This is a genomic window from Mesorhizobium sp. M5C.F.Cr.IN.023.01.1.1, assembly GCF_003997585.1.
GTDB classification, from domain to species: Bacteria; Pseudomonadota; Alphaproteobacteria; order Rhizobiales; family Rhizobiaceae; genus Mesorhizobium; species Mesorhizobium wenxiniae.
Genome location: NZ_RZSU01000051.1, coordinates 1 through 45,519 on the forward strand (window position 1 = coordinate 1; position 45,519 = coordinate 45,519).

General features: G+C 58.4%; 50 protein-coding genes and 1 pseudogene. 27 read left to right on the forward strand and 24 right to left on the reverse strand.

Going from position 1 to position 45,519, the window contains the following annotated elements; all coding sequences use genetic code 11:
- Positions 1-122: 122 nt before the first annotated feature.
- The 5 genes from EOA78_RS20180 to EOA78_RS20200 are packed head-to-tail and all read right to left on the reverse strand — an operon-like array spanning position 123 to position 2,446.
- Positions 123-410 carry an addiction module antidote protein gene (locus tag EOA78_RS20180; protein WP_127316658.1) on the reverse strand — a complete coding sequence of 96 codons (288 nt, stop codon included), beginning with the start codon at positions 408-410 and terminating at the stop codon, positions 123-125.
- Complete coding sequence (locus EOA78_RS20185; RefSeq protein ID WP_127316659.1) at positions 407-712, reverse strand: type II toxin-antitoxin system RelE/ParE family toxin; 306 nt, start codon at positions 710-712, stop codon at positions 407-409. The genes EOA78_RS20180 and EOA78_RS20185 overlap by 4 nt, the downstream gene beginning before the upstream one ends.
- A 41-nt stretch (positions 713-753) precedes the next feature.
- Positions 754-1,002: a hypothetical protein gene (locus EOA78_RS20190; protein ID WP_127316660.1), complete on the reverse strand. Its 249-nt coding sequence runs from the start codon at positions 1,000-1,002 to the stop codon at positions 754-756.
- The gene (locus EOA78_RS20195) at positions 999-1,997 is read right to left on the reverse strand and encodes a hypothetical protein (protein ID WP_245477600.1); all 999 of its coding nucleotides are present in this window, start codon (positions 1,995-1,997) and stop codon (positions 999-1,001) included. Before EOA78_RS20195 ends, EOA78_RS20190 begins: the two co-directional genes overlap by 4 nt.
- Positions 1,997-2,446, reverse strand: coding sequence for a protein psiB (locus EOA78_RS20200; protein ID WP_127316662.1), 450 nt, complete (start codon positions 2,444-2,446; stop codon positions 1,997-1,999). Before EOA78_RS20200 ends, EOA78_RS20195 begins: the two co-directional genes overlap by 1 nt.
- Positions 2,447-3,150: 704 nt before the next feature.
- On the opposite strand from EOA78_RS20200, the gene EOA78_RS36470 reads away from it, so the two are divergent.
- From EOA78_RS36470 to EOA78_RS20220, 4 genes are all read left to right on the forward strand, one after another.
- The gene (locus tag EOA78_RS36470; protein ID WP_206533467.1) at positions 3,151-3,405 is read left to right on the forward strand and encodes a helix-turn-helix transcriptional regulator; all 255 of its coding nucleotides are present in this window, start codon (positions 3,151-3,153) and stop codon (positions 3,403-3,405) included.
- A gap of 29 nt (positions 3,406-3,434) precedes the next feature.
- Positions 3,435-3,692 carry a hypothetical protein gene (locus EOA78_RS36475; protein WP_206533468.1) on the forward strand — a complete coding sequence of 86 codons (258 nt, stop codon included), beginning with the start codon at positions 3,435-3,437 and terminating at the stop codon, positions 3,690-3,692.
- 5 nt (positions 3,693-3,697) lie between these two features.
- The gene (locus EOA78_RS20215; RefSeq protein WP_127316696.1) at positions 3,698-3,997 is read left to right on the forward strand and encodes a hypothetical protein; all 300 of its coding nucleotides are present in this window, start codon (positions 3,698-3,700) and stop codon (positions 3,995-3,997) included.
- 209 nt (positions 3,998-4,206) lie between these two features.
- Entirely contained in the window at positions 4,207-4,854 is a 648-nt protein-coding gene (locus EOA78_RS20220) for a hypothetical protein (protein WP_245477602.1), read from the forward strand.
- Positions 4,855-5,532: 678 nt separating this feature from the next.
- Here the strand turns inward: EOA78_RS20220 and EOA78_RS20230 are convergent.
- Both EOA78_RS20230 and EOA78_RS20235 read right to left on the reverse strand, forming a co-directional pair.
- Positions 5,533-7,848, reverse strand: coding sequence for a DEAD/DEAH box helicase family protein (locus EOA78_RS20230; RefSeq protein WP_127316665.1), 2,316 nt, complete (start codon positions 7,846-7,848; stop codon positions 5,533-5,535).
- Complete coding sequence (locus EOA78_RS20235) at positions 7,848-9,878, reverse strand: site-specific DNA-methyltransferase (protein WP_206533469.1); 2,031 nt, start codon at positions 9,876-9,878, stop codon at positions 7,848-7,850. The genes EOA78_RS20230 and EOA78_RS20235 overlap by 1 nt, the downstream gene beginning before the upstream one ends.
- 231 nt (positions 9,879-10,109) lie before the next feature.
- Here EOA78_RS20235 and EOA78_RS36060 point away from each other — a divergent pair, with 231 nt between their 5' ends.
- Positions 10,110-10,352 (forward strand): hypothetical protein, encoded by a 243-nt coding sequence (locus tag EOA78_RS36060; protein ID WP_164783838.1) that lies wholly within the window; start codon positions 10,110-10,112, stop codon positions 10,350-10,352.
- Between the two features lie 223 nt (positions 10,353-10,575).
- Here the strand turns inward: EOA78_RS36060 and EOA78_RS20245 are convergent, their stop codons facing one another.
- Together EOA78_RS20245 and EOA78_RS20250 are read right to left on the reverse strand one after the other, a co-directional pair.
- A complete protein-coding gene (locus EOA78_RS20245; protein WP_127316666.1) occupies positions 10,576-11,583 on the reverse strand; it encodes a dienelactone hydrolase-related enzyme in 1,008 nt (335 codons plus the stop codon).
- Entirely contained in the window at positions 11,573-13,186 is a 1,614-nt protein-coding gene (locus EOA78_RS20250) for a hypothetical protein (protein WP_127316667.1), read from the reverse strand. The genes EOA78_RS20245 and EOA78_RS20250 overlap by 11 nt, the downstream gene beginning before the upstream one ends.
- A 123-nt stretch (positions 13,187-13,309) precedes the next feature.
- Here EOA78_RS20250 and EOA78_RS20255 point away from each other — a divergent pair, with 123 nt between their 5' ends.
- Entirely contained in the window at positions 13,310-13,687 is a 378-nt protein-coding gene (locus EOA78_RS20255) for a hypothetical protein (protein WP_127316668.1), read from the forward strand.
- Positions 13,688-13,779: 92 nt separating this feature from the next.
- Here EOA78_RS20255 and EOA78_RS20260 read toward each other — a convergent pair whose 3' ends face one another.
- Positions 13,780-14,370, reverse strand: coding sequence for a LysE family translocator (locus EOA78_RS20260; RefSeq protein ID WP_127316669.1), 591 nt, complete (start codon positions 14,368-14,370; stop codon positions 13,780-13,782).
- Positions 14,371-14,710: 340 nt separating this feature from the next.
- Here EOA78_RS20260 and EOA78_RS20265 point away from each other — a divergent pair, with 340 nt between their 5' ends.
- On the forward strand, positions 14,711-14,887 hold the full coding sequence (locus tag EOA78_RS20265; RefSeq protein WP_245477605.1) for a DUF3606 domain-containing protein: 177 nt from the start codon (positions 14,711-14,713) through the stop codon (positions 14,885-14,887).
- A gap of 12 nt (positions 14,888-14,899) precedes the next feature.
- Positions 14,900-15,625, forward strand: coding sequence for a DNA primase small subunit domain-containing protein (locus tag EOA78_RS20270; RefSeq protein ID WP_127316670.1), 726 nt, complete (start codon positions 14,900-14,902; stop codon positions 15,623-15,625).
- A gap of 58 nt (positions 15,626-15,683) precedes the next feature.
- Here EOA78_RS20270 and EOA78_RS20275 read toward each other — a convergent pair whose 3' ends face one another.
- Entirely contained in the window at positions 15,684-16,028 is a 345-nt protein-coding gene (locus tag EOA78_RS20275) for a hypothetical protein (protein WP_127316671.1), read from the reverse strand.
- On the opposite strand from EOA78_RS20275, the gene ligD reads away from it, so the two are divergent.
- The gene (gene ligD, locus EOA78_RS20280) at positions 16,000-17,010 is read left to right on the forward strand and encodes a non-homologous end-joining DNA ligase (RefSeq protein ID WP_127316672.1); all 1,011 of its coding nucleotides are present in this window, start codon (positions 16,000-16,002) and stop codon (positions 17,008-17,010) included. The two genes, EOA78_RS20275 and ligD, sit on opposite strands and share 29 nt — an antisense overlap.
- A 383-nt stretch (positions 17,011-17,393) precedes the next feature.
- Here the strand turns inward: ligD and EOA78_RS20285 are convergent, their stop codons facing one another.
- Complete coding sequence (locus tag EOA78_RS20285; RefSeq protein WP_245477607.1) at positions 17,394-18,896, reverse strand: PAS domain S-box protein; 1,503 nt, start codon at positions 18,894-18,896, stop codon at positions 17,394-17,396.
- Positions 18,897-19,155: 259 nt separating this feature from the next.
- Between EOA78_RS20285 and EOA78_RS20290 the strand changes: the two genes are divergently transcribed.
- The gene (locus EOA78_RS20290) at positions 19,156-20,019 is read left to right on the forward strand and encodes a hypothetical protein (protein ID WP_245477613.1); all 864 of its coding nucleotides are present in this window, start codon (positions 19,156-19,158) and stop codon (positions 20,017-20,019) included.
- Positions 20,020-20,096: 77 nt separating this feature from the next.
- On the opposite strand, the gene EOA78_RS37745 is transcribed toward EOA78_RS20290, so the two are convergent.
- From EOA78_RS37745 to EOA78_RS20320, 7 genes are read right to left on the reverse strand one after another with little or no spacing between them, the layout of a single operon-like run.
- Positions 20,097-20,372, reverse strand: coding sequence for a DUF2934 domain-containing protein (locus EOA78_RS37745; protein ID WP_127316673.1), 276 nt, complete (start codon positions 20,370-20,372; stop codon positions 20,097-20,099).
- A gap of 47 nt (positions 20,373-20,419) precedes the next feature.
- On the reverse strand, positions 20,420-20,869 hold the full coding sequence (locus EOA78_RS20300) for a hypothetical protein (RefSeq protein WP_127316674.1): 450 nt from the start codon (positions 20,867-20,869) through the stop codon (positions 20,420-20,422).
- Positions 20,870-20,886: 17 nt separating this feature from the next.
- The gene (locus EOA78_RS36065; RefSeq protein ID WP_164783842.1) at positions 20,887-21,429 is read right to left on the reverse strand and encodes a hypothetical protein; all 543 of its coding nucleotides are present in this window, start codon (positions 21,427-21,429) and stop codon (positions 20,887-20,889) included.
- Positions 21,426-21,833, reverse strand: coding sequence for a hypothetical protein (locus tag EOA78_RS36070; protein WP_245477608.1), 408 nt, complete (start codon positions 21,831-21,833; stop codon positions 21,426-21,428). The genes EOA78_RS36065 and EOA78_RS36070 overlap by 4 nt, the downstream gene beginning before the upstream one ends.
- The gene (locus tag EOA78_RS20310; protein ID WP_127316675.1) at positions 21,834-22,529 is read right to left on the reverse strand and encodes a thermonuclease family protein; all 696 of its coding nucleotides are present in this window, start codon (positions 22,527-22,529) and stop codon (positions 21,834-21,836) included.
- The gene (locus tag EOA78_RS20315; RefSeq protein ID WP_127316676.1) at positions 22,526-23,062 is read right to left on the reverse strand and encodes a thermonuclease family protein; all 537 of its coding nucleotides are present in this window, start codon (positions 23,060-23,062) and stop codon (positions 22,526-22,528) included. The genes EOA78_RS20310 and EOA78_RS20315 overlap by 4 nt, the downstream gene beginning before the upstream one ends.
- Positions 23,059-23,667 (reverse strand): hypothetical protein, encoded by a 609-nt coding sequence (locus tag EOA78_RS20320; protein WP_127316677.1) that lies wholly within the window; start codon positions 23,665-23,667, stop codon positions 23,059-23,061. Before EOA78_RS20320 ends, EOA78_RS20315 begins: the two co-directional genes overlap by 4 nt.
- 158 nt (positions 23,668-23,825) lie before the next feature.
- On the opposite strand from EOA78_RS20320, the gene EOA78_RS20325 reads away from it, so the two are divergent.
- The 14 genes from EOA78_RS20325 to ggt all read left to right on the forward strand — a co-directional run bounded on the left by EOA78_RS20325 (position 23,826) and on the right by ggt (position 38,647).
- Positions 23,826-24,776 (forward strand): lytic transglycosylase domain-containing protein, encoded by a 951-nt coding sequence (locus EOA78_RS20325; protein ID WP_127316678.1) that lies wholly within the window; start codon positions 23,826-23,828, stop codon positions 24,774-24,776.
- Between the two features lie 11 nt (positions 24,777-24,787).
- Positions 24,788-25,138, forward strand: a complete 351-nt coding sequence (locus EOA78_RS20330) for a TrbC/VirB2 family protein (protein ID WP_127316679.1) — start codon at positions 24,788-24,790, stop codon at positions 25,136-25,138.
- 3 nt (positions 25,139-25,141) lie between these two features.
- Positions 25,142-25,441 (forward strand): VirB3 family type IV secretion system protein, encoded by a 300-nt coding sequence (locus EOA78_RS20335; RefSeq protein ID WP_127316680.1) that lies wholly within the window; start codon positions 25,142-25,144, stop codon positions 25,439-25,441.
- Between the two features lie 3 nt (positions 25,442-25,444).
- Positions 25,445-27,856: a VirB4 family type IV secretion/conjugal transfer ATPase gene (locus EOA78_RS20340; protein ID WP_127316681.1), complete on the forward strand. Its 2,412-nt coding sequence runs from the start codon at positions 25,445-25,447 to the stop codon at positions 27,854-27,856.
- Positions 27,853-28,938 (forward strand): lytic transglycosylase domain-containing protein, encoded by a 1,086-nt coding sequence (locus EOA78_RS20345; RefSeq protein WP_127316682.1) that lies wholly within the window; start codon positions 27,853-27,855, stop codon positions 28,936-28,938. The genes EOA78_RS20340 and EOA78_RS20345 overlap by 4 nt, the downstream gene beginning before the upstream one ends.
- Positions 28,939-28,949: 11 nt before the next feature.
- Complete coding sequence (locus tag EOA78_RS20350; protein WP_127316683.1) at positions 28,950-29,669, forward strand: type IV secretion system protein; 720 nt, start codon at positions 28,950-28,952, stop codon at positions 29,667-29,669.
- Positions 29,659-29,883: a hypothetical protein gene (locus tag EOA78_RS20355; protein WP_127316684.1), complete on the forward strand. Its 225-nt coding sequence runs from the start codon at positions 29,659-29,661 to the stop codon at positions 29,881-29,883. The genes EOA78_RS20350 and EOA78_RS20355 overlap by 11 nt, the downstream gene beginning before the upstream one ends.
- A gap of 15 nt (positions 29,884-29,898) precedes the next feature.
- Positions 29,899-30,927, forward strand: coding sequence for a type IV secretion system protein (locus EOA78_RS20360; protein WP_127316685.1), 1,029 nt, complete (start codon positions 29,899-29,901; stop codon positions 30,925-30,927).
- Between the two features lie 31 nt (positions 30,928-30,958).
- Complete coding sequence (locus tag EOA78_RS20365) at positions 30,959-31,654, forward strand: type IV secretion system protein (protein WP_127316686.1); 696 nt, start codon at positions 30,959-30,961, stop codon at positions 31,652-31,654.
- Positions 31,651-32,463, forward strand: coding sequence for a TrbG/VirB9 family P-type conjugative transfer protein (locus tag EOA78_RS20370; protein ID WP_127316687.1), 813 nt, complete (start codon positions 31,651-31,653; stop codon positions 32,461-32,463). The genes EOA78_RS20365 and EOA78_RS20370 overlap by 4 nt, the downstream gene beginning before the upstream one ends.
- Complete coding sequence (gene virB10 / locus EOA78_RS20375; protein WP_127316688.1) at positions 32,460-33,674, forward strand: type IV secretion system protein VirB10; 1,215 nt, start codon at positions 32,460-32,462, stop codon at positions 33,672-33,674. The genes EOA78_RS20370 and virB10 overlap by 4 nt, the downstream gene beginning before the upstream one ends.
- Entirely contained in the window at positions 33,655-34,683 is a 1,029-nt protein-coding gene (gene virB11, locus EOA78_RS20380; RefSeq protein ID WP_127316689.1) for a P-type DNA transfer ATPase VirB11, read from the forward strand. The genes virB10 and virB11 overlap by 20 nt, the downstream gene beginning before the upstream one ends.
- Entirely contained in the window at positions 34,680-36,803 is a 2,124-nt protein-coding gene (locus EOA78_RS20385; protein ID WP_127316690.1) for a type IV secretory system conjugative DNA transfer family protein, read from the forward strand. The genes virB11 and EOA78_RS20385 overlap by 4 nt, the downstream gene beginning before the upstream one ends.
- A 254-nt stretch (positions 36,804-37,057) precedes the next feature.
- Positions 37,058-38,647: a gamma-glutamyltransferase gene (gene ggt / locus EOA78_RS20390; RefSeq protein ID WP_127316691.1), complete on the forward strand. Its 1,590-nt coding sequence runs from the start codon at positions 37,058-37,060 to the stop codon at positions 38,645-38,647.
- On the opposite strand, the gene EOA78_RS37750 is transcribed toward ggt, so the two are convergent.
- From EOA78_RS37750 to EOA78_RS20405, 4 genes are all read right to left on the reverse strand, one after another.
- Positions 38,644-38,766, reverse strand: coding sequence for a hypothetical protein (locus EOA78_RS37750; RefSeq protein ID WP_281034056.1), 123 nt, complete (start codon positions 38,764-38,766; stop codon positions 38,644-38,646). The two genes, ggt and EOA78_RS37750, sit on opposite strands and share 4 nt — an antisense overlap.
- Before the next feature lie 378 nt (positions 38,767-39,144).
- Entirely contained in the window at positions 39,145-39,357 is a 213-nt protein-coding gene (locus EOA78_RS20395) for a hypothetical protein (RefSeq protein ID WP_127316692.1), read from the reverse strand.
- 9 nt (positions 39,358-39,366) lie between these two features.
- Positions 39,367-41,841 (reverse strand): conjugal transfer protein TraA, encoded by a 2,475-nt coding sequence (locus EOA78_RS20400; protein WP_127316693.1) that lies wholly within the window; start codon positions 41,839-41,841, stop codon positions 39,367-39,369.
- A gap of 4 nt (positions 41,842-41,845) precedes the next feature.
- Positions 41,846-42,247, reverse strand: a complete 402-nt coding sequence (locus tag EOA78_RS20405; RefSeq protein ID WP_127316694.1) for a MobC family plasmid mobilization relaxosome protein — start codon at positions 42,245-42,247, stop codon at positions 41,846-41,848.
- 730 nt (positions 42,248-42,977) lie between these two features.
- On the opposite strand from EOA78_RS20405, the gene EOA78_RS20410 reads away from it, so the two are divergent.
- Positions 42,978-43,691, forward strand: coding sequence for a ParA family protein (locus EOA78_RS20410; RefSeq protein WP_127316695.1), 714 nt, complete (start codon positions 42,978-42,980; stop codon positions 43,689-43,691).
- Between the two features lie 301 nt (positions 43,692-43,992).
- A complete protein-coding gene (locus tag EOA78_RS37955; RefSeq protein WP_348628495.1) occupies positions 43,993-44,118 on the forward strand; it encodes a hypothetical protein in 126 nt (41 codons plus the stop codon).
- Here EOA78_RS37955 and EOA78_RS20420 read toward each other — a convergent pair.
- Positions 44,084-44,848, reverse strand: a pseudogene (locus EOA78_RS20420) (transposase). The gene EOA78_RS37955 and the pseudogene EOA78_RS20420 sit on opposite strands and share 35 nt — an antisense overlap.
- A gap of 119 nt (positions 44,849-44,967) precedes the next feature.
- Between EOA78_RS20420 and EOA78_RS20425 the strand changes: the two are divergent.
- Positions 44,968-45,360, forward strand: a complete 393-nt coding sequence (locus EOA78_RS20425) for a hypothetical protein (protein WP_164783843.1) — start codon at positions 44,968-44,970, stop codon at positions 45,358-45,360.
- The last annotated feature ends 159 nt before the right edge of the window (positions 45,361-45,519 follow it).

Sequence of the window (45,519 nt, forward strand, 5' to 3'; positions counted from 1 at the left end):
GGATAGGTGCGCCCCTCGCTCCCCTCCTGGCTCGCTCGATGCGGGCCAGGAGGGGCTGCGGCCCTGGCTGCTATCTGTATTTAGAAATCATCTCGTCCCGCATCATCGGGATCGCTCATAGATCACGCTGCTTTCGGGGCTACAGTTAGCCGAACGCCGAGAGCAGACAGTACCCTTTGGACCGTATCATATCGAAGTTTCGAGCCGGATTTCAGCGCTTTGTAGAGACTTTCCCGGCCAAGGCCTGAATCCTTGGCGATTTCGGTCATGCCTCTCGCTTTTGCGACATGACCAAGCGCTGCGATAAATACGTCCGGATTTCCATCCTCTAAAGATGCAGCAAGGAATTCTGCAATCATTTCATCATTGTCGAGGTAATCGGAGACGTCGAATTCCGTGAAATTGGTCATGGCCGATCCTTTCTAAGCTTTGTGACCATTTCGAGTGCTGACTTGATGTCGCGCTTTTGCGAGCCCTTGTCGCCGCCGATCAGCAAGAGATACAACACATCGCCTTGGCGCGTGTAGTAGAGCCGGTATCCCGGCCCGTAATGAATTCTCATCTCTGACACGCCGCTTCCGACAGGCTCGCAATCGCCGAAATTGCCCTTTTCGGCAGAGACGATGCGGGCCAGAATCCTGGCCTTCGCCCTCATATCCTTGAGGGCGTTGAACCAAGCGTCGAATTCATCGGACTTCACAAATCGATACATGCTTACCTGTATCCATTTAGATACGTTTTGTCAATGCCGGTCTATTTGTAGAGCGGCATTGTCCATTTATTGCTGAGTGCGGCGCGGTTGGTCTGGAACGTGTAGCCGTCCCAATCCTTCCACGCCTCCCAGCCTTGCGCGGTGGCGCGTCCGTACCAGACACGCACCTTCACCGCGTTTTCGGCCAGCGTCTCGACAATCGAGACGGTAAAGCTCCCGCCAAGCTGAGACGGCGTGTCGTATGCGGTGACATGGCGGCGGACAGGACGCCCGGAAGGGGCCGCCCTCATGCGGCACCTTCGGCGCTGATCGCCTTCATCACCCGATCGGCGGCCCATCTACCCGCCTCGTTCAAGTGCCGCTGCCACACGCCTTGCGACGGCGACCAGCGGAAGCCATTGGCCTTGAGCGCCCGCCGCGTCGCCTCGTCGGGCTTGCCGGGAAAGATCATCTGAATGCGCGCTGTGTTCGCATTTTCCTTGATCTCGACGGCTCCGGCCTGTGTCTCGACCTCTTGGCTTTGCGATCCGCGCTCATGCATCCGAGCCAGAGATTTCAGCCGCTCCTGTAGGCGGCGGATTTCTGCACGGTTGCCCGCCGTGTCGAATCCGCGTTTCCATTGCCAGTCGGCCAGCACGACGCCGCGTGCCGCCACTTCTGCCGAAAGGCCGGTCCGGGCGACGATCGCCTCAATCATGGCTGCGTCGTCGGCGCCGTCTTTTTCCATGCGCCGGATAATGGAGTTCGCGGCCTTCATCTTGTCGATCGACAAGGCCAGGTCCTCGATCTTCGCCATGATCCGTTGCAACGCAGATGGATCGCCCGAGCGGATCGGCTCGTCATCTGCGCCGTGGGGGAAGGCTTTCCGCTTCACCGCTTTCCGGGCCGCTGCTGAATGCGCGGCAAGATCGGCGCGGCGGGCATCGGAAATCTTTATGCGCTTTTCGTTGCGAGCAACGGGAAAGCGGGCCGGTCCAGTGATAAACCAGTTCATGCAGCGGCCTTCCGCCGTCCAATAGCGCCGCGTCAACTCGACGTGGCGGCGGGTGAAAGCCTCGATCTCTGGTTCGGGGTTCAATGTGCTCGCCTTCTCCCACAGCTCCACAACATAGCCCGCAAACTCGTTTAGCCGGTGGGCCAGCTCGTCAAGTTCGGCGTTCGCGCGCCGGTCTGGAAAGTGGGTCAGTGCGTCGAATTGGTGTTCGATGTCCTTCGCCGCAATGTTTGCGGCGAAGGTTCCTGTCACGATGGCGAGGCTTCGATTTTCCACGATGGCGATTTTCATCATGCCTCTCCTTCAACAAAGGTCGGGGCACGGCGATCAATTCTGACCTGCAAGCCCATCAATGCGCCTGAAATGATCAGCCCTCCCGCCGTCATCTCGTCGTTGGTGGCAAAAACCGGGTCCAATACGGGACGGCAGCATTTGAAATGTGCCGATGCGTCTTCAAGGCTGATCAGGGGGGAAGTGTATGGTTCGCGTCCATCGCCGCCGACAAGAACGATTTTGCCGGCGAGTGGCTGCGGGTAACCTTCAAAGATGGTGAAGGCGGTCAATCCGTCGCCCAAGCCTTCCTCGTCTACGAACAGGGAATGCCGTTCATCGAAACGCACGAGCTCGATTAGGCGGCACCCGATCAGGTCATAAATCGGCTTGAAGCTGATCCCGCCTGGAAGCTCGACGGTCCGAAAGATCGTGGTTTCGGGGTCCAGTAGGTAAGCAGTCTGTTTCATGGTCTAGCCCTTTCTTTCTCCGCGAAGCGGTCTCGTGCCCGAAGGGGCAGGAGTCCCGCTCCTGCTCCCGAGCTCGCGCGGAGCAGCGGGAGAGAGGGAGGCAAGGGAAAAAACGGAGGGGGTTCGCCCGCCCGAGGCGAAGCCGAAGGGGCGACGCATGATCCGCCTAAGCGGATCCGCGTCGATCCTGCACGGAGCGCGGACTTGGTCGCGCGGAGGAAGGACGGGGAGACCGTTTTTTTCCTTGCGAGGGAGAGAGGGCAGAGCCCTCTTTCCCTCTCTGAGGCAGGCTAAGTCGGCCGCGATCGCGGCCGTCACTCGCAAATGAAAGGGGCCGTCACTGGCTAGCGCCAGGACGGCTCCCGCGGTGAGTGGCAAGAAGGGCTAGCGACTTACCATCACCAACTCGTATTGCCTGAGCCGGCGCACTATGCTGATTTCGGGCCGTTCTGTAAACGGGCGATATCCCAATTTGGTGCACTGTAAACGGCGTTCTGGCTGCGTTGCAGCCGCGCGCCCGATCGTCACCCGAATGGGCGGAGACTGGCCGTAGGCAAGGCTCCGTGCCGAAAGCATAGAGCGGCTCGCGAAGCGACGCGCCAACATTCTGCCATGCCCACGAGATTCCAAGGTGCATCCAGTCAACCAATTCGGTTACATTGATTTGAACGAACACCGAAGATCAACGGCACTTGGCAGGAGCAATGGCAGGACCGTCTTTCGAAGAATGGATTTCTCACCTCGGTTTACAGCAGATCGACGATCCGCAAATTGACAAGCCGGTCCATCGGAAAACCAGCTTTGGCGAACTGGAGCTAAGCGCCGAAATCGAAAAAAAGATCACCACCAGCCTTCGCGACGCTCGCGACCGCCGGAAAATCCCGCGATCGAAGCTGGCGCCGATGCTCGGGCTCAGCGACCAGGTTTACAATCGCTACGAAAACGTGGTTCGCGGCTGACTGTCGGCCGGCTCCTTCACATCTGCGAGGTGCTGAGCATTTCACCGGAGGAGATCCTGTTTACGGTCGCGCCACATCTTTGGGGTGAGGACCAGGTCGAAGCGGAAACTCGTATGGCGATCGTTGAAAAGCTGGCGAATTTCGACGGGCTCACGCTTCAAGCCATTCTGAGGTTTCTTCACCACCTGAAGACGAAGGAGACTGACGAAGGCGGCAACGGCTATGACGGCGCGGCGCCAGCCGCGCCCTTATTCACTTCAGTTGTTCATGGTGCAAAACGGGAGTGACATTCATGGCGGCAAGTAACAAGCGGCTCATGAAAGCGAGCGAAGTTCCGGCGTTTGTTGATGCGATCATCAAGGCAGGCTGCGATATCTGCGCCATCGGCCATCACAGATATGTACTCGGGGACGTCGACCTGTCGCCGGCAGAACAGGAAGTTGTCATGCCGAAGATAAAGAAGATCGAGGAGACTTACGGCGATCGCGATTTCCTCATGCTGGAATTCATTGGCTATCTACGATCAATCGGCCGATATCTGGATATCGGTTCGTCAGCGACGCACTGGTCACAAAACAGAACGAACAGGTGAAGATCTTCTTCATTTGAGATGCTTTATCAGCACCACCATATCCGCGAACCCGGCTTTGACCGGCTTGACAAACGTTGGGACCCGTCGCCGTCCGAGCCGGCCTGAACCCAATTCTGTTCCGTTATGACGTGAGCCTGCTGGGTCTTCCAAGCGCCGATTTGGCCGGGTAGGGTTTGCAAAGGGGGCGAACAACTGGATTGACGAACGGAATGATACTGGAAAAACTGCGCGCCTGTTGGGGGTTTAGCCCGACCGTCCATAGGAATGTCGCCCTGATCGAAGGCTTTCTGAAGGGCAAAAGTTTCGCCGACCTGGCGCAGGAACATGGCCTCTCGAAAACGAGGGTGCGCCAAATCATCGAGAAGGCTGATCGGCTCGTTGGTGGCGGCATCCTGACCACGGCTGAACCGTCCAAGGCCTCGCCTCGATCCGATTTCATGGTCGCCTATCCGTATGTGTGGAACCTGTCCGAGATGCACCGGCTCGGTAGCGTCACACCGCATCATTTCTTTGCGGAGTTGGAACGCGCCGGATCGCTGGAGCGGCTGGTTGACAAGATGAAGCGGTTGCCGAGGTATGCACCAACAACAACACGTGAGCTGGCGCGCCTCGTGTGGCAAAGGGAGAGGGGCGAGAGCCCATGGCCTGCAATGAAGCGATCAAGAGTTGCGATCGTGGAACCAAGCTGCCCGGCCGACCATCCGGATCGCGGCCTTCAATGCCAGGTCGCCTTGGAACCGGCCTTCCAGGAATTGGCTGAGCGCGCAGCGGAATCCGGCTGGACCGAGAACGAAATAGCGTACGCGCTCCTCGAGCTCGCCGGCGCGCGCCTCACTGAATGCCAGCGACACTTTTGAACGACGGATGCGCCCGGCCGGCGACGTCGGTTCCGCCCATGGCAGATGACCGCCAGCCTTCACCGGGCGGAGCTCAAAGAAATTCGTCGACCGATCAATCTTCGCGAATTCCCTTGAACGATGGATGCCGGAGTTGGTGGTCCTCGGTCCAACCACGGTATTCTATATCGACAATGATCTCAGGCTGGACCCAAACCGCTCCGTTCAATTTGAGACCGGAGATCGGCGTCTTTTCCGCCTGAATGGCTTGGACCCGGCGCATCATCTCTGCGCCAGTCCGCATGTTGAAGCCGGTGCCGACACCGCCGGGGTATTCTCGACGTTTGCCAGAAGCAAGCTCCCCAAACCACCGTAGCTGTTTCCTGGCTCATAGCCGATGACGATGAACTCGTCGCGCTGGACGCACTTGGTCTTCACCCATTCACCACGCCGGCCAGATCGATATGAGCTGTCACGCAGCTTTGAAACAATACCCTCCAGGCCGAACCTGCATACATGCGTGAAGACCCTCTCAGCATCGCCGCCAATTTCGTCACTAAAGACGATTCCCTCTGGCGTGGAATCTCCGACCCAGGTCGCGGAGCGGCGGAGCGCGGCTTTTCCTTTCCATCAGCGGTCGATCGCGGAGATCTTCACCGTTGAGCACGGCGCAGAAGCTCCGCGAATCACCAAGCCTCGTTAGACCTGCAGACATGCCTTCGCAGCCGCATTTACATCAATACATGCATTCGGGTGAAGTTTACCCTGTTTCAGGTTCCAGACGGTGAAACCCGACTTCCCTTTTGACTTGCTGGGAAGACCATTAATCACGCTCCAATGCCCTTCTGTCACAAGGCGCACCGAAAGTTGCGCACCGGGTGAAACCCGCTCGATGTGAAAGAGCTTTCGCCCGGCATCCTCGACTATGAGGTGATCGCCTTTAGTATCGATCGCCACCACGTGCTTCGCATCAGCCCAGACAAGAAAGTCGGGATTAAAGGTGCGGGTGCTGCCGCGATCTAGAAGCGGTATTTCGTAGCCGCCCTGGGAAGGGTTGCGGCACCAGGTTTTTTTGGTCTTGTCGAGCGCGAGAGCAAAGGTCTTCTCGAGTTCATTGAGGCCGCTATAGCCCTCATGAAGGGCGTACTTGAACTTGACCAGCTTGGCCTCGTCCACAAAGACGCCGTCGACAACATAGGGATCATCGAGCGCATTCTGAACGATAACGGAATGCTCGATATAAGCATCGCCAACCTTATCGGCCTGCTCGCGAATGAGCGCCGCGGCGGGGCTGTTGTACTCGACAAGCACATCAAACTTCGGGTGCTCTATGTCGCAAAGATGGGCGGCCTTACGATGACGCTTCTGCAGCTCTCGCAGGAAGACCCACCGTGCCGTCACCTTGTTGCTGTGCATGAAATCGACCCACTCTTCCTTGGCCGCCGAATCCTTGCCGATGGTCTGCAGGACCTGAATGCGCCCGCCGGTGCCGACCGTGTCTTCGGTATTGTTTTGGTAGTTCGGGATCAGTTTCACGATGTCTTCGATAGGCTGCTTTGCATCCGAGCAGTCTATTGAGGCCGTCGTCACTTCGCGGTGCTTTAGTACGGGCCTCGTCGGCCGACCGCCTCCGCGTGTGCTCTTGGTAACGGTAAGAGTGATCTCCGGTGCATCGCCGGTGATCTTCTGCCGCACGTCGCTAATGATGCTTTCAAAGACGCCCTTTTCGTCCGTGCGGATGTAGAAATGGGCCGTGTTCAGCACGGGCGCAGGATAATGCTGCGCCCCTGGCTGGCGAAGTACGCGGCCAATGATCTGCGTCACCTGATCGGCCGACCCCATGTCCTTGTCGATATAGCCAAAGCAGCAAGATGGATCGTCCCACCCCTCCTGCAGCCCGAGATTGAAGATGATGTGCCGGAAGCCCCCGGCCATGAATTCATCGTAGTCGTTGTCACCGCCCGAGAAGAGGTTGAACTCGGGTGGAGGCGGAAACTTCGAATCGAACTTCAAATCGCAATAGAGGGCGATCCCAGCGGGATCGATGCCCGCAGTTTCAACTAGATGCCTCCAGATCAGGATCGGCCGCGCCTGCCTCGCCATAAACGGCCGGGCCGCGTCCTCCTTTGTTGAGGTGCCGTCGGCGACATTGGTGTTGGCTACGTAAATCGCCTTCGGCGAGAAATCGAGCCCCAGGCGAGACGCAGCGGCCTCCGCCCTCGCAAAATCTGCAAGGAGCTCGTTGATGGCGATCTCCATCGGCGTAAGATACCCGCACAGCATGATCTGCTTTTTGACCAGGCCTGACTTCATGATTTCGGAGCTCTTAACGGACGTGATGAAGTCCCTCTCGCTCCATCTCTTGTCGGCCTTCAGGCGGTCGACGATCTTCTCAAGCGCTGGCGGGATGCGCAGCGTCGCGCTTGCAGCGATCAGTGCGTCGGGATGCAGGTCTAGTAGGAGCTCCGTCTGCTGGTTCGAGAGGTTGTGCCCTTCGTCATAGACAACCAAAAAAGGACGCCTGACGCCTCGCGTGTCTTTGCGCGCGCGAAGCATGTCCCACAGCGACTGATCTGCCACATCGAGGCCGACCTGAAAAATCTTCCGGTCGCCCTGCTCCTTGTCCTTCTGATTGAACTTACCCACGGTCGCGACCAGCATCAGGCCGCGCGTTCCGTCCTCGACATCTGCCGGCTTGCAATCGAGCAGAGGCTTCACGTCGAAGCCGCCAACAAGGTCAGCATACTTCCCGTTCGCTAGGTTGTTGAGCGTTTGCCAGACGACTACACGCCCCTTTGAAAGCCAGAGCACGATAGGCTCGACCGGAAGCTGGCTTCGGATTTGCTCCACGGCGTCGGCAAGGATCAGCGTCTTGCCGCTGCCGGTGATGGATGAGAGGTTCTGGTAGAAGGGCACGATCCGACTGCGCGTGATCGCGAGCGGGTCTTCCATGTACTCATGAAACCGATCGCCGATCTGCGTGGAAGCCGCTATCTGAAAGGTTAGCAGATCCATCAATTTTCCCCCTCGTCATTGAAGGGGTCGCTGTTCTCGTTGAGACCGAGATGCGCAAGGATCTTGTCAGGGATCTTGTAGAAGCGCACGTTCTTCGACTGATAAAGCTCATACCGCGCGTAGACGTGGTAGGGCTGCTTCAGCTCGGCTTTTTTTGCATCCTGTAAAACGACGTTGTAGCTGTCCTTGTCGAGCTGCCCGACCGGCCCTGCCCCATTGTTCCAGATGATGAAATAGGGCTCATCACGCTCGTTTTTTCCGACAAGATATGTAAACCGCGGGTCGTCGATACGCATCAAGTTCGGCGCGTTGCGGCTTCCAGTCTGCCAGTGGGACGTAATGACGACATCGATAAGCTCGTCCTTCTTCATCGTGAGGACCGTCTTCGCATCGATCTGGGTCGTCAGTGCTCTGAACTCGAAGCCCCCGCCGAGAGGCTCCGCCGTCTTCGTGAGATTCCCATTCTGATCAGGTCGCTTCCCGGTGATCGCGTTGTGCAGGCGCTGCCAGGTCAATGTGCGGGCATACTTGTCCCCGTTATCAGGCCGGCCCTGCTCAATAAGGATGAATCGTCTGTTCGCTCCAGATAGTCTGTTCAGCTCCAGCACGGCGTGTCCGGTGGTGCCGGATCCGGCATAGGGGTCCATAACGTGCCCGCCTGGCGGGCACCAAAGCTGAATGATCTTCATCATCAGCTTCATGGGCTTTACAGTATCGAAACGATGCCCTTTGCCGACGATAGCGTTCAGCTCTGTGACGCCGGCTTGACTATGACCGGATTCCTCATGATCCCATGATTGGGTGCCGAGCTCTATGGGAGTTTCGTAGTCCTCATCTGCCCAATAGGTGAGAGGCACCTTCCCCTTCTTGACATCGCTCAAGTAGCGCTTAACTCGAGGACGGCCATGTCCATTTTTGAGAAAGTGCAGGAATGGCCAAACTTCGTTATCGCGGACCCTCTCGGCCTTTATTCGGGCTTTCCGGATGACGGGGTGCTCCAGGACGTCCAGTCCTTCGACAACCGGATCGCTATCCAGGTTTTGTCCCTGGTTCATTTTGACGGCGGGGGAACCCTTAATCATTAGGGCCTTGATGCGGCTGTCGCCAACGTCATTCTCGACGTACTCCGACCCCCACTGCTCAAGATATTTCTTGAGGTCAGCACGAGGAATTCGCCAGGAGTTCGCACCCGGATAGTGCAATGCCCCCGTAAAGGGCGATTGAATTGCATACCGGTCCCTTTCGCGGGCTTCCCGTCGCACCGGATTGTCGCTCGTCCATGGCTCCACGTCCCCGTCGAGCTTCTTATAGCGAGCGTTCATCGCTTCGGTGCGCAAAGTCAGCGCCGTCTTTGCCAACTCCTTGTCATTGGCATAGACCAGCACATACTCCGTTGCCGTGGAGACGTGGGTGCTGTCATTCTTGGGAGCGTACGACTTCTGCCAGTTGATAATGGCGATACGATTGTTCTCGCCGAACACCTCGTCCATCATGAGCCCGAGGTGAAATAGCTCGTTATCGTCGATACATATCGCGACAACCCCGTTGGGCTTCAGCATCGCCTTCATGATCTGAAGACGGGGCAACATGGCCTTCATCCATTTCGTGTGCCGCGAGCCATCCTCGAGCGTAACTAGCGTGCCGAGATCCGGGTCGTTGGGGTCTTCATCCCAACGATCATTGTATCGGAAATACTGGCCGGTGTTGTAAGGTGGGTCCGCGACAATGAGGTCTATCTGTCCTCGGTACTTGTAGAGAGTCACCATCGCCTGCAGGTTTTCACCCTCGATCAGGAGATTCTGGCTCTGCTCTTCGGGCGTGCCGACGTGAAGATCGGAGATGCGACGCGTAATGCGCGGGCGCACCTTCCGGGCGATTTCCATCGCGGTTCTCTTGCCGTGGAAGCTAAGAGAGACTCCCCCATTCACCATTCTCTTAATGGTAGCGATCAGGTCGTCGCGATCCAGCAGCTCTAGACCGTCTAGGTCCAAACTGGCTTGGCTAGAAAGCTTAAGCGCCGGCTGCTCCAAAAATGTCCCCCACTCGTCGATAACAGCACATGCTATAACCAACCCACGGCCCCGCCACTCCTGCGGGCCGGCTTGTTTGCCTGATGGCGCTGTTTGGCAGCTTTTTGAACGACCCGCAAGGATTGCCAATGAGGCAGACCTGGGCCTTTAGCTATTCGCGCCACTTGTACGGGAATGGACGCAAATTTTCACGATCTGGCAGGTCACTACCGGTAATAACTCCACCGGCCCATGTTGATTTCAAAAGACGGCTTCAATGAGGGCCGCGAATTTCCGATGGGTGAAACGATCGGAGTTTCTGATATAAAAAGTGCGCTTCAGTCGGCCGGCAGGCGGACACGGCGACGCACGAGCGGATTATTGCCCTGCGGCTCGGCGGAAACAGCATCGCTCGAACCGCAAAACTCGCTGGATGCAGCCAAAGCCAAGTCAAGCGCGGTTGGCGCAGCATGCGAAAGGGATCACTATGACTGATCGCAATTCTGTGATTGTCGGATGGGATTCCCATTCCTGAAGCTTGTCAAAGGCTCTCACTGACGACAGTTGGGCGTACACTCGTCCGCATCACGCATAGGGGGCGACCCCAGATTCATTACTTTCGTGTCGTGACGACTACCAGAGAATTGCTGGTGCACTGACCGGCCAACGCCAAATTCATGCTCGCCGGGCCGACTGGTCAGCAGACGACGGAAACCGCTCAACGGGCGCGCCTTAGTAACCGCTTCAAGCTCAAACCGGCCAACAAAATGTAAGGCGGCATGGCCAGCGAATAGTGACCACAGTTTAATTCCAAAATATTTGGCCTAGCCCCGGCGTCCTTCAGCCTCTGCATGAATCTCTCCGATAGCTCTGGCAACACCACTTTGTCTCTCCTAGCCAACACAACGAGGAGATCGAGATCAGGCCGTGCCAAACTATGCGCGTAATTCTCCAAGTTAAGTGGACCCCAGGCCCTTCTCAGATCGGTCAGCTCAATCTCAGGTTCAAGGCTATCGCGTATCGATCGTGTCGCGCGGCCCGTCCAAACCATATCCGCTAGACTCCCCGCCGTCAGAAACAACGAGGCTTTTGACACAGCCAAGTCGTGTGCCGCGACTGTGGCCGCAACCCAGGAACCTAAGCTCATTCCAAGAACCGAAATCTCTCGATAGCCTTCGCTTTTCAACCAACGTATGAGTTTTCGCCCATCCAACACTGCCTGCCTTACAGATTGGATCGTTCGACCGAGATTAGGGCTAAGCATATAGTCGGCGTGCACGGAGCCGGGACGGCTGCGTTCGAAGTGATAAGGCATAGCAATCTCGACAACCGTGATGCCACGCTGCGAGACAAAGTTGGCAATCTGACGATTCCGGGCGCTTGCATTCCAATGGTGAAAAATCACCATCGCCTGATCGAACGACCCGCTTTCTGTGATTTTCGCCGAGACGACATTGTTCTGTTCGATATCAGTAGAAATGTCCGAGGGAAATTTGAGCCACCCATCTAGCCTTTCAAAACCCTGATCACTCACACTCGGCTTATCGAAAAAGGCTGGATCAGCCACGGCTTGGTCCGCAAGGGCACAGAATTCCTCGATACTTGTTATCTTCTTCGCACCTGGAAAGGCGCGTTCCGCGTCAAGGACGAAATCCGTTGGTTTCTTCCCTTCCTCACCGCGTCGCGCCCGCCGCTCATCCCAACGATCAAGCCAACTATGATACACTCTGATTGGTTCCTAACTTACTCGCTCGCCATCGCCCCAACCCTGGATCAAACAGGCCGTATATTGCGAGCAGCGCTCCAACGCCCAGAAGGATCGAAAAGCCAGTAAATGCATCGATCAGCAAGTAGCCAGCCACGAGCGACGCTACGATAGCTGACATCCTCCATAAAGGCATACAAAACCGACGTTCGACACCTAAACGGATGGAGCCGTACAGAAATACAACACAGGTCGAAATAGCGATAAGAAGGCTACTGTAATGGGTCGGCCTACGATAGCTGATCCCGGCGCTTACATCATTGCGCCCATGGAAGGCGGAAGACATATCGCCGACCAACCAGGTCACAATATTCTCTCCACGCGATGTCAGGTAAGCACTCTGGACCTTCATGACTATGGCGATCAGAACCCCCAAAACAGTACACCGAAAAATCCCACGCATAACCCTGCGGCTGGCTTCATTGAGCTCGTCTTGATAATCCATCTCCGGCCGATTACTCCCTGCTTCTCCAATCCTCCAAAGATCATGGATCACCGTATAAAGCAAAATGAGACCTACGAAGAACAGATAAAAACAGATGCACATGTATAGGTAAGCGAGCCCCGTGAATACGACCGCTTCTGGCACCGATATGACCTCAGGGCGCACAATCGCTAACGAGCCCCAATCCGTCGCATAGTTGCCACCACCTTTCATCAACGGGATCAATGACACGCCGATCCACTGAAAAAGACCGGCGAACAGCACACAAATCAAAAAAACCGCCCAATATGAATAGGAAGAAGCTTCTACGCTGCGCGCCCAGGCATCGTCGCTTTCCATCTTGTCGCCCTGCGCTACAAGCTTTGGGCGGCCTTCATCTTTCCAAAAGGTCACTAGCTCGGTCACGAAGGCAAAAAACAGTGGCAAAAATACCATGAAGACGAATGTCCAATTCGCTGTCCAAAGAAACCCAACCTGCTTGACGACGCCATCCGCCCGGCCATATGTCACGCTGTGAATCCCCGTAATATACGACAAAAACCCAAGAGCGGTGACACCCGCAAACACCGACGCCGGTAAATTCAGGGGAGATCCGTGGCTAAAAAACGCCTCCGATTTCCTCGCCAAACTAAAACGCCGCCTCGGCCCCTTGGCGTCAGTATCCCGTTTTAGCTCTGCCGGAGACGCTGTGCCGTCATCGAAGGTGGCAGCCAGTGCTGTATCTGGAATCTCCGGTGCAACGGTGCTTCCGGCTCTCTTCCATTCTCGTCTCTTGGCCGATAACCGCGATTGCGCCGCACTAAGCTCCATCTGCCATTCGCTGGTTGCCACCGGATCATCGCACCCAAAAACCCTCGCCAGCCAACGAATGTTGGCAGTGCTAATTCCCTTCTCGTTCTCTTGAAACCAAAGCTGCACCGTTCGCAGATCGACCCCAATCCGGTTGGAGTCGATCTGTGAAATCGCCTCTGCGAGAAGCTCGGGCGTCCATGGGCCTGCAGGAAACCCATCCTTGCCCAATGGCCGACCAGCGCCCGCCGCGGCCAACCGCTTGAATAATTCTTTGAAATCACTTTCGTCTCCCGGCGGAGGGAGAAATATTTTTCCATTCTTCATCAATGGCTTACAGGCGCTGCTTTCGTTTCGTTTCGCTGGCCTTCGTATCCTATCGTGCTCTCGTCCTTGATCAACGTTTTTATCAACCCGCTTTTGGCCGGGGTGGCAGGGGCGGAGTGTGCCCGCATGAGGAAGGAAACCATGCTGAGCCTAGGAAAATCTTCAAATGACCTATCCGGAGACAACCATTTCACTCAGCAGAATCGCACGGCGATTAATGCTGAGGCGCGGCTCGGCACCCTGGCCGACATAACCGAACGACATGTCGCAGCTCAAAGAGCGGCCAAAGCGTTGCGAGAGGCTGAGAAGGGGCCCAGGGCTGGCGACGTGATCGCGTTGGACGAGGCCGCGGCGCGGCGCGACGTGATTGCGTATCAGCCCGCCGATCACCGGGAATCCATCGGGAAGCTGGTATACATCGCGGCATATTTGATCGCGAGGCGGGAGCGTCTCGAGGAAAGCGAAATGGCGATGGTGATGGAAGCGGCGGCGCCATTCGGGTGATGCCATAGCTATGACGGCTCATTGAAGAAAGCACGCGATCGACGCGGGCTTTCGGCATCGGCCGCCCAATACCATAGTCGGGGCGGTTTGATTTACCGACCTGCCCCGCCACCAAAGGCCATTCGAAACCCAAGGCCAACGATGAAGAAGCCCGCGATCCGCTGCTGCCAAAGCGTCACGCGGGGGCGCGTCATGATCCAAGAACCGAGGCTGCCCGAAGCCACGGCATAGGTCCCTAACACCAATACGCCCGTCATTTTCTGAGTTGCCCCTAACAACAACAGTTGTAGCGTAACGGAGCTTCCGTGCGGGTCAACGAACTGAGGCAGGAACGCAACCATGAACGTCATGGGCCACGGATTGACCAGATTGGCGATCATGCCTTCGCGTGCTGCCGCAAGCGGCTTAATCGGGCTTGGGTCCTGCAGGGCAGGAGCATCTGGAACCGTGAAGATCAGGCGTAGCCCGAGCCAAACGAGATAGACCGCTCCCATCCACTGGAGCGTCGCGAATGCGAGCGGGGAGGCTCTTACGAGAGAGGAGACGCCAAGCGCGATAAGGGGGAGTTGCACCATGCCCGCGCCAGCGGTCATCCCTAGCACTGTGAACAGAGCAACTCCGCGCCCTTGTCCAATACCACGCGCCATCACCAGCATGCTGTCCGGCCCCGGTGGCATCTGCATTGCGATGACCGTTCCGACGAATGCTATCCAGAGGGCGGGATCGATGAGCTGTTTCCTCTCGTACCTGGACTTTCTTGACCGGATTTATTGCGCCCACAGCGCTAGTCAACGAGCGGCACATCGCCAACGCTGAAAATTCGCACCGGTTCGAATCCAGACGTACAGCGAAGGTCCGCCGTGGAGAAGCGCGCGGAACGTCGCGAAGTTGCGCAACCTGCGCATTCCCGGCCGTCGGTCCAGACGGCAGCATTCGACCCCACTGCCGAGATTTTAATGGATACGCTACTCCGGAACCAACGCAGCCAGCGGCCGGTTATTATGAAAACGGCAGGAGAGCTCGATGGCAGACGACAAGACGAATATCGGCGAACAGGACCGGGCTCGGCTGGCCGCTAACCAGGACTATGAGGTCCGCGATCTCGCCGATAAATTCGACATCTCCCCAGCGCAGGCAAAGCGGCTGATCGAGCGGCATGGCAATGACCGTGCATGCTGGAACGTGAGGCGCGGAAGCTAAGCCGCTGAATGGTTGAAGCAACAAGCTCGTATGCCAGCTTCAAACGTCCAGCGACTTCTTCCCGAGGCAGTTGCTCCATCCGCCGAGGTATTGAACGCGTATTGGCGCAAGATGCACCGGCGCGCCCTTGTGCATCTCGGAAGCCGTCCACTAACGCTGGTGCGCGCGGCTCGGGGCCGCGTGTTCTTCCACACGGGAGGCTTTACTGAATTGCCCGATGCGGTGCATTCGCTGCGCATCGAGAAGCGGGAGGGAGGCGAAGGAACGCGGCTTTGGGTCGATAGCCTAGACGGGCTGCTCGGCCTGGTCGATCTCGGAGTGGTCGAACTCCATCCGTGGCAGGCCAAGGTGGAGGATATTGAAACCGCCGATCTGATCGTCTTCGACCTTGATCCGGGCGAGGGGATCGAATTGCGGTTTGTCACGGAAACGGCCTTGGCCCTGCGCGATTTCCTCCAGCGTCATGGTTTTGACAGCTGGCCGAAGACTTCAGGTGGCAAGGGCCTGCATCTTATGGTTCCTCTCCAGCAGCCCACCTCGCACGATGACGCTCGAAAAGCTTCCAGGCTGATAGCGGATGCCTTTGCAGCCACAGACGAGCGCTACATTGTCAGTTCCGCACCCGCGAGACGGAAAGATCATATTTTCATCGACTATTTGCGGAACGGGCGCGGCACGACAGCCGTCGGAGCCTATTCGCCACGGGCACGGCCGGGTTTCCCGGTTCCATGCCCGTAACCTGGGCTGATGTTGAGGCCGGCGTCAAACCCGACGCTTTCACGATCGATGGTTTGCTTTAGGCTTGCAGCAAGGCGTCGTCGGAAAGCTCTCGCTGTCTCGCCTCCGCCTCGCCCTTGGAGAGACCGTCCCGATACATGAGCGCGAACACGCTTTCCGGAAAGTGCTTGATTGCCTCCCGCATCAACCATTCCTCGGCTTCGGCCAATTCGAGGACACGGGTTTTGCCAAGAAATCCGTTCATCTCGTCACCGAGCTTCACTTCCATCCCGTGCCAGAAGGTCACGATCGAGAAGTTGATTTCGCTGTCGTAGAGATCCTTGAGAGCGCTACGGCTCTGATCGGCCGGAAGTGCGGCGATCGCGCCGCCCGGAATGGAAGAGACAAGACCTGCTCCGGCCATTGCCAGCGCCATGCGTCGGGTAATTCGGTTGAGTGTCGATGTGCGTGACATATTTCAACTCCGTGCCGGAGGATCAACGTTGGCTCGCAGGGCAGGTTCCGCAGTTGCTGGACAAGGGTTCGTCGAGCCGATGATGCCGACGCTGGTGGACAAGCCGCCGGAGGGCAGCGATTGGATCCATGAGATCAAGTACGATGGCTACCGGACTCAGATCGTCATTTCGGGCAAGAAAGCCCGCGCCTACACCCGCAGAGGATTGGACTGGACCAAGAAGTACAGCCGCATCGTTGATGCCGCGCGCGATCTCGGCCGCGACTGCCATCTCGAGGGCGAGATGATCGTTCAGAATGAAAACGGTCGTCCGGATTTCAATGCCCTCCGATCAGACATCGAGGGCGGAGCCGGCAGGCGGCTGATCCTTTATGCTTTCGATCTGTTGAGCCTCGACGGCCAGGATCTCCGCCCGAGGCACTGTGAAGAACGCAGAGCCCTGCTTTCCGATCTGCTCGGGTCACCGGCCACGTCCTTCCCGATCCATTTCAGCGAAGCCCATGACGGACCAGGCTCAGAGTTTTTCGCAGCGGTCGAGAAGATCGACCTCGAGGGAATAGTCTCCAAAAAACGAAACAGCCCATACCGGAGCGGCTACACGAAGGCTTGGCTGAAGGTGAAGACCTTCACCGAGAGCGAGTTCGTCGTTTTGGGATACGACACCACGCCTCGAGGCGTCCGCAGTCTGCTGGTCGCGAGAGAGCGAGCGGGGCAGCTGAGTTATGCCGGCAGGGTCATGGTCACGTTGCGCGGCCGCAAGCGGGAGGCAATCTGGGCGCAGTTGGAGGAGCACCGAAGCGACAGGCCAGCGCTCCCGGAGCTTCACCACGGCAAAGAGGTGGAATGGTTCGCGCCTGGTGTGAACGTCCGCGTCCGGCATCTACGTGGCGAGGAAACGCTGCGCCACGCGACGCTACTCGGACTAGCTTAAGCTTAGGGCTGGGCCTTCTCCAGTCGCTCCACAGGTCCTCGCGGTGAGAAGTATTCGACCTCGCAAAGTGATTCCGAAAGACGCTCACGAGGCTGCACACTCGAGAGGGACGACCCAAGCGTCGCTATAGCGCGACGCAGTCGCGTTTGAGTCAGGACAGTCCGAGGGCGGACACAAGCCGGACACAAACAGCACTATGGTCCGTGCCACAGTGCGTTGGCAGGCCACCCCAAGCCCCCGCCCAGCCTGCTGAAGCACTGTGCCGGCGGGGGAGCAATTTTCCGTCGGCTCTTCACCACTCCTCGCGCTGAGCCCCTTCGACCTGTTGGACCATGAAGCCAGGCGTGGTCCTGGCCAATGACTCAAGGCGGCACCGCGTTCTTTCAACACGTAAGGCGATCCGGGAGTACCGACAGCCGGATGATCAGCCCGGCTGAACTCCAATGATAGGAGAGATTCGCATCCAACTGAGCAGCGCTCGCGTTCGCAAGCTTGCTTCCGAAGCCGTCGCTGTTTTGCATCTGAGCACGTGGGCCGCCGCATTCGTGCCATGTAAGGACGAAGCGGCCGCCTTCTTCGGCGCATTTGATGTCAATGCTTCCGTCTGGCGTGGACAAGCTGCCGTACTTGGCTGCGTTGGTTGCGAACTCATACAGCAACAGCGCAATCGGCGTGATTGCGTTTCCGCTCACCGGCACGTCGGGTCCGTCGATTGTCAGGCGGGACTTCGGATTGTTGTCATTGCTGTTGTCATACGGCGAAAGGATTGTCCGGACAAGCGCGTGCATCGTCGTGGCAGGTTGGTTAACGGCGCCGTCGGCCGCTGCTCGAAACAGTGTGAGCGAGTGGGCTCGCGCGAGCGCGTTCAGGCGGTCACTGACCGCGGAGGCTAGAGCGGCGGGTGAAGCTGCAGATCGAGCGCTCACGTTTACGATGCTGCTCGCCACGGCGAACAGGTTCTTGATGCGGTGCCCCATTTCGCTCAGCAGGAGCTGCTGCTTTTCCTGCGCTCGACGCCGATCGGTGATGTCGCGGGCAATTTTCGAGACGCCGATGATCGATCCATCGGCGTCCTTGATGGGTGAAACGGTCAGCGAGATATCGACCAGGCTCCCATCCTTCCGCAAGCGAACGGTCTCATAGTGGTCAATCCGTTCGCCGTGGCGTAACCGCGCAAGGATGGTTAGCTCCTCGTCGACCCGGTCGGACGGGATCAGCATTGTCCCTGATTTTCCGACGACTTCGTTCTCCGAGTAACCAAACAACCGTTCGGCGCCAGCATTCCAGTTGGTGATGGTGCCATCCAAATCCTTGGCGAAAATCGCGTCGTCGGAGGATTCAACGATGGCGATCAGCCGCCAGGCGGCTTCATCTGCCAAGCGCCGGCCGATGCTGAAGCCCAACTGGCGCGCGATTGTTACCGAAAGCTGCAGCTCATGTTCCGTGAACTCGCGAGGCGTTTCGAAGTAGGTCATGAACTTGCCGATGACCTTGTCATCGATCGTCAGCGGGATGAAGGCAAGCGCTCGAATGCCTTCCTTCAGGATGATTGCTTTGAGAGGCTCTGGTACGTCCTCCCCTGCAACATCGTCTACGCAGATGGGTTGTGCGTTTAGATCGCCCGGCCGCCAAGGTGAATGCCCATCAACAGCCGCTCGATAGGTCTCGGACAATCCACGCCAGGCCACGAACCGCATGACACCGTCAGCATCGAAGCGCAGAATTGAAGCGCGCGGACAGCCCAATGCGTCTCTAATAGCGTCGAGAGCCGCATCATAGATATCGGTCAGCGAACGCGCCCGGTATAGGCGATCGGTGAAGTGATACAACGCGCTCTGCTCATGCGCCCGCTGCGCGAGTGCATTTTCGATACGGACCGCCTCCATTGTGGTTTCCGATCTTCGGACCACGGAGCCGATTGAATACAATCGGCTGCCCCTCAAGCGCTCACGATACTACGCTTTCGAGTCGAGCTTGCACAGATGCCGCCCTCAAAATGGAGGCCAGGAGGGCCAGTGGGGCAGATGGATGAACCAACAAGCTCAGCAGAACGTTGCATGCCGAAGGCTGATATCCTTGACGGCTCGCATCGTGAACAATTTCAAGCAGCGGCCCGCGCGCGAAAAGCAAGAAACGCCGGGTGTTTTGGCGGTGTTTCCCTTTGACCGAAAGACCGTCGAGCGTTTCCGGCAAGCCTTCCCGCGGGCCAGGTGGAATGACGAGCGCAGAAGCTGGTTCGTTCCGGGCAAGACGGCGGCCCGCCGAGTGGACCGGTGGCTGGCGCGGGACGCCGAGTTTCTGGACGTGCATGGTGACCTCAAGGGCCGCGATGCCTACGCCTTCGACCCGATTACGAGTCCATATCTCGAGGTCGGCGACGACCTGCGCGTTCGAACGCCCTATTCGAAAACTGTTCTCGATGAAATGCGAGCAATTCCATGGTCACGCTGGGACGACGACCTTAGGGTTTGGCGTGTGCCGTTCCGATCTTATGAGGAGCTTCGGCGCCGCTGGTGCAAAATCGAAGAGGCGGCGCGACGGAATGAACCGGAGGAAAGAAAACGACGTCGCGAGGCGAACAAGGACTCGGAAGCTCGAAGGGCGGCACGATTACGGTCCGCGGAACGCCGTCGCCGTCGCTATCCCTTGCCCTCCGAAGCGTTGCCGCCAATGGACCGGCCGGTGGCAACAGAGCGGTACGGCATTGTTGTCTTTACCGATGCATCGGGTGAGTTCATCGAGCGGTCTGTACCGGCCGCCTTCTACCCGCACGCGGCCCGGGCCGACGTCGACTATGTGTGGGGAACCTGGCGCCCGGCGACGCTGTCGGAGCTCATTACGACATGGCCCGCCCGTCGTGAACCGCTGCCGATGGAGCATGCTCGGGGCTGGTGGCAGCCGACGCTCGCCGAAATTAGAATTGCTCGTCGAAACGCCCGTTCCATCGAACGCCGGAGACAAAGACGCGACTCCGGTGTTTCATCGCAAACGCGCCGGGAGCCCAGTTGAAGCTCGCAGGTTTCGCCCTTGTGTTTCGCCTCTCGTGTGGCGAACGATGGCGACACGGCTGACCTCCGCTCGTCGATCTATGATTGCGGCTTCGCCGGCCTCCGCTTCGGTGTCGAATCTTTCGAGCGTTCTGCGATCTGGGGTCCCGCGCCCGTGACCTGTTCAGCGGATGGACTCCCAGTGGCTGTAGAAGCAGCATCGGGGTTTTGCGCATTTTCGGAAGACTGACCGTCTTCAACGTCTATTTCCTTAGTTGCTCTTTCCCAATGTTCCTGCTCGCGACCGTCGGGTCGGCCCTCTCGCTCCCAGATCTCGTGAGCGCGCTGCCGAATGCGTTCGATTCTGTCGTCCATGTGCGCCTCCTATCCCAAAGCCGCTGAATGTATCGTTGCGTTCCAAGTTAACGTGGCGGAGGGGGAATGATGGTACGGCCATGGGCAACCCATTCGCCGGAGGCTGATTTGGCGAATCCGACGACACGATCAAGAGGCTGAGCCTGGGGCGAGAGTTTGATCGTTGCCATGCAGGACACTCCGGCGCCGGTGCTGTTCTTGTCGCATTGCCCGAGAGATAGCGAGATCTCGGGCATGTTATTGCGATCCCATACTAGAGGCGAAGCGGCCTGTGCTTTGCGGAAGGCAGCAAGCGCTTCCTCCTCCGTCGGCGCTTCGACGATCGGGGCTTGCGGAACAGGGCAAAGAGACGGGTCGGCTGAGATCGCCGCCGTGAGTTCGGCTTTTGTAATCGCCCGGGTTTCGACAGACGATTTTGGAACGGCAAGCCATGTTCCGCCCGCGCCGGCGACCAGGCCGACGCTAACTGCAATGGCGAGAAGAGCACTTTGGTTCATGCGGTATTCCTCGCACCCTAGGTATTGAGGTTAAACCAGAAGCGTTCCTTGACACCCTTGTCGTTTGGGATGTCGAAAAACCATGGATTTACGCGTCGCGGACGGGGAGTTGAGACTGTCTGGATGCAGCCTTCACCGTCGCGGCCGCTATATCGGCGGTAGCTAATAATGCCGTTGTCATCGCTGCCGGTCTTGCGGCTCAGCCGCTCCTTGCAAACATTGACGGTCTTGACGCATTGATCCGGTTCGCCGCGGATGCCTTCGCGGCCGCGCGTGCTGTGGCTGACCTTAGTTCCTGCAGGGCAATCTTCGTACATGTCTCGGCCGGGCGTACCTGCCTTGGCCTCATGGCATATCGGCCACGAGAAGCCAGGTTTCGACATCGCCGCGATCAGCTTTTTCATAGGTGGAACGCAGTAGGGCACGCCATGCCAGGAGGGGTTTTGCGATGCCGCGCACAGGAGAACTTGGCAGCCCCAGGATGCATCTTGCGCCTTAGCAGTGGCTGGAAGGAGAGTGACGGCGACGAGGCCGGCAGCGGCATAAAGCAGATGTTTCATGTCAGGTGGTCCTCTTGATGATTGCTGCTGAAGGCGCCCGATCGACAAACAGCTTGTCGATCGGAATGACGTGCTGTGCTCGATCGCCAGCGGCGTAGATGACGGCGGCTATCAGCGCGAAAGCAGAGAACCAGAAGATCCCGATGCGGAACAGCAGGGGCAGATTGGGGACGTCCCGGCAAAGCGGCGGGAAAGCGAAAAGACCGACCAAAGCTGTCTAGCGCGAGGTGACGTTGATCGTGGAAGAAGATCGAAACGGTTTGGAGCAGCACGGCCAACGGCCCATGAATCCACCAGATTTTTGCCGAAAAGGCGATCAGAGCAAACGACAAGGGAATAGCGAGCAAGAGGCTCGCCAGGGGATCGTTTACGAAGGAGGTCACAATATGGGCGAAGTCCGGCAACTATCGGTCTGTCCTCTTCGGCTTGTTCCGGGCGTCGACAAAGGGCGGTGAGATTTCGCTTTCACGTTCGGCAAGAAGGTTGAAATCTGCGATTGGACGACGATCGAGCGTTTTGTCGACGGCCTTCCGACGCCACTCATTCATGTCGAGGACGTAGGTCGCCCACATGCCGTAGCGGGCTGCCATGGCGTGGTTTTGGTAGGCGAGATACTGGCCGTTGTAGGGATAGAGCGTCGCGACGCGCGCCCAGCCGACACGCAGCATTTCCAAGGCGAGATCACGACCACCGGCGATGCATCGGGCTAGCGGAGTGCCGTCAGGGCTAAACGCGACTACAGTGCACTCTATCGATTTATTGCCGACAGTGCGTTTCAGCCATGCTTTGGCGAGCGGTCCGCAAGGAACCGGAGCAGGGGCCTTTATCTGCTCGCGGTTTTCCCATTTGGGATTAAGCGCCCATTGTGGAAGCTCGCACGCGTCGATGTCAGCGAGGCGAACTCGTTGGGTGTATTGCGGATACCAAAGGGTCCGGCCGTCCGTGACGGCGACCCGGCCCTTGAACATCGGGTAGATCGGCGCCGGCGCCACGGCCTGCTGTTCCCGGCGTTGAGGAGCCGGATTCTTGATAAAGTCGGCCGCGATCGCGGGTTGAATGATCGCGGTGACTGCGGCTGCAGCGACTACATGTCTGTTCATTGCTTCGCTTTCTTGGCGCGGTCGTTGGCCTCTCTGCTCAATAGGATGGCCGGGTGCTGGACATCCTCGAACTGCCACAGGCCTGCCCGCTTTTCGCGGGCGTCCTGTTCGGCAACGGCGTAAGCGGGGTGAAACGGCAAACCTTCAGCGTTAAGCGCTGCGAAGGCGTATCCGCTCGTAATCATCATAGTGGCTAGGTCGAGCCGATCCTTGCCAACCGTGGCGTAGCAAACGACATAGGATATGCCGGCTGCCCTGGCGACGGGCGCGCAAACGGGCTTCGTGTCCTTGATGTAGGCGGCGAAGATGGCCAGTGATGCATCGCCGCAGTCTCGTTTCTGGCCTTTGTTGTCGGTGTAGGACGTCCCACGCAGGCAGGACTGGACGCCGTAGAGGCGGAAACGCTGCCGGTCAGTAACCCACGTATCGCCAGTCTCTAGGGTGACGCCCGGCTGAAGGTCGAAGTAGCCGGCCGGCGCGGCATGTGCCGCAACCGGCAAGGCAGCCGTTAGGAGGACTAGAAACCTCCTCATTGGCCTTTTACCCTCGGGTCCGCCCACATGCCGTAGGATCCCTGCTTGCCGATATCCTCTGCCTTAGCGAGATCGGGACGGACGAAGGAGCCGTCGGGCTTCTTTGCCAGCCGCAGGGCTCCAAGCGACAAAAGCTGTTCCTCGAACATATCAACGGTGTCGAGCCTACCGGGGTAGTTGTAGTAGCCGTAGCAGGTCGCATTTTGGGTCGGGGAATTCTGCTCGCTGATGAAGGCGCGGCAGAACACGACTTTTGGACTCTGCAACATTATCTGTAGTTGCTGCTGCGCGTAGTCCGTGCAGGTCCCGGCGAAGTCATCTTTGCGATTGACCATTTCGCCTTGGCACGGCTCTAGCCCGAAAAGGTGCAGCGTCGTCTTCTCATCAACGCGAAAATCAGTGGGCGATACTGCCTTATATCCGGAGCCCGACGCATATCCCTTTCGGTCCACGACTTTGCCGGCGCCATCATAATACTCGACGACCAGCACCGTCTTGCCGGGTGCTGCCAGCGACTTGATGTAGTCCTTGTTGATGTCCTCCACGGACAAAGCGGGTGTTGCCATTATGCAACTTACGAGTGCGGCGATGATGGTACGTTTCATTTTCTAGCCCTAACCATCCTGGTCACGTTAGATTCCCTACAAAGAGGGGGTTTAAGTATGGTGCAAAAACTTGTATCACTACCCCAAATCGGTATCATGCATTAAAGAACTTAATCGGTTTTCGTCGTAATCTCAACACCGCAAGTTAGGCGGGGACGATGGTAAAAAGGGCTAGAATAGCAGGCATTCCACGAAAGGCCGCGCTGATCGGCGCGGCTGCGCTGACTGTTGTTGCCGGCGGTACTTCTCATGCCCAAGAAGGGCGGAATAATACCAATTTCGTAGGCACTCAAGGCACTTCTGCGCCCCTTAGAGAAACTGCACTCACAGCTATTTTCGAGAACCGTTGGCCGAATTCCAAGGGCGACTTCGTCCTTGGTGCTGACGGGGTTGTCACGTCGGGGACAGCGTCCCAATCTAAACCAAGACAAGATAGCCTTATTGGTGCAGTGGCACATAGTTTTGCATTCGAAGAGCATATGCGAAACGGTACCAATATGGATAAGCTAGCAACCGGAGCAATTACCCATATTGGCGTGATGCGTCCGGTTGACGACTACACGGTTGACGTGCAGGAGTGCGGTCCGCCTCCTCTAAGTGCTACGGAAATCAAGAGCTTAGTGGTCGAGACTGCGCGTCGTCACAAGGTAGATGAAGTTTTTGCGACGGCCATTGCTTGGGCTGAGAGCGGCTTTGACCGATTCCGCAACTCGAACAAGGGCGCGCGTGGCCCAATGCAGCTTATGCCGGCCGCTGCCGAGAGATTCGGCGTCAGGGATGTTTGCGACCCGGCGCAGAACATCGAGGGCGGCATGAAATACCTGCGGGTGCTTCTCAATGAATTTCAAAATCCATTGCTGGTTGCTGCTGCCTACAACAGCGGAGAGCAGCGGATTTACGAGCACGGCGGAATTCCACCGTTCAAGGAAACGGTCGGATACGTCGCCAAGGTCGTGAATTACCAGCTTGGCCTGCCGATGCCGGCGGCCAAAGGCAAGACGAGGGCGGCCGCTGCCGAGCCGGTCGCCGATGCGGGTGATACCGGCGACGTCGGTGTGATCGCCGTCAAGAAAACCGGCAAGTTTGTCGGCGGTGTGATGCATTTTTGAAGGAGAGAAGCATGAAGTGTGATGCGGTAAGGGGAAGCGGGACGAGCGTCCTCAAGCTGGGGGCTCTACTCGGGCTGGCAGCGGCTATTCAGGTAACGGGTGCTGATCTGGCCTTTGCTCAGGGCACCGGCGGCGGTAGCGGGGCGTTCGCACCACTCCAGACGGCTGTCCAGATGATCGTGGATTTCATCACCGGCCCGTTTGGTCGACTCCTCGCGATCATTGCCGTTATCGGCCTCGGCTTCCTTGCCTTCGCGGGACGTTTGTCGTGGTTCACGGCTGGCGCCGTCGTTGTCGGAATCGGTCTGGTTTTTGGCGCTCCGTCGATCGTCGACCAGATGATCTCGGCAGTCGGTCAATGACCGATGAGTGAGTTTCAGGACGAGAAGCCGGCGCTGACGCCGTTGGTGATCGGGTTAACCCGATCACCAACCCTTTGGGGCGTGCCGTACATGGCGGTCGTGATCATCGTCGGCATAACGATTATCGGCTGGCTGGCTACGAACTCCCTGTGGGCACTGTTTGTCGCTCCCGTCTCGTACCTTGTCCTGTTCTCGCTCTGCACCTGGGACAACAAGATCCTCGACGTGCTGCAGGTGGCGTCTCGGAAAACGCCCCGCACGCCGAACAAGCGCTTTTGGGGAACCAACTCGTACGGGCCATAACCTATGTTGAAAGTCGTCAGGGAAGAGCTTGGATTTGGGAAGGTCGCCAACAATGAGCGGCCTATGTCAACTCATATCCCTTTTCTACGGCATGTTTCGGATACGGTCATAGGGCTGGAAAACGGCTCGCTGTTGAGCGTCATCAAGTTGGATGGCCTGTTTTTCCAGACTGAAGATCAAGCCGAACTAAATATGCGCTCGGTCGTGCAGAACACGATGATACGAGCACTCGGGTCTAGCCGGTTCTCGCTGTGGTCTACGGTGATCCGAAGGGAGGTGGAGACCGAAATCGGCGGCGCTTTCGACGCGCCGTTCTGTGACTTTCTGAACAAGCGCTACATGGAGCAGTTGCGCCGCAAGCGCATGTTCACAAACGAAATTTACCTGACCATCGTCCGGTCAGGCATGCGCGGCGCCCTCGGCGTCGGAGATACCTTTAAGCGGCTCCTCGATAGCGCCAACCGTGACGCGCGGGGCCAACAAACCCGCGAGGATGTTACCGAGCTCGAGGAACTGATCGGCAACATCACCCGCGAATTACAAAAGTATGGTGCCCGCGCGCTCGGTATCACCTATCGAGATGGCGAGCCGTACTCGGAGCCTTGCGAGTTTTTCAACACCATCCTGACCTGCGGTGTTCCGCGGAAGATGCGCTTGCCGCGCATGGGGATCCGCAACTACGTCGGCTCATCGCGTCTGCATTTCAGCAAGCGAACGATGCAAGCGCAGGCGGCGGTTGACGAAGACAGCCGTTTTGGGGCGCTTCTGTCGGTGAAGGAATATCCCCCCTTCACCGGTCCCGGCATGCTCGACGGCCTTTTGCAGGTGAATCACGAATTCATCCTGACGCAATCCTTTACGATCGCTGACAAGCCGATCGCACAGGAGCGGATTAGCCGCCTCCAACGGCAAATACAGGCGTCGGACGAAGCCGGCAGCGCCGTCGAGCATGATATCGACTTCGCGCTCAACGGTTTGATGAACCAGGAAGCCGTTTTCGGTTTCCATCACCTGTCATTGCTTTGCCTGTCCCGCGATCTCGATGGCATGAGCCGTTCGGTATCGGAACTCGGGGCCTGCCTCACCGATATGAACATCAACTGGCTGCGCGAGGATGTGAACCTCGAAGCGGCCTTTTGGGCGCAACTTCCCGGCAACCACAGCTACGTCGCCCGTAAGGCGATGCTGTCGAGCGCGAATTTCTCGGGCCTGTCGTCGATGCATAATTTCGCGACGGGGCAGTCGGACCGCACGCACTGGGGCTTGCCGATCACCATCCTCGAAACGACCTCACAGACGCCCTACTGGTTCAATTTCCATCGCCGCGACATTGGCCACTTTCTTGTCACCGGCCCGACAGGCTCGGGCAAGACGGTCGCTTTGACGTTTCTGCTCGCCCAGGCAATGCGCGTCGCCCCCACTCCAAAGGCCGTTTTCTTCGACAAGGATAGGGGCGCAGAGATTTTCGTGAGGGCGATCGGTGGTTCCTATGAGGTGCTGACCCCTGGCACACCGACGGGCTTCAATCCGCTTCAGCTTGAGAACAACGGGCCTAACCGCGAATTTTTGCTGCGGCTCCTGAAGGCGATGTTGCGCACCGGCGATCGCCGTGACTTCACCCAGGAGGACGAGGACACGCTTGAGAAGGCGATTACGCGCCTGATGCAGGAGCCCGCGGCCGAGCGGAACCTACCGAATCTGTCGGGCCTGCTCGTCGGCCGCTCCCGAGCCGACGCGAACGACTTGCATGCTCGCCTCCGGCCTTGGATCGACGGTGAAAAAGCGTGGCTGTTCAACGCACAGCATGACGTGCTGTCGTTCTCCGGCCGAAGCGTATTCGGCTTTGACATGACCAATATCCTCGGCAACGAGGATCTTCGCACGCCGGCGCTGATGTACCTCTATCATCGCCTTGACGAGCTGCTGAATGGCGATCCGGTCATGTTCTTCATGGATGAGGGCTGGCAGCTCCTCATGGACGAAACGTTCTCGGCCTTCATCGTCGACAAGATGAAAACGATCCGCAAGCTCAACGGCATCGTCGGTTTCGGCACGCAGTCAGCAGCCGACATCGCCAAGGCCAAAGCCTCGCACACGTTGATCGAGCAGTCGGCGACGAACATTCATTTTCCGAACCCTCGCGCCGACGAAGAGAGCTACATCAAACGGTTTGGCCTGACGGTCAAAGAGTTCAATTTCATCAAGAATACCCCGCCGGAAAGGCGGACGTTCCTCGTCAAGCACGGCAATGACTCGGTCATCGCGCGGCTGGACCTCTCCACCATGCCTGATCTCGTGAAGGTGCTTTCGGGGCGCAAGGAGACGGTCGAGGAATGCGCGGCGCTGCGGGAAAAGTATGGCGATGAGCCCGAGAATTGGCTGGCTGAATTTTGCGGATGGGAGAAGGGTCAATGAGGAAAAGTCCTGCTCTGTGGCTGGTGATGGGAGCGCTTGCCGCTCCTGCACCTGCATTGGCGTCGGGCGTCCCTGTCATCGACGGTTCCAATCTCACCGAGAAAACGGTGCGGAAGGAAACAACGACCGAAATCGAGAAGGTCGACAAGAATCGGTTCTCGGTCAACAAGAGCGTCACTTGCTCGATGTACCGGCCGGGCCGGAGCAACGATCCCGCTTCGGCCGCGACTGCCAACCCAGAGATTGCCGGGATGGTGAAGCGGGTTGCTCGCGAAGAAGGCGTGGACGAAAATCTCTTCATGGCTCTCGTCTATCAGGAGAGCCGTTTCAATCCCTGCGCAAAGTCAGGCGTCGGCGCTATCGGCCTTTCACAGCTCATGCCCGGCACGGCCGCGGATCTCGGAGTCAATCCCCACAACATTGAATCGAACTTGCGTGGTGGTGCCCGCTATCTAAAGCAGCAGCTAAAGCGGTTCAATGGCAACACGAACCTGGCCTTGGCCGCCTACAACGCCGGCCCTGGGAATGTGCAGAAGTACGGCGGTATCCCTCCTTTCAAAGAAACACAGGGGTATGTCCGGAGCATCACACAAAAATGGCTTCCGGCCTTTGGCGGCTCGGACAGTGCCAATATCCCTCTGAACTATGGCGGCGGCGATACGGCCTACACGGGTATGCGAGACTCGACGATAAATGCCATGGCCACCACCCAGGCCACGCAGGAAAGCTCAGCAAATGTGGCTTCATGGCTGCAACAACTGGGCGGACTTCAGACTGGGACAATCCACGATAGCTGGGACCATAATTCAGGTGCGCGCAACGCCAATCTTGAAATGATGAACCAGGTCATACGCCTCGGTACGTCGATGGCCGACCTTCTCAATTCTCGCAACGCGGAATCTTCGGGCAGCCTTTCCGGCGCCTCTCAGTCTTCCGATTTCAAGGATCGGGAAGAAAAACCGCGCGAGACGACAGGGCTTTGCGACGATCGCGAGGGGCTTGAATGGAGTCCGACTGAAAAGGCCTGCCTGCAGAAGCGAGAGCGCGAGGCAACCGTAAACCTGATGTTGCAGCCACAATGAGGAGAGTCAGCATGAAACGCTTTGTTCCTACTGCGTCAGCCATAGTTCTGTCGTCGGCTTTAACGATCCCCGCCGCACTGGCGGGCGGCGTTCCGGTCATCGACGCGGCAAACTATAAAGTGGCGAAACAGACATCCGTCACCACCGATAAGATCCTTGGCACCAACAAGGAAATTCTGACCACCGTCGAAGAAACGTTGAAGGCCGTGACCGGCGATCGGGGTGGCGACGCAAACCAGATGCAGAACCTCGCCGTCGGCAATGGTTTCAGCGTTTCGTCTATGCCGTCCTTCGACAGCCTCATGTCTGGCGGCGTCCCGAATTTTGGGGGGATGGGCGGTGACGTCGGCAAAGTGGCGACGGCGTTCATCAATGGTCTGCAGCTCGTCAAAAGTCTTTCCGGCCAAGCGAACAGCGGCTTTTCTGGCGATAAGTCTTACGAGGAACTGGTGAATACGGTTCTAGGTGTCGCGGCGTTGGTAAATGGCTCGCAACAGGCGGTCCAGACACGAAAGAGCGCCTTCGAGCAGGCTGGACAGAGCATCGGCCAAGCCCAGGACATCAAGGGATCGATCGATCAGAACACACAGCTTCAGGTGCAAGCGGGCCTGACGATCAACGAGTTGATCGGCGTCATGAACGGCGCTGTGTCGTCGCTCCAGGCTGACAATCAACGTCGCCTGACCGACATCTCCAACTCGAAGAAGGCACTCAGCTACAGTGGCAACTAAATTAACCAGAACTGCGAAAGTGCTGTCGCTTGTCGTGATCACAGCCGGTGTTGCCGGTTGCGGCACGGTCAAGGAAAAGACGGCACCCTGCAAAAGACCTGCGAACCTGACGTCCTACGCACCGGATTCTCGCCAGGAATGCGGCCCGATGATGCACGTCAATGACGACGCTTCAGCGGCATTCGCGGCGATCGACTCAATGGTTGCGGAATAGGGACGGTGGGCGACGATGCAGGATTTCTTGGGCGATCTGCTGGACAGGATTGAGCAGTCGGGGGCGAACTTTTCCGAAAGGGCCTATGGAATAGTCGGCGGCGAAATCGTGCCGCTGCTCAACGTGATGTTCCTTGCGTACGTCGGCTACTACGGCCTTCAACTCTTCATGGGAACTGCGCGCGTCAGCGTCAGCGATGTCATTGGTCGCGTCGTTCGCATGCTGTTTATCCTGACACTGGTGAGCCAGTGGAGCTACTTCAACACATTCTTCTATTCCTGGCTCAACAACACGCCTGAAGACGTAGGCCGGGCGATCCTGACGGCCACCGGGACCGGAATTACTGAACCGACGAATGGCCTTTCCATGATCTGGAGGACGGCCAACGAGGCGGCCTCCGCATTTGCCGAACAATCGGGCTATTTCTCCGTGCTTCCGTCGATGGTCGGATTCCTGATCATGCTGTGTGTCGCCGTCTTCATCGCCGTGGCGCTGGCGATTCTGTTGCTCGCCAAGGTGATGATGTGGGTGTTGATCGGAACCGCGCCAATCTTCATCGCCTGCATGTTGTTCGACCAAACGCGGAACCTGGGCGTCGCATGGTTCCAACAGGTGCTTCTTTATGCGCTGATTCCCCTATTCGTCTACGTCGTCGCCGCCTTCCTGATTGCTGCCATGGATCCCGAGTTAACCAAGGTATCCAACGCCGCCAGTCAACGGCGGCTCCAGCTCAGCGACATTTCGGCTTTCCTGCTGCTTTGCTGCGCGGGCGCATTCGTCCTGATCAATATTCAGGTCCTCGCACAGGGCATTGTTGGGGGAGTCGCAGCCGGGATCGGCAACGTCGCAAGAGCGGTTGGCCGGTACACGGGTCTCACCGCGCCCTTGCAAGTGATGCAAGCCGGTAGAGGTGCTGCAGGGAGCGTTGGGAACGCCGGCATGCGGATGCGGGAGCGTCTGCACAGCGGCATGAGGGACAACATCCGCAATGCCAGCGCGGAAGCGATGCAGAACCGGATTAGCAGCAACAGCATGCCTCGCTGAGGTGCGTTGTTCACGTAAGGGCTAGATCGAAATGGCAGAAACGAAAGACGTTGCTCTCAGGAGCTATTTTCAGGACGGCGATCGCTGGGAAAACGAAATCGTCAAGAAGGCCAAGCGTTCGCGTATGCTTGCTTGGTTCGTCACGACGATTTTCGGAACGATCACTCTACTCGCCCTGGCGGCTTTGGTGATGCTGGTGCCGCTAAAGAGCTTCGAGCCTTATATCGTCGAGGTCGATAGGAACACCGGCTATATGGAGGTGAAGACGGGCCTGACCAGGCCGGCGAACCTCACCGAGCAACAGGCCGTCACTCAGGCGAACGTTGTCCGATATATCCGTGCACGAGAGGGATACGACCCGTTCGCGATCGAAGAGAATTTCGGCATCGCGGCGCTGCTGTCGACGGGCGATGCGGCCCGCGAGCTGCAGGAGCAATATAGCGCCGCGAACCCGAACAATCCGGCGAAGGTTCTCGGCAAGAATAAGCGGGTTCTGGTCGAGATCAAATCCGTGACCTTCTCGAACGCCAGCACGGCCCTAGTCCGCTTCTCGACCACGGAGAGGTCCGATACCGATTCCATCGTCCGGCATTTCATTTCCGTGGTCCGTTACCGCTACACGGACACGCCGGCCACCAATGAATGGCGCTTTGAAAATCCGCTTGGCTTCCAGGTCTATAACTACCGTCGCGACCAAGAGACGGTGACGCCAGGAGGTCAGGGATGATGAAATGCCTCCTGTTGCTGGCGGCGGTCTCCGCCGCCACCTTGACTCACGCCCATGCGGCTCAAACGCCCCGGCCAGGTAGTCTCGACGCCAGAGTGACGAGCGTCGTCTACCAGCCCAATAATGTGGTGAACGTGGCCGCGACCTACGGAATCTCGACCATGATCATCTTTGATGAAGATGAGACATTCGAGACGATTTCCCTCGGCGATACGGACAGTTGGCAGGTGGCCCCTTCCGAGAAGGGCAACATCCTGTTCGTGAAGCCCGTTGCGAAGAACGTCACGACGAACATGAACATCGTGACCACAAAGAGGATCTATTTCCTCGAATTGAACGACTACGCCCCCGACGCCGGCAAAAAGGTTTTCGGCGTCAGGTTTGTTTATCCGGAAAAGGATCTGAATGCGGCTCTCCGCAAGGAGGCGGAGTACCGCGCGGCCAATCCAAACGTTTCGAGTATCGATAAGGCCAACGTCAACATCGACTACTCGTTTTCTGGCGATCCGGCGTTAAAGCCGTCGGTGATTTTTGATGATGGAAAAAAGACGTTCTTCAAGTTCAATGGCCGCGTCCCCGCGATATTCGCGGTCCAGTCTGACTTTTCCGAAACGCTGCGCAACTTCCGGAAAGAGGGAGAATATCTCGTCGTCGATGGAGTGGCGACGCAATACACCCTGCGCGACGGCAACCAATGGACGTGCATTTTCAACCTTCGGAAGCCTGATTTTGGTGCCCCGGACCCTGATATTCTCGGCCCGGCACTGGATCAGAAAGCGTCCAAGCGTTGGAGGAGCGGCAACAAATGAACCGGACACCCGAATTAGAGGCCATGCTGTCGGCCGACGAAGCGGCAGTCAGCAACAAGAATGTAAAGCGTAACCAGCTCCTGGGCGGCGCTGCTCTGCTTCTCGGTGGAGTTGTGGCGGCCTATTTCGTGCTGGCCTCTCCGCAGGAGACGCCGCGCGACGTCACGGACGGCGACGAAGAGTTCAGGACCACGACATTCCGGCCGCCGTCATTCGTTCGCGAAGAGGAAAAGCCCGCTCCCGAACCGGACAACGCCGTCATCAATTTGCCGCCCCCTCCTGAGCCTGTCGAAGAGGAGGTGGACACCACGGAATTCAAGGTTCCGCCGCCTCCGGAAGTCATAGAGACGATGCCGGCGGCCGAACCTCCCGCAGAAGAATTTCCAGAGCGTTTCAAGTCAAAGCTGATTCAGCTCGACCAGGCGAACGGCGCTGAAGCGGGCAATGGTGGTCTCGGCGGAGAGGACGGCCAAGGGCTGACCGTGGCTGGCGAGGATCGGAATAGCAAATATTTGGCGGCCGCCTCCAGCATTGCCGATAGAAGGGCAAAAGCGACGCAGATTAAGCGCATCGATGCAATGATTCCTGAAGGCACCTTGATCCCGGGTATTTTGGAAACGGCGATCAATAGCGACCTCCCGGGCCAAATTCGGGCGATCACCTCCCAGGACGTTTATTCATTCGACGGCCGCCGCGTTCTCATTCCGACCGGGACACGACTGATCGGCGAATATCAGTCCGAAGTAACGCGAGGGCAAAAACGGATTTTCGTCATTTGGACGCGGCTCATCCGCGACGACGGTATGTCTGTGCGACTGAACTCGACCGGCACAGATAGCCTAGGTCGATCTGGTCTTACCGGCATTGTCGACAACAAATGGCGGGAAAGATTCGGTTCCGCAATCATGCTTTCGGTCGTCGGCGCCGGCGCGAGCTTCCTGACCGGTTACGGAAGCGACGAAGCATTCGGCGACGACAACAGCGAGGCAAAGCGAGGCGATGAGCTGGCGCGCGAAACGATCGCTGAGACCTTCTCGGATATGGCGAACCAGGCCTTGAGCGAGAACCTTCGCATTCCGCCAACCATCAGCGTCAGCCAGGGCGAGCGAATTTTTGTTTATGTGCGCCAGGATCTCGATTTCAGCGCCATGTACGACGATCCGGTCACGGAAGCGATGAACGAAATCCAGCGTGAACGTCGTGGCAGGTAACAAAGGCCGATCGGCCAGCAATCCATATTATTTCCTCGATCGTGCCCTCGAGCCGATTCGCGATTTTCTGGATGATCCGCTGGTGGTCGAAATTTCCGTCAACAGGCCGGGGCATGTCTACGTTGAGCGGCTTGGCGCCGATCACATGGAATTTCACCAGATTCCGGCGCTGTCGGCTGAGGAAATCCAGAATGTCGGCGAGCGCGTCGCCGGCGTCACCAGCCAGTTTATCAGCCGTAGCAAACCGATCCTGAGTGCCGCCTTGCCGACCGGCGAGCGCATCCAGATCGTCTTGCCGCCGGCCGCGCCGGAGGGCGGCGCGATCTCGATCCGAAAGCAGGTCGTGAACAATTTCACGCTGGAAGAATATCGGGACAACGGCTCGCTGGATAAGGTCTCTGTCGCGGTTGGTGGCCTGAGCGACATCGATCGGGAGCTCATAGCCCTCCTTCGCGCGAACAGGATCTATGACTTCATTCACACAGCCATAACCAAGCGCGTCTCGATTCTGATCAGTGGCGGCACATCATCTGGTAAGACGACGTTCCTCAACGCCTGCCTGAAGAGCGTCGATCCCCATGAGCGGATACTGACGCTCGAGGACACGCGCGAACTATTTCCGCCACAGTCTAATAAGGTTCACCTGATCGCATCGAAAGGCGATCAAGGCACAGCGGATGTGACTATCCAGAATTTGCTCGAAGCGTCTTTGCGCATGCGTCCGGACAGACTGTTCGTCGGTGAAATTCGCGGCGCTGAGGCCTTCTCCTTCCTGCGAGCTATCAACACAGGCCACCCCGGCAGCATGTCGACGGTGCATGCCGATACGCCGATGGGAGCTTACGAACAGCTCGCCATGATGATGCAGCAAGCCGGCATGTCTGCCGGATTCTCGAAGCAGGATCTCATGTCGTATATCCAAATGGTGATCCCGATCGTCATCCAGCTGCGCCGGGATGGTGGCAAGCGCGGCGTTTCAGAGATCTTCTTTGCCCGGGACGAGTCATGAGTAAGGGCTACCAGGCCATCTACCTGCTGTTCTGCGTCAGTATCGCTTTCGCCTTCTGGATGCTTGCTTACGGCCTCGGGCTGCAGCTCTGCTATAAGGACGGTAGGATCCTCGAAACGACGATCACGACCAATCCATTTGCGCCTATTCAGCAATTCTGGCTCTACAAGACCAGCCCAACACTGCAGCGGGTCGCGATCGGCTCTCTGGTTCCCGCCTTGCTCGCCGGCGGCTTGGCCGCCTATATCGGCCTCAAGCAGCAAAGCAGCCCGCTGGGCGACGCCGCGTTTCAGGACATGGCTTCGCTGCGCCGCGGCAAGTGGTTCCGCAAGCAGGGGCACATTTTCGGGCGCATCGGCCGCAATGTACTCCGCACGAAAGATGATCGTCATCATCTGATCATCGGCCCTACTCGGTCCGGCAAAGGCGCTGGCTACGTCATTCCAAACGCGCTTATGCATCACGGATCGATGGTCGTAACTGACCTGAAGGGCGAAGTATTTAAGGCGACGGCTGGATATCGCCGTCGAAACGGCAGCCAGGTTTTCCTCTTCGCCCCAGGTTCGAAAACGACAAACCACTACAATCCTCTGGACTTCATTCGCCAGGAACGCGGCAACAGGACGACCGATATCCAGAATGTGGCGAGCATCCTCGTCCCTGAAAACACCGAATCTGAAAACTCGGTGTGGCAAGCAACGGCTCAACAGGTGATGGCCGGCGTCATCAGCTATGTGCTGGAAAGCCCGTTCTATAAAGCCCGTCGTAACCTCGGGGAGGTGAATTCGTTCTTCAACAGCGGCGTCGATCTGCAGGCGCTCATGAAGTTCATCAAGGAGAAAGAGCCCTACCTGTCAAAGTTCACTATGGAGAGCTTTAACGCCTACCTCTCGCTTTCCGAACGGGCCGCCGCTTCGGCATTGCTCGACATCCAAAAGGCTATGCGGCCATTCAAGAATGAACGCATCGTAGCGGCAACCAATGTCACTGACATGGATTTGCGTGCGATGAAGCGCCGGCCGATCTCGATCTATCTCGCACCGAATATCACCGACATTACGCTGTTGCGCCCTCTCCTGACGCTGTTCGTGCAACAGACGATGGACATACTGACGCTTGAGCACGATCCCAATTCCCTGCCGGTCTATTTCCTTCTCGACGAGTTTCGCCAGCTCAAGAGGATGGACGAAATCATGACGAAGCTGCCCTACGTGGCCGGCTACAAAATCAAGCTCGCCTTCATCATCCAGGACCTCAAAAATCTCGATGAAATCTATGGCGAAACGTCGCGTCATTCGCTCCTTGGAAATTGCGGCTATCAGCTCGTCCTTGGTGCGAATGATCAGGCGACGGCGGAATATGCGTCGCGTGCCCTTGGTAAGCGCACCATCCGCTATCAATCGGAATCGCGCACTATCGAGCTAGTCGGCCTGCCCCGCCGCACGAAAGTCGAGCAGATTCGCGAACGGGATCTAATGATGCCGCAGGAAATCCGGCAAATGCCGGAAAGAAAGATGATCCTGCTCGTCGAAGGCCAACGGCCCATTTTCGGCGACAAGCTACGCTTTTTTGAAACGCAGCCGTTCAAATCGGCTGAAGCATTTTCGCAGGCCCACACGCCGGAAGTCCCGCAGATCGAATATTTGCCAGTCAAGCCAGTGCCGGCGACGACACCGGAATATGCCCGCGCCGGCCATGCCCATGAAGAGGCGAACATTCCAGCTATAGCGGCGACGGACGTGAAACCAGCAGCGGCGCCCGCATCTGTCGCATCGGCCGCGATCGTGCACGAGAAAGAACCGGAAGCGAAAGCATCGTCGCCGTCCGCAAGTAGCCGCACCGTTAACCCGATGGCGCTGCGCTCAAAACCAAAGTCCGTAACGAAAGCTTCCCGCGCGGGCATTGAAGGCTCGAAACAGGACGTCGCGGCGATCGAGAACAAGATCAAATCAGTCGAGGAGGCGCTGAAGCCTAGCGCGGAGAGACTGAAGGAATCAGTGGCGCGGAAGGTCGAAAAGATTGGCGACAAATCTCCGGCGAAGCGCCGAAACTATCTCGATATCTTTTCGGCAACGGTCCCCGATCCGATCGACATTGGCCTGATGGCTGAGCTTGAATAAAAGAGGGCCGCTGGTGCAATTGCCGCCCTTCAGTAGCCTTCAGGCAAGCGCCGAGCCGGGTGGAAAGTTCCCGTTGCTGCCCTTAATCTAAACGCGCAGGAAGCGCCATGAGCGGACGTATAGGCAGGCTGCGTGACGAGTTGCACGATAGGCGTCGTCGAGCACATTATGGTCATTCCGCCGCAAAAGATCGCGTAGCCTTTCCCGCCCGATCGGTCTAAGGGTCGGCGCGCCGCCACGACACCCAAGCCGATATGACACCACGCGATTTCCATCTACCCGGCCGCTCGCCCGTTTACGCGCGCGAAGGAATGGCCGCGACCTCCCATCCGCTCGCAAGCATCGCGGCGGTCGACGTACTCAAGGCTGGCGGCACGGCCGCCGATGCTGCCGTGGCGGCTGTCGCGACGCTATGCGTAGTCGAGCCGGCGATGACCGGCATCGGAGGGGACTGCTTCTGCCTCGTGGCGAAGCCGAATGCGCCGGTATGGGGCTACAACGGTTCGGGCCGTGCGGCGTGTGCTGCCACGACCGAGCGGATGCTCGCGGCGGGCCTGCCGCGCAAGATTCCGGCGACATCGCCGCACGCCGTTACGGTGCCGGGCGCGATCGAGGCGTGGGCGGCGATCCTCAAGGCGCACGGCCGATTCGGTCTCGACAAGGTGCTGCAGCACGCCATCCGCCACGCCGAAGATGGCTTCCCGATCGCACCGCGCGTAGCGGCCGACTGGGCCACGATGGTCGACAAACTCACGCGGCATGCCGGCTCGGTGAAGCACTTTCTGGTCAACGGGAAATCGCCCGAGGCCGGACATGTGATGCGCCTGCCGGCGCTCTCCGCGACCTTGAAGGCGATCGCGTCGGGCGGCGCGAAGGCGTTCTACGAGGGCGCGATCGCAGCCGACATTGCCGCGACCGTTCAGGCCGCAGGCGGGCTGCTCGCGGCGGAAGACCTCGCACGCCACAAGGGCGACGTCGTTGAGCCGATCTCGACAAACTATCGCGGGCTCGATGTCGTCGAGCTGCCGCCCAACGGGCAGGGGCTGACCGCGCTGGTGCTGCTGAACATCCTCGAGCAGTTCGATCTGAAGAGTCTCGATCCGATGGGTGCGGAGCGGCTGCATCTCGCGCTCGAAGCCGCGCGGCTCGCGTTCGGCGTACGCGACACGCACATCGCGGATCCTGCCTACATGCGTGAGCCGGTCGCAGGGCTGCTCGACAAGTCCTTTGCGAAGAAGCTCGCGAAGTTGCTTGATCCCGGCAAGCGCGTGCCGCTGCCGAAGTCGCCCGCGCCGTCGAGCGATACGATCTATCTCACGGTCGTGGACCGCGACCGCATGGCGGTGTCGCTGATCAATTCGCTCTACTCTAGCTTTGGTACTGGCATCTGCACCGAGAAGACCGGCGTGATGCTGCACAATCGCGGAACGGGATTCGTGGTCGAGCCGGACCACCCGAACACCATCGCGCCGAGCAAGCGACCAATGCATACAATCATTCCGGCGCTCGCCATGCGCAACGGGCGCTGCACGATGTCGTTCGGCGTGATGGGAGCGGACTTCCAGCCGATGGGTCACGCGCACGTCATCACTAGCATGGTCGACTACGGGATGGACATTCAGCAGGCGATCGACGCGCCTCGCGTATTCTATGTGGACGAGGTCACCGAGGTTGAGCGCGGCGTGCCGGAAGAGTCGGTCGCCGGACTGAAGTCGCGCGGACACAACGTCGTGCTCCGCCCGCTGCCGCATGGCGGCGGGCAGCGCATCGTTATCGACTGGGAGAAGGGCAACCTGATCGGCGGCTCTGACCCGCGCAAGGACGGCTGCGCGATCGGTTACTAGACCGGGGCTTCGCTGCGCACCCGCGCGTCTGGCGCGATTGTCGATGGCAATGCGTTGAGCTTCTCGATGGCGAAGCCCGCGGTCTGCTCGGCGTCTGGATGGTATGCAATTGCTCTCATCTGAAAGCGGTCCGGCAGTGTACCGACGCTCTCGTGAACGAGTCTATCAGTCCGACCCCGGCCTACCTCGTAGGAAAGTTCAGGAACGGATCATGAGCACTGGAGCACTGGTCGCGGCCAATGTCCTGCTTCTGGCAAGAGCACCGGCTCAAGAAAGTCAGCTGCTGGTTGCGGTGAAGGTCCGCTTTCCGAGCAAATTTAAGCCGGGAATGTCCCGACTAGGGTCAAGGGTGTGAATTCAGCGATGGCGGGCGAACTTCCGCAACGGGGTCGACTGTTACGATTGCGCGAACAGGCACTCGAGGTCTGCTATCCGGCGTCAAGGGTCATTCCACCCATACGGTTCAGGGCAAAACACCCTCTCCCCGCAAACGACCCCTAGAACGGCAGAAAACTGGCGATATGAGCGATTGTCTCACCGCCCCAATTTATGGCGGCATGATACCAGCCTAGGGCCGTCTCATAGGCGACTTGCAACGCCCCAAGAAAAAACACGAAGCAGATAACGAAGCCAAGCACCTTCCCGAATCCTTCGTCGCCCTTAGGATCGTTGCTCTGGATTACGTAGTCTTGCCGATGATTGTTCAACATGATGATCGCCTAACGTTCCCGATCGTCGCGGTCGCGTTCCCTCTTTTCCAGTTCCTCCCGCTCCAGCTCCTCGAGTCGAGGAATATGCTGCTGCGCGGGATCGGTCCGTGTTGTTTCACCACCGCGCTGGGCGGCTTCCTTGTCCTTGTAAACTTGATCTTGCAGACGATTTGTAGCGTCGACCGTTGAAGGCGATTCGTGAGCCTCGGTGTCATTGGGCTGTCGCTCCGCCTCTTCGTTGCGAAGATCGCGCTGCTGTTCGGCAACAGTATCGACGTTCGCCGACGTCTTGTCCTTCTCTCCCTCTGGCCGCTGTGCGTCCTTCTCGACCTGGTCGATGGCGCGCTGGAGGTCCGGATCCTGCTCGGCCACTTCGCGAATGTAAGTGTTGCCCTCGATCGCGAGGCGCGCTGCGCGTGAAATCGCCTCGTCCTGCTGCTGCTCAATTCTAGCCCGCAACTGCTCCGTCTCTTCACGCTCCTTTTCACTTATGGCGTATGTGTAGCCACCGGTCTCAGGATCGTGAACTGGTTCCGATTTCTCCAGATCGGCCAGCATCGTGGCGGCCGCATCGATCTCCATCAGGACATCATTTGCGGCTTCAACAATCGCTTCGCCGTGCTTGGTGATCGCAGCTTCCCACTGTTCGTTCACCTCGCCTCGCTGATCGCGCCGTTGATCCTCGTTACCCTGTTCTGCCACAGCCTCGTTGCGCTGCTCATGAAGCTGCATGAGCTCGCGCCGCTGGTTGACGTGTTCGCGCGCTAAGGTCGCAATCTCGTCAAAGTCGCTCCGATCGTCCGGAGCGACGCTGCGCTCCAGTTTGAACAAGGCCGTTTCGACCTTCTTTTCATAAGCCTCGAAATCTGTCCGTGATGTCTCGCGCAATTCGTCACCCTCCAAAACCAGGTTTTGTACTGTTACCAGATTGGCGCGGAATTTTGACCCGAAATCTGCATGTACGATATTGGAGGTCGCTTCTGCCTCTCCGGCCGAAAGCCCGGATATCAATTGATCCCGCTGCTGAGCGGCATAGGCGACTATGCTTCGGTCACCGCTGGCAAGGGCAATCTTCTGCCAGCTTTGTGTAGCCTTTACGGTATACTCCCGGCTCCTTTCGCTTTTGGCTAAGGCTCTCCGGCCGTTCCGTTTAGCCTCATATCTCGCCTGCGCTGCCTCGCTCGTGCCGATATGTTCAGTGCGCCCTTCCCGGTTGACTGGGCGCACCTGGTTGCGCGTGAAAGCTGGGGGACTGGCGAACTCCCGGCGATCGGTCATTTCCATGGCAATGCCATGATCCCGGGCCTTTTCTGCCATCGCCTCCCGCCATTGCCGGAACACCGCCGGCGTCGTCTCGATCCGGTCACCGGATTCTGATTTCATGGTGACGATCGCGTGGGTATGAACGTGGGGGCGCTTTCCGCCCTCCCCTGCCTCCTTTGGGTCATTGGCGGGGTCGTGCATCGCGAACACATAGCGATGTCCGGCGAACTGATCCGCAAGGAAGTCACGAACGGCGCCCTCGAAAGCCGCGACATCCGTTCCAGCCCTGGCCGACATGATGAGGTGCATCACATCGCGGCTTTTTCTGCTGTGCAGATCCGCTCGCCATTCTTTTTGCACCAGGTCGCCCGCGGCCTTGTCGTCCGCGACAGGCTGGCCTCGATCGTCACGGACATCGCCATCGTGACTTTCGACCAAGTCCCGCAACTTGCTCGAACCGTACTCGACACCGTTGCCATACCCCTGAAACGAGAATTGGGCGGCCGCTTCGCGCGCAGCCGCACTTGCATCGTATCGGACCTGAATGATGCCGGCCGCCTTTTGATCACCCGTCAACCGCTCCCCCTGCCCGCTCCTGAGAACGACGACGCCTTGCACGGTCATCGAGTCATCGTCGTTCTTCTCGACGGCATAGGCAAAGCGCCGGTCGCCAAACCCGCTGGTAAGGCTGCTCCTCACCAGCTCATGCATCTCATCGTCGGACGCAAAAGCATTCGCTGTGATCTCCACGGTGAAACGGCCGATGTCCCGGCTCTCGGTTCGGTTCTGAAACAGATGATCCCAATCGGCCCGGATGCCGGCAAGGTCCTCACGGCTTCGCATGCGCTCGCCGTTTTCGTTCTCCACGGAAAGCTCGCCGCCGCGCGAAACGTAATTCAGCATCGCCCCGACCCGCGCCCCGCCGCCATAGGACGCCATTTTGACAACGGCCGGCTGGCTTCCCTGCGCCACTGCCGCAAGCCGGACTTGCATCGGCCGAGCCGCCACCGAAGCTTTTGCCGTCGTGCCGTGCATACTCTTCGACGCGGCGCGGCCGCCACCTCCGCCGCCACCCGCTGCGCCAAGCTCGGCCAGCGCCTTCATGCGCCGCCGCAATTCTTCCTCGGCCGTAGATCGTCCCCCGCCAAGCGATAGCTCATGCAGCAGCGCCGCGCGCCGCTGCTCCCATTCGCTGGTGAACGCGCCGAAGAAGAGTTCCAAGCCCCTACCCCTCCCCTCGCCGCTTGTGCCCGGCGCGCTTCGATAACGAACGCAGCTCGGTCATCACGGCCGCTTGGACGCGCTGCACATTCGCGAGGTTGATCTCGAGCTCGCTCGGATGAACGCTCTTGCCGCTGTTTATCGATCGCGCGACCTGGTTCAGGTTGACGCCTATCGCGCGCATGTCCTCGAGCAACAACGCCATCACGAGGCGATCGTCCTTTGTCAGCACCGGCCGGACACCCGCACCCTCGATAATCAGCGATCGGAAAAATCCGGAAACCGTCATGTCAGCCGCCTGGGCGGCCTTTTCGATCGCCGCATATTCGTCCGCGCTGACGCGAGCATGCACCATGCGTTCCTTCCGGTCCGGCTCGAGCCGGACCTCGAATTTCACGTCGTCCATTTGGCCTTGGGCCCCTCTCTCTGGCGCTTGCGGCAGGCATCGAGGGCTTGTTCCTCGATCGTCAGGAAAACGTCGCACATTTTTCCGTATCCTGCCACTCTCAATAGAGGTGAAATTCGCATTTAATGGGGGAAATCGTCGAGCGGAATCAAACATGCTCGACCTATTGAAACGATTGGCAGGCCTTCGCCCTGCCCCTTCAAAACGCTAAAACGCTCTCCAGGGTTCACCTCCAGGACCGCTTTGTCGGCCTTTGTGTGCCCCTCGTACTCGTCCGCAAGGGACGCTCCGCTCTCCGCCCTTGCAGACTGCGTGCGAGCAGCACAGACGTCCTCTCACGCGGCTCCGGGGTTCACCACACTAAGCAGAACTCCCAAGAAGGCGCGCCCCAGCTAGGCCCTCTCAAGCGTTCGCGGTCCTTTGGTCATTTCCACACGCAAAAACCACACGACCTGTAGGTGTGTGACGAAACCACTTGCCATTTCCCCACGCTGTAAACGCACGACCTGGACGTGGTGTGTTTACATGATATAGTTGTGTATCGTGGGTTTGATTGGTCATGGGCCATTTTGGTGCGATGTTTTCGCAGGCTGTGGCCGATTATTCGCATGGTGTGTTGAAGCAGGCTATTTGAGTAGCATAGGGCGTTCACCCTAAGTCGTTTCCTGCGCGAGCGCGCAGAGATCGAGCCGAAAAAGACTTTGCGCCCTGGCGAAGGGAGTTACCGACAATGCCAGTTTGTATTTCAGCGGTGAGCGGTAAGGGAGGCGCCGGCAAGACCACAGCAGTCATCTTGATTGCCGGCGAATATGCTCTTCAGGGACGGCGCGTTCTGCTGATCGATGCCGACGGCCGGCAGAATCTCCATGAGTGGTGGAAGCGCTGCGAGGCGAAGGACAACATGCCCGATGGCATCGATCTGGTGACGGCCGCGCGACAAGAAACGATCCAGCAGGTCCTCGATGCTGAAGCAAGCAAATATGACGTGGTGATCATGGATTCACCCGGTCAGGACAGCGTGGTGCGCGACACCATTATCCGGAGTTCTCATCTGATCCTCACGCCGATCCAACCGAACCAGGATGAGATTAAGGCGGCAGGCGAAGCTGCCCAAGCCGCAGCGGAGATTGCCGATCAGACCGGGTACATGATTCCGCAGGCCAACTTCGTCACTCGGTTAACAATTCCGGCTCGCAATCTTGAGGCGTATCGCTTGATCAGGCCGTTCGTGAACAACCTCCGCGAAAATGGCTACGACTCCTATTTGCTCGATACCGAGCTTCTGGAACGCAACTGCTATCGCGAGCTCCGAAGCGGCTACGGAACACTGCAAATGCTCGAACTGACGGAACCCGTGAAAAAGGCAAGGGCGGAAGTTGTGAGCCTGGTCGGCGACGTCGAGAGGCTTCTGACGAGTTCCCTTAAGGACGTAGTCAATGGTTAAGAGACAAACGACTGTTTCGGATTTCCCCGTCGCGCCGCGCCGGCCCAGGCCGGGCGCGGCCAAGCCAGCCGGTGAAGTCGCGCCACGTCGGGGCGAAACTGCAGGGGCGCCAGTCAACGTTGAACCGGACACAGCCCCGCAGACGGCAAAAGAGGAAGAAGACTGGGCGCCAACGTCCCTGTTATCCTCCACGGAGGCTGAACGCCGAGAGCGGTCGACGACACGCGCTTTGGAGCGTGAGGATTCGCGGATCCGGCTTCGCGATCTGAAGCGAGCTCGCGAGCGTGAATCGAAGCACTTTGTGAACGTGCCGCTGGATTACGAGACAAAGAAGCGGCTCGAAAAGGCCGCGCACGAAAACGACCTGAAGATGACCGTCATTATGAAGGCGGCTATCGACCAGTATCTCCGCGATAACGGCTATTAGGAGCTGAGGTCATTTGCTCTTGTGCGAGTGGTGGAGCAGAGAGACTGATGTGGCATCCGAGGTCGTGGAGCCTGCGCACCAAGCGTCGGATGGCGTTGTCGCGATGGCGCCGATCGAAGTGCTGCGGACCGAGGTCGTGGTAAGGCACGCCGTCGCGGAGCATGAAGTAGGCGGCGGCGAGCATCGAAGCGGCGACGGCCAGGATCGCCTTCTTTGCCCCGCTGATCCCCGGCATGGTCGTCAGCAGGCGGGCACGCTCGCGGATCGGCGCCAACGGCCAGCCGCTCGGAATCGCTCTCGCCGCCGATGATCTCTCGCGCACGAGTTGCTTGCGGGTGCGTGTCAGATCGCGCAGTTCCTGGATTGCTGCCGGCGGCACGAAGCTTGCCCGGATCAGCCCGTGCGCCAGGAGATCGGCGATCCACATGGCGTCGTTGACGTCGGTCTTGCGGCCGGGGACGTTCTTGATGTGCTGGGCATTGGCCAGGATCAGCGCGAAGTCGTCCTCCAGAATGTGCCAGACCGGCCGCCAGTAGATACCCGTCGCCTCCATGGCGACATGCGTGCAGCCATGCGACCTCAGCTACTCGGACAGTTCCAGCAGCTCTCGCGTCGTCGTGGCAAAACTACGGGTCTCGCGATGCGGCGGCGACGAGACGCAACGCACACAGGCCACGACCGTGTCCTTGTGAACGTCCAGCCCCGCGCAGCGCGGATAGAGCACGTCCATGGTTTCTCCTCCTTTGCGGTGCGACGCCGGGCAGCAAATCTACCGCACAACAGTGCGGGTCGACCACAGGCCAGCTTCATCCTTCGGGGTCGGGCCTGTCCGATGGTGAACTACTGAGAATGATGGGCCGCGGCTTCCTGTTTGGAATAGCTATCGGCATCGGTATCGGCATCTACGCCGCGCCGATGCTCGGCCGGCCGAGCATCGGCCTTGGCGAGATTTCGCAGGTCATTTTGGCTACCGTGAAAGGCCCCGATCGCATACCCGATAAGGCTACATGGCCGACCAGTGAACAGGCGAAATCCGAACTCTTCCGCATATCCAACTGGGATATATCCAAGTACGGCGATGGATCGACGGTTAGCGTGAAGCGGTGTATAAGGATTGATGAATATTCGATAGCTTGCGAGCTGTCGGCGCATCTTGGTTGGATCGAAGGTGAAAAATGCGTGGAATCAGTGTTTGAGGGCGCGTCAGACCGTTGGACGATGGTCGCAGCAAAGAACCGCTAATGCCCTTGCAGCCGTACGCCGTATCATATTCGATCCCTTCCAAGAGCTCGGAGGGCTATCCGTGCGCAGCAGCGTCGACCGCCCTCCTGAATCCCAGAATGGGTAAGGGAAAAGCCAGTTCTGGGGATTGGAACCAATACCAGGTGTAATCAATTTGGT

Coding starts and splice junctions, on each gene's coding strand:
- EOA78_RS20180 (WP_127316658.1), bottom strand. CDS start 410: ATGACCAATTTCACGGAATTCGACGTCTCCGATTACCTCGACAATGAT.
- EOA78_RS20185 (WP_127316659.1), bottom strand. CDS start 712: ATGTATCGATTTGTGAAGTCCGATGAATTCGACGCTTGGTTCAACGCC.
- EOA78_RS20190 (WP_127316660.1), bottom strand. CDS start 1,002: ATGAGGGCGGCCCCTTCCGGGCGTCCTGTCCGCCGCCATGTCACCGCA.
- EOA78_RS20195 (WP_245477600.1), bottom strand. CDS start 1,997: ATGAAAATCGCCATCGTGGAAAATCGAAGCCTCGCCATCGTGACAGGA.
- EOA78_RS20200 (WP_127316662.1), bottom strand. CDS start 2,446: ATGAAACAGACTGCTTACCTACTGGACCCCGAAACCACGATCTTTCGG.
- EOA78_RS36470 (WP_206533467.1), top strand. CDS start 3,151: ATGGCAGGACCGTCTTTCGAAGAATGGATTTCTCACCTCGGTTTACAG.
- EOA78_RS20215 (WP_127316696.1), top strand. CDS start 3,698: ATGGCGGCAAGTAACAAGCGGCTCATGAAAGCGAGCGAAGTTCCGGCG.
- EOA78_RS20220 (WP_245477602.1), top strand. CDS start 4,207: ATGATACTGGAAAAACTGCGCGCCTGTTGGGGGTTTAGCCCGACCGTC.
- EOA78_RS20230 (WP_127316665.1), bottom strand. CDS start 7,848: ATGGATCTGCTAACCTTTCAGATAGCGGCTTCCACGCAGATCGGCGAT.
- EOA78_RS36060 (WP_164783838.1), top strand. CDS start 10,110: ATGTTGATTTCAAAAGACGGCTTCAATGAGGGCCGCGAATTTCCGATG.
- EOA78_RS20255 (WP_127316668.1), top strand. CDS start 13,310: ATGAGGAAGGAAACCATGCTGAGCCTAGGAAAATCTTCAAATGACCTA.
- EOA78_RS20260 (WP_127316669.1), bottom strand. CDS start 14,370: ATGCAGATGCCACCGGGGCCGGACAGCATGCTGGTGATGGCGCGTGGT.
- EOA78_RS20265 (WP_245477605.1), top strand. CDS start 14,711: ATGGCAGACGACAAGACGAATATCGGCGAACAGGACCGGGCTCGGCTG.
- ligD (WP_127316672.1), top strand. CDS start 16,000: ATGGAAGAGACAAGACCTGCTCCGGCCATTGCCAGCGCCATGCGTCGG.
- EOA78_RS20275 (WP_127316671.1), bottom strand. CDS start 16,028: ATGGCCGGAGCAGGTCTTGTCTCTTCCATTCCGGGCGGCGCGATCGCC.
- EOA78_RS20285 (WP_245477607.1), bottom strand. CDS start 18,896: ATGGAGGCGGTCCGTATCGAAAATGCACTCGCGCAGCGGGCGCATGAG.
- EOA78_RS37745 (WP_127316673.1), bottom strand. CDS start 20,372: ATGGACGACAGAATCGAACGCATTCGGCAGCGCGCTCACGAGATCTGG.
- EOA78_RS20300 (WP_127316674.1), bottom strand. CDS start 20,869: ATGAACCAAAGTGCTCTTCTCGCCATTGCAGTTAGCGTCGGCCTGGTC.
- EOA78_RS36065 (WP_164783842.1), bottom strand. CDS start 21,429: ATGAAACATCTGCTTTATGCCGCTGCCGGCCTCGTCGCCGTCACTCTC.
- EOA78_RS20310 (WP_127316675.1), bottom strand. CDS start 22,529: ATGAACAGACATGTAGTCGCTGCAGCCGCAGTCACCGCGATCATTCAA.
- EOA78_RS20315 (WP_127316676.1), bottom strand. CDS start 23,062: ATGAGGAGGTTTCTAGTCCTCCTAACGGCTGCCTTGCCGGTTGCGGCA.
- EOA78_RS20320 (WP_127316677.1), bottom strand. CDS start 23,667: ATGAAACGTACCATCATCGCCGCACTCGTAAGTTGCATAATGGCAACA.
- EOA78_RS20325 (WP_127316678.1), top strand. CDS start 23,826: ATGGTAAAAAGGGCTAGAATAGCAGGCATTCCACGAAAGGCCGCGCTG.
- EOA78_RS20330 (WP_127316679.1), top strand. CDS start 24,788: ATGAAGTGTGATGCGGTAAGGGGAAGCGGGACGAGCGTCCTCAAGCTG.
- EOA78_RS20335 (WP_127316680.1), top strand. CDS start 25,142: ATGAGTGAGTTTCAGGACGAGAAGCCGGCGCTGACGCCGTTGGTGATC.
- EOA78_RS20340 (WP_127316681.1), top strand. CDS start 25,445: ATGTTGAAAGTCGTCAGGGAAGAGCTTGGATTTGGGAAGGTCGCCAAC.
- EOA78_RS20345 (WP_127316682.1), top strand. CDS start 27,853: ATGAGGAAAAGTCCTGCTCTGTGGCTGGTGATGGGAGCGCTTGCCGCT.
- EOA78_RS20350 (WP_127316683.1), top strand. CDS start 28,950: ATGAAACGCTTTGTTCCTACTGCGTCAGCCATAGTTCTGTCGTCGGCT.
- EOA78_RS20360 (WP_127316685.1), top strand. CDS start 29,899: ATGCAGGATTTCTTGGGCGATCTGCTGGACAGGATTGAGCAGTCGGGG.
- EOA78_RS20365 (WP_127316686.1), top strand. CDS start 30,959: ATGGCAGAAACGAAAGACGTTGCTCTCAGGAGCTATTTTCAGGACGGC.
- EOA78_RS20370 (WP_127316687.1), top strand. CDS start 31,651: ATGATGAAATGCCTCCTGTTGCTGGCGGCGGTCTCCGCCGCCACCTTG.
- virB10 (WP_127316688.1), top strand. CDS start 32,460: ATGAACCGGACACCCGAATTAGAGGCCATGCTGTCGGCCGACGAAGCG.
- EOA78_RS20385 (WP_127316690.1), top strand. CDS start 34,680: ATGAGTAAGGGCTACCAGGCCATCTACCTGCTGTTCTGCGTCAGTATC.
- ggt (WP_127316691.1), top strand. CDS start 37,058: ATGACACCACGCGATTTCCATCTACCCGGCCGCTCGCCCGTTTACGCG.
- EOA78_RS37750 (WP_281034056.1), bottom strand. CDS start 38,766: ATGAGAGCAATTGCATACCATCCAGACGCCGAGCAGACCGCGGGCTTC.
- EOA78_RS20395 (WP_127316692.1), bottom strand. CDS start 39,357: ATGTTGAACAATCATCGGCAAGACTACGTAATCCAGAGCAACGATCCT.
- EOA78_RS20405 (WP_127316694.1), bottom strand. CDS start 42,247: ATGGACGACGTGAAATTCGAGGTCCGGCTCGAGCCGGACCGGAAGGAA.
- EOA78_RS20410 (WP_127316695.1), top strand. CDS start 42,978: ATGCCAGTTTGTATTTCAGCGGTGAGCGGTAAGGGAGGCGCCGGCAAG.
- EOA78_RS20425 (WP_164783843.1), top strand. CDS start 44,968: ATGATGGGCCGCGGCTTCCTGTTTGGAATAGCTATCGGCATCGGTATC.